Source organism: Yersinia alsatica, assembly GCF_902170305.1.
In the GTDB taxonomy this organism is placed as follows: Bacteria; Pseudomonadota; Gammaproteobacteria; order Enterobacterales; family Enterobacteriaceae; genus Yersinia; species Yersinia alsatica.
In genome coordinates this window covers 57672-115342 of the sequence record NZ_CABHWW010000023.1, presented here as the reverse complement: position 1 = coordinate 115342, position 57671 = coordinate 57672, and the positions used below count along the sequence as shown (strand labels likewise).

Below are 57671 nucleotides of genomic sequence, written 5' to 3'. Positions count from 1 at the left end.
AAATCCGGGGTTTGGTAGAGCAAAGTAACAAAGCGCTGCTGAACGAAAATGCAAACAAAGACAGCAAAGTTATCCCGACTCAGCGTGATCTGCTGGCCGGCATTGTTGCCAAGCACTACGCCAAGCAACATATATTGCCACGGGACGTGGTATTGGCTCATGAGCGCGGCGAGATTCACTATCATGATCTGGATTACGCGCCATTCTTCCCTATGTTCAACTGCATGCTGATTGACCTTGATGGCATGCTGACTCAAGGCTTTAAAATGGGTAACGCGGAAATCGAGCCGCCAAAATCCATTTCGACCGCCACCGCGGTGACGGCACAGATTATCGCGCAGGTTGCCAGCCATATTTATGGCGGAACAACCATTAACCGCATTGATGAAATTCTGGCGCCATTTGTCACTGAAAGTTTTAACAAACATAAAGCTGTCGCTGAAGAGTGGCAAATCCCTGATGCCTCTGCTTATGCTATGTCGCGCACCGAAAAAGAGTGCTACGACGCCTTCCAATCACTGGAATATGAAGTCAATACGCTGCACACCGCCAATGGTCAAACCCCCTTTGTCACCTTCGGCTTTGGGCTAGGCACCAGTTGGCAATCACGCATGATTCAGCAAGCCATTTTGCGTAATCGCATTGCCGGTTTAGGCAAAAATCGTAAAACCGCGGTATTCCCGAAACTGGTCTTTGCTATCCGTGATGGCCTGAACCATAAATTTGGCGATGCTAATTACGATATCAAACAGCTAGCGCTAGAGTGCGCCACCAAACGCATGTACCCCGATATTCTGAATTACGATCAAGTGGTTAAAGTCACCGGCTCCTTCAAAACCCCAATGGGTTGCCGCAGTTTCTTGGGGGTGTATGAAGAAGATGGCAAGCAGATCCACGATGGTCGCAATAATCTGGGGGTTATCAGCCTTAACTTGCCGCGTATCGCACTGGAAGCCAAAGGTGATGAAGAGAAATTCTGGCAATTGCTGGATGAGCGCCTGCTGTTAGCTAAAAAAGCGTTAATGACCCGCATTGCCCGTCTGGAAGGAATCAAAGCACGTGTCGCGCCGATCCTGTATATGGAAGGTGCTTGCGGTGTGCGCTTACAAGCGGATGATAATATCTCTGAAATCTTTAAAAATGGCCGCGCATCTATCTCTCTGGGCTTTATCGGCATCCATGAAACTGTTAATGCCCTGTTCGGCAATCAGACCCATGTCTTTGACAACGAAAAGTTACGCGAAAAAGGCGTGGCAATCGTCGAACGCATGCGACAAGCAACAGATGCCTGGAAAAATGAAACCGGCTATGCCTTTAGCTTGTACAGCACGCCGAGCGAAAACCTGTGTGACCGTTTCTGCCGTCTGGATACCGCCGAGTTTGGCGTGGTAGAGGGCGTGACTGATAAAGGCTATTACACCAACAGCTTCCATTTAGACGTTGAAAAGAAAGTTAACCCCTACGATAAGCTGGATTTCGAAGCCCCTTATCCACCATTGGCTAACGGCGGTTTCATCTGTTACGGCGAATATCCCAACTTGCAACATAACCTTAGAGCATTGGAAGATGTCTGGGATTATAGCTACAGCCGAGTCCCTTATTACGGCACCAACACGCCGATTGATGAGTGCTACGAATGTGGTTTCACCGGGGAGTTTTCTTGTACCAGCAAAGGCTTCACCTGCCCGAAATGCGGTAATCATGAGCCGTCAAAAGTGTCGGTAACCCGTCGGGTATGTGGCTATCTGGGTAGCCCGGATGCGCGGCCGTTCAATGCTGGCAAGCAAGAAGAAGTCAAACGGCGGGTAAAACACTTGGCTAATGGGCAATTGGGCTGATGACTAAAAACGATTACCCAAAGTAATTGGAGTTACAGGTAGGCGGCAAAGAAACTCATCCCGATGAGCTTACATGAGTAAGTGATTCGGGTGAGTGAATGTAGCCAACACTCCTGCGACTTCAAGTACGAGGGAGGCATTTATCATAAATTACCATCAATACTACCCAGTCGATGTTATTAATGGCCCCGGCACTCGCTGTACGCTATTCGTTTCTGGTTGTGTACACGAGTGCGTGGGTTGTTATAACAAAAGTACCTGGCGGCTGAATTCGGGTAAGCCATTTACCGATGAAATGGAAGATCAGATCATTGCGGATCTGAATGATTCCCGTATCCGTCGGCAAGGGTTATCCCTCTCCGGCGGTGATCCGCTGCATCCGCAAAATTTGTCAGCGATCCTGCAACTGGTAACACGTGTACGCCAAGAGTGCGACGGCAAAGATATCTGGCTTTGGACGGGTTACACGCTCTCTGAACTGAGTGAAGAACAACAGCAAGTCGTTGATTTAATTAATGTGCTGGTCGATGGCAAATTCGTGCAAGATCTGAAAGATCCGTCACTTATCTGGCGCGGCAGCGGTAATCAAGTCATCCATTATCTGCGCTAATAACACCCTGATTTAATTTGCAAAGTTATAAGTCAACGTGGCATTAAACCGCCAATCGCGGCGCGAACTATCACTGGGCAGGTCACCAATTGGCCTCGCCCCTTCCAGTGATAGCGAATAGTGTTTGTTATCACTCAAGGTGACGCCCACGGCATAAGAAGCCAATTTTTGTGCACGGAATATCGGCGAGTTATACCAAGTATGAGCAGTATCCAGCACAGCATAAGGTTGGATGGTTTTAAGCCAGTCGCCCTTTTCCCGATTATGCATATAGCGCATTTCTACTTGCCCACCATAGCCATAGTCACCGGTAGCTTCGCTGTCAGGATAACCGCGTCCAAACCGCAGCCCACCAAAAGTGACATGTTCCGCTTCCGGTAGATCATTGTCAGACCAATCCCCTTCAGCCGAAGCACTTAACCGCCACTTTTCTGCCATTAAATACGCCGCATCCCCAGTAAGTTTCCAGCGAGTAAAGCCCAAATCCCCCCATGGAACTGAACTGGATGCCAAAGCCCCGTTTATTCCCTTGCGCACACTGGCACGCGTGCTCCAATAAGATTGGGTATATTCTTGATAACCCGTCAGTGCCAATTCCGCCGCGGGATAACGCATTCGCTGATTTTGATCCTCTAAATCGAGCAAGGCATTATTAAGTGTATTAAAACGAGCGCGGCTTTTTAAATTATAACTTTTTTCCAGATAATCTACACCGCCACTCACTGTCCATTGCCGCTTACGTGTTAATTGCAACGGATAACTTAATACCACCCCGCCTGAATATTGCGTCTGTTCAGTGCGGCTGGATAAGGTAATATCCTGCGGATACAGTGTCAGTACATCGGTATAATCTTTGGGTTCTTGTTTATAATAACTGCCACGAGTTTGTAATGATAAACCGTTACTGCCTAAATATTGCTGATAATTTAAACCCAGATATTGGTCTCGATTCTTGCTGTCTAATGGTAATAATGTCGCCACACCAAACTGTTCAGCATAAGGCGTAAAACCACTTAAGGTTGCATTCAGTACTCCGCTATAAACCCCTTTGCGGCTATCCAATGCGGTAGTGACATTCCAGTGACGTGGATAGTCAACTTTAACATCCAGCAATGTCGCGCCATAAATATTATCCGGGTTTTTAGCTGTGGCGATTACCTTGGCATCTGGCGTCCGGCTCATTAAAATACTGTAACGCTCAAAGGTATCTTGCGTCAGTGGCTTCTCTGCCATAATGCGCTGGGACAGCTTGGTCAGCCAGCGTCCTATTGCCGCATTTTCACTTTGAATGCGAGTATTGGCGATATAGCCTTCCACCAAACCTATTTTCAACGTCCCATGGGTAAAGTTATCCGTTGGCAAATAAGCATAAGAAAGAATATAGCCATCTTGCTGATACAATTTAGTAATAGACTGGGTGGCAACTAATAAATTCTTTAATGGCACCTTTTTACCAATATAAGCGGCAAAGGGTTCACTGAGGACATTAATGTTATATCGAGTACCACCAATAAATTGAATATGTTTCACTTCAATTAAGGTATCCAAGGTTAATTTAGAATGTGGCGTCGGAGTGGAAATTGTTGGCGGCACTGTCCGTGTGGCTTGTGGTTTAGTAATCTCACGCGATATTCTGGACGGGTTATTCTGATCAATCAGCATGGGGACGGTATTAGCTGAAGCACTGTATTGCCATGCGCTGCCTGCACCAAATAAAAACAATAGCCACACTCTATTATTCATAGGAGACTTCCTTTGCGCACATTAAATTATAGTTGTGATATTTTTTATTATTTATATGGCCTGACTCCCTCAATAAAGAAGGAGTCAGGCTAGGTCATTGGAGTTGCAACCAGGCTGCAAATAAGCGCAGCGAGTATCCCAACAACTTCAACGACAAAGGGTATCGAGTTAATGAGTTGTTTTTGGCTTCAATAATCCGCCAACGCCACCCAATAACCCACCACCGGCGCTAGCATTGGCGTTAGCAGAGACATCGGCACTTAATCCACCGGTGACACCGCCGACAGAATTACTCACTCCTGCCAGCAAGCCATTCGAGCCACCTGCAGAGGTTGGTGGAGTAACTAAGCCACCGGTTTTCTCAACCGCCTGTCCGGTACCTTGCAGCACCTGCCCCACCCCCGCCAAAGCCGGTGCATTGGTAGCAACTTGAGTACCGGTTGTGGCAACAGTGCCGCCTACGGCAGTCAGTAAATTGTTAACCGGAGCACCAATGCCGGTGGTCGTCCCCACGGTCTGAGTAATATCTTGTACCTGGCCGACTACTGGCGTCACTATACCGGTCGCCGCAGTGGTTAACTTGCTGGTCGACCCGGTTTGCAGGTCTTGCGCCAACCCATTACCGATGGAAGTTACCGCCCCACCAGTCTGAGAAACTAATCCGCCCGCCGTGCCAGTCACACCGCCCAATGGGGTATTAGCGGCGATACCTGAAACTGTGCCACCTAATCCTGAAACACCGGTTCCAACATCCGCTACGGCTTTCGGTACGCCAGCAGCTGTAGTGCCCAATGCATTAGGATTATTTCCCAATTGACCCACGCCGTTCTGTAAACCGGTTCCTACGTCACTTACGGCATTGCCCGCGCTATCAACCACGGTGACCAAACCGCTCCCTACAACGGGTAAGCTGCCAACCGGGGTTTGGCTAACAACACCACTGACAGTATTGCCGACGCCATCCACGGCAGTCCCGACACCACTGACCACATTACCGACCGCAGAATTATTCGCTGTGGAGCCACCACCATTATCCGTGCCACCGCCGGTCCCGCCCCCAGAGCCACTACCACCGCTGCCATCCCCGCCACTACCATCGCTTCCGCTGCCACTGCCATCACTGCCGGAACCCGTTCCACCGGTTGTCTGGCCGGCACTATTCTTCGCAGTATTGTGAGAACCGCCGCCACTTCCACTACATGCCGCAAGCGAGCAGGCCAGTAATATTGCCAGACTTATTTTGCTCAGACGGCTGATTTTATCAGGGCACATGGTATGACCCCCCACAGAGAACGTCACAACGACGTAAAAATAACTATAAGAGACACTTATGTTTCTCTCAAGTTAAGATAATGTTTATTTTTTGTTTAATGTGAGATTTTTAGGTGAGGATATGTATCAGATTGATAATGCGATAAATCTTTTTACTATAAGCAGGTCGATTTACTAGATAAAAACGCTCGCCGATAACCGCAAATAAACTTCATCGTATCGCCATCTGAGCTTAACCCAACTGTCATTAAAAACCGCCAGCATAGCGATGAGATCACTTACTGGTTATCGCCATGACACGCCACCACTTGCCAGTCCATATTCGTCCTTTTGCCATTTCATCGTGGATAACAGTCAGTGGTGATAATACTGAGAGAGGGTATATCCGCCATGCACTTATCTAGACCACCGACCAGTTATCCCACCCGCTATCAACAAATTGCGGCCCAACTAGAGCAGGAGCTACGCGGCGCATATCGCTGTGGCGATTACTTGCCTTCTGAGCAGCAACTGGCTGATCGCTATCAAGTTAACCGCCATACCCTGCGCCGGGCTGTAGATGAATTGGTTGAGCGCGGTTGGTTGCAGCGCCGTCAAGGCATTGGCATTTTGGTACTGATGCGCCCTTATGACTACCCGCTGCATGCCAATGCTCGCTTCAGCCAGAACTTGCTCGACCAAGGAAGCGACCCCACCAGTGAGCGCTTACTAGCAGTTTTACGCCCGTGTATTGAGCATGTAGCAAAAGCGCTATCACTGACTGAAGGAACGACCGTTATCCATTTGCGCACATTACGGCGCGTCAATGGCGTGCCAGTCTGTGTTATCGATCACTACCTGCCCGACCTAAATTGGTGGCCCGCTCTGCAACATTTTAACTCCGGTTCACTGCATCAATTTATCAGCCAGAATTTGCAACAACCGCTGAGCCGTAGTCAGACCCGAATCAGTGCGCGCCGTGCTCAGGCCAAAGAGAGCCGTTTACTGGAAATTGCCACTCATGCCCCACTGCTGTGTGTGCGGACGCTGAATATCTGTGTTGATAGCCAACAGGTGGCGGAGTACTCCGTCAGCCTGACCCGTGCCGACATGATTGAACTGACGATGGAGCACTAGATGGAAAGCGCCTTGACTGCCCGACAGAGCTGGATGTCCGTGTTGGCCCATAGCCAACCGGATGAACTGCTCACCTACTGGCAACCCTTAAATCTTGCACCGTGTTATCAGGTTATCCGCGCGCCGGAGATCGGCTTAAACCAATTGCAGGCCCGCATGGGGGGCACAGGCCGCCGGTTTATTCTCGGCGATATGACCATCACCCGCGCAGTGATCAAGTTGGACGACCACGCAGATGTTTACGGTTACAGCTACATTGCTGGGCGCAATAAGCCCCATGCTGAACTTTGCGCTCTGCTCGATGCGTTGCTGCAACTCTCTACCCTGGGTAGCAAATCGGCGGGGTTAAACGAGTTACTGCTTAATACTGTTATTCACCCGCTGGCCGCCGCACAACAGGAACGGCGGGAGTTACGCGCCCGCGCTATTGCCACCAGCAAGGTTGATTTCTTCACACTGGTGCGGGGAGAAGATTAATGAGTTTATTAAGCCATTTCGACCATCCGGTAGAGGATGCCCAACAGGCCTTTCGGCATATTATCAAGGCATTAAGTGAACCCGGAGTGTTAGTTGCCCTGCCGCATAGCACTGGCTGGCAGCCGCTGAACCCCGCCAGCACCAGTCTCCTGCTGACATTGGCGGACCAGGAAACGCCACTCTATCTGGACCCATTGATCAACAGTGACACTGCACAACAGAATGTGCGTTTCCACACCGGAGCGCCGCTGACAGCCAGCACTAGCAAGGCCTGCTTTGCTCTATTCAGTCCTCAGATAACAGAAAAACAGCTGGCAGACTGCCCGGCAGGCAATGAATTGTCACCGGAGCACTCAGCAACCGTGATTATTCAGGCCGATAGCCTGCACCAAGGCACGCCGCTGCGCCTACGCGGGCCGGGAATTGAACACTATCGCACCATCGCCCCACTGCTACCCACCGTGGTGCTGAACTATCTGCTCAATCGGCCTGTGGCATTCCCGGCCGGTATCGATTTCCTACTCACCTGTGGTGGGAATTTAATGGCTATCCCACGAACCACCCATGTGGAGGTGTGCTGATGTACGTTGCAGTCAAAGGGGGCGAAAAAGCCATTGCGGCAGCCCATCAATTGCTGGAACACCAGCGGCGCGGTAATCCACAGATCCCGGCGATCGATTGCGAACAGATCGAGCAACAGTTAGGTCTGGCGGTTGATCGGGTGATGACCGAAGGCGGCATCTATGATCGCGAACTGGCGGCATTGGCGATCAAACAAGCCAGTGGTGATCTGGTGGAAGCCATTTTCCTGCTGCGCGCCTATCGTACCACTCTACCTCGCCTGGCTATCAGTCAGCCGCTGGCAACTGAGAATATACGGCTGGAGCGGCGCATTTCAGCGATTTATAAAGACTTACCCGGCGGGCAAGTGCTCGGCCCGACCTACGATTACACCCACCGGTTACTGGATTTCACCTTACTGGCCTCTGGTGATGCTCCACTTGCGCCCAAAGGCAGGGAGGCTGAATTATCACCGCATAACTGTGCTCATGTCTTTGATTTACTGACTCAAGAGCAACTGGCTCAAGCAGAGCTTGATGACGGCACCCAACCGGAAGATATCACCCGTAACCCACCAGTTTACCCTTGCAACCGCTCGGCACGGCTACAACAACTGGTGCGCGGCGATGAAGGTTTTCTACTCGCGCTGAGTTACTCCACTCAGCGCGGTTATGGCCGCACCCACCCATTCGCCGCCGAAATCCGTACCGGCTATCTCACTATTTCTATTCAGCCAGAAGAGCTGGGATTTGCTATCGATATTGGTGAAATCTTACTGACCGAGTGTGAAATGGTGAATGGTTTTGTCAGCCCGGAATCCACAGCGCCGCATTTTACTCGCGGCTATGGGCTGGTCTTTGGTCGTGGTGAGCGCAAAGCCATGTCGATGGCGTTAATGGATCGCGCGCTACAGAGCCGTGAATATGACGAAAATGTCACCAGCCCGGCACAGGATGAGGAGTTTGTCTTAGCCCATGCCGATAACGTCGAGGCCGCCGGTTTTGTCTCTCATCTCAAATTGCCCCATTACGTCGATTTTCAAGCCGAATTAGAGCTGCTGAAACGCCTGCGCCGTGAGTATTTGTCACCCTCGATGCCGCCATCCCATGAACAACAGGAGCCACACCATGACTGAGGTTCTCGCCGGTTACAACCTGGGTTATCTGGATGAACAGACCAAAAGAACGCTGCGCCGCGCCCTGCTGAAAGCCGTGGCAATCCCCGGTTATCAGGTGCCGTTTGGTGGGCGAGAGATGCCCATGCCATATGGTTGGGGGACGGGCGGCATCCAGCTAACCGCCTGTCTGATTGGCCGCCATGATGTCTTGAAAGTGATTGACCAAGGGGCTGATGACACCACCAACGCGGTATCGATCCGCCGCTTTTTCCAGCGAGTCAGCGGGGTCGCCACCACGGAAAAAACCACGGATGCCACCTTGATCCAGACCCGACATCGCATCCCCGAGACGCCCCTGAGCGAGGATCAGATCCTTATCTATCAAGTGCCGATCCCCGAGCCGCTGCGGTTTATTGAACCGCGCGAAACCGAGACCCGGAAAATGCATGCACTGGAGGAGTATGGCGTGATGCAGGTGAAACTGTATGAAGATATCGCCCGCTACGGCCATATCGCCACCACCTATGCCTACCCGGTGAAAGTTAACGATCGCTATGTAATGGACCCGTCACCGATCCCCAAATTTGATAACCCCAAGATGCATATGATGCCCGCCCTGCAACTGTTTGGCGCTGGGCGCGAAAAACGTCTTTATGCCCTGCCGCCTTTTACCAAAGTGGAAAGTCTGGATTTCGACGACCACCCATTTACGGTGCAGCAATGGGATGAACCCTGCGCCCTGTGCGGCTCGCGCCACAGTTATCTTGATGAAGTGGTGATGGATGATAAGGGCAGCCGGATGTTTGTCTGCTCGGATACCGATTTTTGTCAGCAACAACTGGCGCAGGCCGCCGCACAAAATAGTGCGGCACGCGAGGGAAATATCCAATGATTACAGCACCAGCACAACCCATCGGCCATCCGCTGCTATCGGTGGAAAACCTCACCCACCTGTATGCGCCGGGCAAAGGATTTAGCGATGTCTCTTTTCAGCTGTATCCCGGTGAAGTCTTGGGCATTGTCGGCGAATCCGGCTCAGGTAAAACCACACTGCTGAAGGCTATTTCAGCCCGTCTGACCCCGCAACATGGGCATATTATTTACCGCCCTGAAGCACAGCAACCCGTTGATTTGTATCAAATGGCTGAAAGCCAGCGCCGCCGTTTGCTGCGCACTGAATGGGGTGTGGTTCATCAGCATCCGCTGGATGGTCTGCGGCCACAGGTCTCGGCCGGGGGCAATATCGGCGAGCGCTTAATGGCTATCGGCCAGCGCCATTATGGCGAAATACGCCAACAAGCAGGCCGCTGGCTAGAAGATGTCGAGATCCCATTATCCCGCCTGGACGACCTGCCCACCACCTTCTCTGGCGGTATGCAACAGCGGCTCCAAATTGCCCGCAATCTGGTGACCCATCCGAAGCTGGTATTTATGGACGAACCCACTGGCGGGCTGGATGTCTCTGTGCAAGCGCGATTACTGGATTTACTGCGCAATCTGGTGGTGGAAATGCAGTTGGCGGTGGTGATTGTCACCCATGACCTCGGCGTCGCCCGTTTACTGGCTAACCGCCTGCTGGTGATGAAGGAGGGCCGAGTGATTGAAAGTGGCCTAACTGACCGGGTACTGGACGACCCACATCATCCTTACACCCAGCTCTTGGTTTCATCGGTGCTGCAAAACTGATTTTTAGCTTTCGACCTTAATCCGCAAGTCGGCTAACGAGAACTCACTATGAACCACCTGCAACTCAGAGTTGAAAATCTCAGTAAAACCTTCGTGCTGCACCATCAGCACGGCATTCGCCTGCCGGTACTGCATCAAACCTCTTTGGAGGTCGGCGGGGGTGAATGTGTGGTACTGCACGGTCATTCCGGCAGCGGTAAATCCACTCTGCTACGCTCTTTATATGCCAACTATTTACCTGACAGCGGCCATATCTGGGTCAAACATCAGGGGGAGTGGCTGGATATCGTCACCGCCGAAGCCCGACAAATTATGGCGGTGCGCCGCCACACTGTGGGCTGGGTCAGTCAGTTCTTACGGGTGATCCCACGGATCAGTGCCCTAAATGTGGTCATGCAACCTTTGCTGGAACTGGGGGTTGACCGCAACCAGTGCCAGCAGCGCGCTCAGGATCTGTTAACTCGTCTCAATGTTCCGCCACGGCTGTGGGATTTGGCGCCATCGACCTTCTCCGGCGGCGAGCAGCAGCGGGTCAATATCGCCCGTGGTTTTATCGTGGATTATCCCATTTTGCTGTTGGATGAACCGACTGCATCACTGGATAGCACCAATAGCGCGGCAGTGGTCGGCTTGATTGATGAAGCCAAGCAGCGCGGGGCTGCTATTGTCGGTATTTTCCATGATGAAAATATACGTAACCGCGTTAGTGACCGCTTACTGGCGATGACGCCACCGCCCTCTTGTGTCAGCACGGAGATCCCCGCATGATCCTCAATAACGTGAACCTTATTCTTGAAGATCAGGTGGTCAGCGGATCACTGGAAATCCAACATGGTGTGATCCACAGCTACAGCGATCGCCCGACTCAACTTTCAGCCGCTATTGATGGACAAAATAGCTGGCTATTACCGGGATTGATCGAGCTGCATACCGATAATCTGGACAAGTTTTTTACGCCGCGTCCCAAGGTTGATTGGCCAGCCCATTCAGCAATGAGCAGCCATGATGCCCTGATGGTTGCCTGCGGAATAACCACGGTTTTGGATGCCGTAGCCGTCGGTGATGTGCGCGATGGCGGCCATCGGCTGGATAACCTGCAAAAAATGATCAATGCAGTGGTGGATAGCCAGCGGGCGGGATTGAATCGAGCCGAGCATCGGATCCATTTACGCTGTGAATTACCCCATGACAGTACCCTGCCCCTGTTTGAAAAGCTGATGATGCAGCCTGAACTTTCATTGGTGTCGCTGATGGATCACTCACCAGGACAGCGCCAGTTCGCCTCGCGGGAGAAATATCGTGAGTATTATCAGGGTAAATATCACCTTAATGATCAGCAAATGGTGGAATTTGAAGAGGAACAAATCACTCTTTCCGCTCGCTGGTCAGGGCCAAATAGAGCGGCGATTGCCAGTCACTGCCGCCAGCGGGGAATTGCACTCGCCAGCCACGATGATGCTACCGCCGAACATGTGGCGGAGTCCCAAGCGCTGGGCAGTGTAATTGCAGAGTTCCCCACCACTGAAGTGGCAGCCAGAGCCTCACATCAACACGGGTTACAGGTGTTGATGGGCGCGCCAAATATCGTCCGTGGTGGCTCCCACTCCGGCAATGTCGCAGCCCACCAGCTGGCATCGTTGGGGGTATTGGATATTTTATCTTCTGACTATTACCCGGCCAGTCTGTTGGATGCCGCATTTCGTATCGCGCAGGATGAAGCCAACAGTTTCACCTTACCGCAGGCGGTCAATTTGGTCACCCGCAACCCGGCCAAAGCCTTGGGGCTAGAGGATCGCGGCGTGATTGCAGAAGGTAAACGGGCAGATTTGATACTGGCCCGCGCTCATGACGGTTCGCAGAGTAAACATATTTACGTGCAAAACGTCTGGCGTCAGGGAATACAGGTGTTCTGATGGCGCGCTTAATCTACCTGATGGGGGCTTCCGGCGCAGGCAAGGATTGCCTGCTGTCTGCTCTGCGGGCGGCCATACCCGCCAATATGATGGTGGCGCACCGCTATATTACCCGCGCGGCCCATGCCGGTGCTGAAAATCATATTGCGTTAAGTGAGCAGGAATTTTTATTGCGGGCCAAACAGGGGTTATTTGCCCTCTATTGGCAGGCGCATCAGCACCATTATGGGGTCGGCATTGAGATAGATATCTGGCTGCAACATGGGTTGGATGTGGTGGTGAATGGCTCCAGAGCCTATTTACCCCAAGTTGAGCAGCGCTATCACCACCAATTATTGCCACTGTGTTTGACGGTTTCCCCGGCGATTCTGGCGCAGCGCCTACAACAGCGCGGGCGGGAAAACAGCGAGCAAATCAGTGAGCGCTTACTGCGGGCGCAACATTATCAGCAGCAGCTGCCCATCAATTGCCTGCGGCTGTATAATGATGGTGAGTTACAGCACACACTAGAGCAGTTTCAGCAATTACTGGCAGAGAACATCCCTTTACCCCCGATAGATTTCGAGTTGCAGGTAGACGGCAACAAAATGAACTCAATGACTCGAGTTAATGATGGGTATAAATAACGAAATGGGGAGTCAAACATGGAACTGACATTGCTCGGGACTGGAGGCGCCCAACAGGTGCCGGTGTTTGGTTGTGACTGTGTGGTTTGTGCAACCGCCAGACGACAACCCGCACTACGTCGCCAACCTTGTAGTGCCATGCTGCGTTATCAGGGGGAAACCACATTGATTGATGCGGGGCTACCAACACTGGAAAGTCAGTTTACGGCGGGGCAAATTCAGCGTTTTTTGCTTACACATTACCACATGGATCATGTTCAGGGGTTATTTCCGTTGCGCTGGGGGTGTGGAAATTCCATTCCGGTTTATGGCCCAGCGGACCCAGACGGTTGCGACGATCTGTATAAGCACCCGGGAATACTGGCATTTCAGCCGCCCTTGAGCCCATTTAAACCTATCCTGTTTGGCGATTTACGGGTGACTCCAGTGCCCTTAAATCACTCCAAAATCACCTTCGGCTATTTGCTGCAAAGCCCTAATCGGGCCATTGCCTATCTGACGGACACGATTGGGCTACCTGCTGACAGCGCGCTATTTTTGGCCAGTAAAGAGATTGATTTACTGGTGGTCGATTGCAGCCATCCGCCACAATCGCCGCCACCGCGCAATCATAATGACGTCACATTGGCACTCGCCATCAGTGATTTATTGCAGCCAAAAGCAACCTGGCTGACACACATCAGCCACCAGTTGGATGCATGGGCGCGCGACAATACACTCCCGGCCGAGGTGATCATTGCCCGAGATAATCAGACAATATCCTTATTATGATGTGCGCTGCATCTGGGCAGAGGTCAAAATTTTAACGCCCTCTTGTGGCGGGGCAAAAGCCTCATCCAACAGCGCCTGCGCGACATTCTTGGCTTTAATTAAGCGCCATTTATCAGGTAGTAAGGCAAACAGTGGCGCACTGAGACTTTCCATCAGACGTGGGGCTGCGCGCTTGCCTGCCAGCATTGATGGGCGGGCAAATGTCAGTTGCGGCCAACCTTGGGTTTGTAAATCCCGCTCAGCTTCACCTTTGGTGCGGTTATAGAATAGCCAAGAGTTGGGGTTAGCGCCCATCGCGCTTACCAACAAGAAATGCCGTGCCCCCAGCCGTAACCCCGTTTCACCGGCTGCCAACACCAGACGATAATCTACCTGACGAAATGCCGCCTGACTGCCCGCTTGCTTGCGCGTGGTACCCAGGCAACAGAAGACCAAATCCACCGGTTCAACCAAGGTTTTCAGCAACTCGGCGATATTCTCGCCCTGCGGATTAATCAGTTTATTCGAGGCAGGTAATGGCTTACGAGTCGGCGCAATAATGGATGTTACTCTGGCATCCAAACGTAGCAAGCGCAGCAGTTCGCCCCCGACCAAGCCACTCGCTCCCAGCAATAATACCTTTGCCATTTGACCTCCCGATAAAAATGCCCGCGCCACCACAGTATGGAGACAATCATTAAATCAATTGTTACTGATAATACATACCAGAAACACTATGACATAACACCGGAAAACAGCCAGTTATAATCAGAACCAAGAGACTATGCCCAAAGTCATTGGCGTTGCAGGTAGGCGGCAAGCGAGCTACTAATCAATCGGGAACTGATGTGAACAGTATTTACACTGGTTTGCAAACTTACCCCATCAAAAAATGTGGTAAATTCGACGTTCTACTGCAGATCTCATCATATTGAAAAAGGGTTTAAAAATTGCCGATGCCAGAATAATTTCCGATCAATCTCTGAAAGCTCAGCCTCATCACAGATACTTTGCCAATTGTCCTCAATGACTGTTTTCTGTTGCTCAAAAATATCTTTCGCCTCCTGTGCTGTCAGAAGAAAAGCGGGTGCCGCGGCAAGGCAATTGCTCCGTGTACTGAGTCGTTCATTGCCAACAATTAACATTGCCTGGGATGCCTCATTTCCGCTCCGGCCTTGCGGACAAATATCATAAGCGGGTGTAAGTACCAGGCTATTCCCATCCCAAAATGCTGCATGGTTTCTAGCATGATCATCTGTATTTCCGCATAACACATTGAAACACAAGCGAGAAAATAATTCTTTAAGTGTCTCCTTAGGATGCTGAAAGCGTGTACGGATGATCTCTGCCAGTACTTCGTAACTGGCATATCTCGCAAACATGTCATCTAGCCCAAACAAGGTAAGCGCTGATACCATCAACCTGCGCGTCCATCCCTGCTGGGTATAGTCTCTGTCAAATCGTTTAATGAGGAGTACATCCTTTCCTGCCGCTTTGAGTAATCGAACCGGGGCAACATTCAACCCGGCCAATGCAGCCAATCGCATGGCGATATACTCAGCCTTCACGACACTGTAGAGGTCTGAACTAGCTGAAAATTTTGCTATATACTTCTCACCATATTCTTCAATTAGAGCCTTCGGGCGAGCCCCACCAATTGAACTCCCATGATAAAGAGCTTGGTCAAGTTCAGGAGTGAGTGGTATGCCATTTTCAACACGTTCTACAGAATTCATTAACTCTTCGATAGAGACATTATTCGCCGAGCGGGGTTCATAAACTGTGGGAGAACGCTGATAATCCAGAGCACCGATCCGGTCAGAACCCGACTCAAGAAGATAAGTCAGCTCGTCAAAAATTGCCGTATCCATATCCGCGGCTTTCTTTCCGAGCTTGCGGTTGATAATAACTCTGCGCCCCCACGCATCGGGAGCACTATCCCGGAGGCATCCCGGCATACTCAGACTTGGCAAAAGAGGAAGTATTCCTGCCTTTAAGGGTAATTCAGGTTCATAGATAGGAATTGCACGAGGTTCATCGTTTATGCGTTCCAGGTAGCTTTTACCATAGTTAAAAACGATGCTTTTCCCCTCTAAACTGAGTAACCCTGCAACGATAGGTTTAGTTTCACCAGGCAACCAAATCCATGCGTAAGCTTCTTTATATTCACTGTCAGAAGTCATCATTCACTTTCCTTGTTATTTTCCTTGAACGACGCGGAAGAAGGCTAAGCTTTTCTTCAATTCGTTTGCGGTGAATAATCATCGTACTCATATCTGCTTCTTCCTCAAACAAACTAACACCTACTATCTTAGCCACTTCAAATACAACACCAATTCCGCAGCGAGGATCTGCTTTCTCAATCCGCTGTAGTAAGCTTCTGGAAATACCTGCTCGCTCGGCGACTTCCTCAGCTGTCAGTTTTTTCTCCAGTCTGGCGGCCCGAACAGAGGTTGCAAGCAGCTGCAGTGCTTCCTCGGTATATCTTGAATAGGTTCTTACAATAGATTTCGGCATAAGCCCAGCCTTAATGATTCATATGTAAAACGTTAACTACCATTACGATTCATATATAAGTCAAATTAATATGATTATATTTTCACTTAAAACTTAATAATGACTCACATACGAATCATTATAGTCTCTTACGAGCTATATATAACTCAAAAAAAGCAATAAATACTCAATATAGACTGCAATGGTCTAATAATGCCTCAAGGGATAGCTTTATTGTCTGTTATTTGAGCGATATCTGCGGCAAGCTCACAAAAGCCAGGCCCATAAATGGGCCAAATAATGAGAACAATTAACACTGCTGCAATCTCAAGGACGAGGGGCATTCCAGTGCAATTTCTTGCCAAAACCGAGGGTATTATTGGTCATCTTGATTTCCAGCAGCGTCAGCTGCCAGAGAGGGGCGGAAGCTATTTTTGCGACGGGGAAGCGGCGGCAATAGCGTTGGCGGGCAGCCTGCTCAGCCTCACCCTGTAATGGCGTTATTTCACCGCGATATTGAATGCCTTTTATCAAGGCCACGGTGCGCGGCGCGGTGGCGATAGTGCCGACAACCTGCGGGTTAATCTGCATCAGTTCGCCGTGACGGGTATGCTTTTCTGTCATCAGATAAAGCGCCATTGGTGCTTCATCAAACACATAAAAACAGTTGGCACACCACATATCCATACCGCTGCCAGCGCACAGCGTCAGCACATGTTGCCGGCGCAGGAAGCGGGTAATGATCGACAGGTCATCAGGATTATTCACGTCACTCATTATTGACATCACTCACTGGCTGAAAAACAGCCCTGAGTGTACATCACCTTTGCCTTTCTACTAACTCTGCCACAACAGACGATCACGGGATGTCAGGGTCTCTGGCGGTAAAGTAGCGAGAGCTGCCTGATAACGTGGGGCATCTTTGGGGTAACCTCTGGCCGCCTGTAATAACAGCCGCAATGCGCTGTCATAATCGATGCCGCGTAAATCACGGTAGGGCCACAATTCAGGTTCAGCAATAAATGGCAGTAGATAGTCGATTCCCTGCTGCACATTACGGCCATCCTGCACCCACTCCCAGCGATCAATTTCGACATGTTCGCCGTAGCGACACAGCAGTAAATGCGCCTCCAGATTGAACAGGGAGTAGTGGAACGGCACGGTTCGCTCCAGCTCCATCCATTGCTTGCCATCTTGTGCAATTTGCGCAGCCAGCCGCTGCGTTATTCCTTGCCTAATAATGGTAGAGACCAGCCCGCGATCACCATAAAACATGGCATTAGCTGCGCGCTGTACGTCATACCAAGTGCCGTGATTGTTGTGCCAGACATATTCCGAGTGGCCCACTTCACTGTGGAACATCCAGTGGTTAAAGTCGCGGAACCATTGCTGCAAGACCGCCGTATCCTCGGTATCCAGCAACTTGGCGGGCAATATCAAACCGATAGTATCAATCACCATCCACATCAACCGGGTATCAATCAGCCCGGTGCCTCGCCCAGAGACAATACCGGGAATGGCCTGACCATAATTCAGATGCGGATTCATGCGGGTTTTGGCATCTAAAAACCAGCAACGAATCTGTTCTGCTGCCACCTGCGCATAGCGGCTGTTGCCGGTAAAATAGTAGGCCAGCCCCAGTGTCAGGCAGCGGTCACACATGCGCTCAATGCGCTGGGTATCAGTATCGTCATTTTGGCTTTGCGGATTAGTATGACCATCACGCCGCACATAAGGTAGTCCATCGGGCTTGCGCGGATTCGGCCACCAGTAAGTCCCAAAACTGTAGTAATCGTGAACATCACCACTCACCGGCAGCAGTGTTTTGTGCGTCACACTCTCCGGCGGCTGGTCCCGTAGAGCATCGGCTTCACTTAATAACCGGCGTAACGCCGGCTGTAAAGGTGAAAATGGCTGCTGCAATACCGCCTTGGCCTTGATTAAACAGTCTGTATCCAAGGTGTACAATTTCATCGGTGTCGCAGCGGTTTTTATTGGCGTCATGGGATTGCTTCCTTATGCAGCCTGGCAGGCAACCCGCACGCCGGTGTCAGCATCAAAAATGTGGATACCGGCAAGCTTAGGTTGCAAATAGACCGTTTCCCCTGCATTCACCGCCAGGCGCTGTTTAAACACCGAGGTAAAACGCCCGCCGCCGGTGCTGCAAAACAGCTGCATATCCGAGCCCGTATTTTCAATCGCCGTAATGGTGGCTTTGAGCGCGCTGGCGCTGTGAGTCTCATCCACCACATTGACCTGCTCTGGACGAATGGCGTACACCACGTTTTGCCCTTCGGTCACTTGCAAACCCACAGGCAGTGTCAGTAAGGAGCCATCTTCTAGCCGCAGCAGGAACTCTGCCCCCTGTTGCACCACTGTCCCTTTCAACTGATTGATCTCGGGTGATCCGATAAAACCCGCCACAAACAGATTGGCCGGACGATCATAAAGATCTAATGGCGTGCCGACTTGCTCAATCCGCCCTTCACGCAGCACCACGATCATCTGCCCCATGGTCATCGCTTCTATCTGATCATGGGTCACATAGACCGAGGTTGTTTTCAGCCGCTGGTGCAATTCGCGGATCTCACCACGCACCTGAGTACGCAATTTGGCATCCAGATTCGACAAAGGCTCATCGAACAAAAATACCTGTGGATTACGCACAATTGCCCGCCCCATTGCGACACGTTGGCGCTGTCCGCCAGATAAATCTTTTGGTAGCCGCTCCAACAATGCCTGCAAGCCCAATAACTCTGCCGTAGTTTCGACTTTTTTACTGATGTCGGCTTTAGACATTTTGGCCATTTTCAGCGCAAAACCCATGTTCTCACGCACTGTCATCTGCGGATAAAGGGCATAGCTTTGGAACACCATGGCGATGTCACGCATCTTAGGTTCGACGTCAGTGACATCTTTATCATTGATACCCACCGTGCCGCCGGAGATCTCCTCCAGCCCGGCAATCATGCGCAATAAGGTGGATTTTCCGCAGCCACTTGGACCAACCAACACGCAGAACTCACCATCAGGAATTTCCAGCGATACATCGCGGATCACATGGGTGTCACCGTAAGATTTACAGACATTTTTAAGTACAACCGATCCCATTTTGTTTCTCCCTAGCCTTTAACCGCGCCAGACATGATCCCGCGATTGAAATGTTTTTGCAGACCCAGATACACGATGATGCTTGGCAACATCGCCAACAGAGTGATGGCAATAAAGATATTTGGTGTGATGCTCTCGTCAGTACGTAAGGTGCCGAGGATCACCGGAATGGTATTCAGACTGTCCTGATTAACCACAATCAGTGGTAACAGGTATTGGTCCCAAATCATGATAAAGCCGAAGGTTACCACCGTGCCCAATGCCGGTTTAACCAGTGGCAGGATGACATGGAAGAAGATTTGCCATTCACTGGCGCCATCAATACGTGCCGCCTCTTCCAGCTCTTTCGGGATGGCCGCCATAAACTCGGTCAGAACAAAGATAGAGAAAGCCCAGCCGACAACCGGCAAGATCATGCCCAGATAGCTGTTGTACAGCGAAGCATCGATCACCGGCAGCCGCCAGTTGATGATCATATAGAGAGGAATGGCGATCACTTCTTCCGGCAGCATCATGGTCGAGAGAATGATCAAACTGGTCAGAGAAACCCCGACAAACTTTTTACGTGCCAGGGCATAAGCCGCCAGCGCACTGACTGACACCTGCAAAACCGTGCCGAAGAACACCACGACGATGGAGTTCAGCAGGTATTGCCAGACGCCAATATCCATCCAGGCAAAGATAAAGTTCTCCCACGAGAACTGATTTGGCCAGGCCAGCAGCTCACCGGGTTTTACTGGCGCACCACTGAATGCGGTGGCGATAATGCCCCAATACGGGCCAACAAAGACCACCAGCAGCAGACCATAAATAATCCAGCGGCCGATACTGTTCCAAGTTTTACTTTTCATTACCAGTCTCCGGCTCAGGTTAGTAACGGGCGATGCGCTTTTTCAATGTGAGATGACAAATCGTCAATACCACAGTGAAGGCGAATAACAGGAAGGACACCGCGGATGCATAGCCATAATCAAACTGCTCAAAGCCCAGTTTGTAGATATGGGTCATGATCATTTCCGTCGCATTAGATGGGCCGCCGCCAGTGGTGGCATAAACTTCAGCGAACACACGGAAACCACGAATAAACGACAGCATCAGCACCACAGAAAGCGCGGGAATCATGCCCGGCAACGTGACGTAGCGCAGGCGGTTCCACCAGTTGGCACCATCAACATTCGAGGCGTCATATAAATCGCGGTTAATACCCGCTAACCCAGCAATAAAGATAACCATGTTGTAAGGCACGGCTTTCCAGATATGCAGCATCATCACTGTCCACAGCGCCTGATCGGTATCTGCCAGAAAACCCTGCGCTTCTATGCTGAACCACGACAAGATGTGGTTCACTACGCCGTTACTGGTTGGGTTAAATAGAATCCGCCACATTTCGGCGACGATCGCCGCACTGGTTACCGCTGGCAAGAAGATAGCAGTACGGATAAAACGCAGATGCCGAGCCGGTCCTTCCAATAGCATGGCTAAGAAGAAGGAGATAAAGGCGGCCACCACCATGGTGACCACCACATATAACAGCGTGTTGAAGACGGCAGAATGCAGTGCTTCATCACCCATAGCGCGGGAAAAGTTATCAAACCCGACCCACTCATTTGGCTGGTTAAAGTTAACCTTGTAAAAACTCATCACCAGCCCTTGCAGCATCGGGATGAATTTAAACCAGGTGAAGATGACCAGTGCCGGGGCCAGGAACAGCCACGGGACCAGATTACGTTTTAGTCGGGGGGTTAGCGTTATCATGATTTACTCACTGCCCTAAGACATTCTGTTTAGCCAACTCATCATTAACTTTCTGATTCACTGCTTTTAATTCAGCAGGGATATCACTGGCACAGTTGGCTAAGATGCGGTTGAAACCTTCAGACGTCACTTGGCGAATCGGCGTCCAGTTAGGCACTTGCGGGATATAGCGGCCATGTTCGGCGTACAAATCAGCAAACATTGCCCAGCGCGGGTCGTTGTAAACTGCTTTGGTATCAACCAGTTTATTAATCGACAACCGCACTACCGGCATATTGTTGCTCCCCATTCCCATGCCGATTTGCTGACCTTCAGGTGAAATCATGAATTCGATGAATTTCTGAGCGGCTTCTTTTTGCTTGCTGCTCTTCATCATAAACACCGTGGTGCCTTCAGCCAGTGTTGCCTGCCCTTTTGGCCCTGCTGGTGGCGGGATCACTTCGAAAGCCTCTTTACCGGGATCTTTATCAAATAAAGCAATGTGATACGGGCCGGAGAAGAACATGCCGCTTTGGCCAGATCGGAATGAAGGGATGGCATCTGCCGTCGTGGCGTTAATCGCCCCCGGCTGGACGGTTTTGTCACACACCATGCCACGCATGAAACTCAAGGTTTCAGCCGCTGCTGGCTCTTCCAGAGAACCTTTAAACTTGCCCTCACCGGCTGGGCGAATAAAGTCACCGCCTGCTTGCCAGAGATAAGAGCTGATAAACCAGCTGGCATAACCGCGAGTGGTTGACGCTGGCAGAATAAAGCCGTAGGTGTCGTTTTTGCCATTGCCATCGGGGTCATTAAAAGTAAATGCTTTTGCTAACGCACTGATGTCTTGCCAGTTTTTCGGTTGTTCTAACCCCAGTTTTTCCCGCCAGTCTTTGCGTATAAACAAAGCGAAAGTTTGTGCTGAAGTGGGCACACCATAATATTTGCCATCAATATATTGGGCACTCTTCCAAGCGGTATCGAAGATATTCTCTCCGCCAATGATATTTTTCGGCTCTATCGGCTCAACAATGCCCAGTTGCACAAACTGCCCAATTGCCACGGCATCATTGAAAATCAAATCTGGCAGCGCGTTACCCGCGGCAGCTCGCGCCAGACGCTGTTCAAAATCGGTTGTGGCATTGAAATATTCAATCTTAATGCCGGTTTTCTTCTCAAACGTCTCGGCTTCAGTTTTATAAATATTCTTGGAATCATTACTAGCACGGATCCACACTTGCAAGGTTTCTGCTGCGTGAAGAGAAGGAATTCCCATGGCTAAATAAGTTAATAACAGCAAAGATTTTATTTTTACTTTTGACATTATCATTTTTGTCTTCATCTTAGCGTCCTCGTTGATATCTAATTTTTTTGAATTTACCCAGAAGTTTAAATAACAGAATAAAATCACGAAACACTCGATAACATTAGAACTCAGAGAAAAACAAAAAACTACACCATAAAAAATAAAACTTAATTCCATTTATAAATTTCTGCTTAAGATCACATTTGTAAAATGACATAAAAATCAATAAAAACAGAATTAATCATATAAAACAATAAATTAAAATCTTCATTTTAAGAACTAAAAAAATCACATAATTATTTAAATTGGCTAAAAAACGTCTAATCCGAAGATTTAATTTGATATCAGTCACAGTTTAAATCATTTATTTACAGATAATTTATAAGATGGATCTGTATCACAAAAGTCCAAAAACTTTGCCCTAGAATTCAAATCCATCTGAAATGGAACAGTGTTCTTTTTTATAAAAATAGCAGCAGAACATTTAATAACCTTGTTTTTACAAGGGTAAGAAATATATTCCATAAAAAATGAGTTATTAATTAAATTAACCAAATTACTTTATTTTTAATCATGTAAACCATAAAGAATAAGGAAAGTAATGATGAAATTTCTGGGTAAAAGAAACCTATTGCTGGCTATTCTTCTAGGGTCATCACCCTTTATTTATGCGGCGGAAAGTCATCCAATATTATTAAAAGTGGATGATATAAACTATAGCATTGACCAGGTTAAGCAAAACAACCCGCTATACGAGAAATCCTATAAAAATCTGATAACTAAGGCAGATAAAGCGCTGAAAAAACCACTCTATTCCGTCATGGATAAAAGTCTGTTGGCTGCCAGTGGCGATAAGCACGACTATTACAGCTTCCCACCTTATTGGTGGCCAGACCCAAGTAAGAAAGATGGTATGCCTTATTTGCGTAAAGATGGCGAAACAAATCCAGATGCCAATAGCGACGCAACTGATAAGAAACGCATGAATAGCTTCAGTGAAGATGTCTATTATCTGGCATTGGCTTACCGCTTTACCGGCAAGCCGGAGTATGCCGAAAAAGCACGAGATCAATTGGTCAACTGGTTCGTCAATCCAAACACCCGAATGAATCCGAATTTACAATATGCTCAAGCAATACCCGGTATCAATGAAGGCCGTGGGATTGGTTTGATTGATAGCCGGGCGCTGGTGGATGTTATTGATGCAGTTGAATTGATAAGGCCGGCCAATGTACTTACTGAAGCTGACTATCAGGCGATCAAAGTTTGGTACAAAGATTTCTATCAATGGATGACAACCAGCCAAAATGGCTTCGAAGAAGATAACTGGCACAATAACCACGGCACCTACTTTGATGTGCAGGCGGCCTCTTTTGCTCTGTTCAGTGACCAAAAAGCGGCAGCGCAAAAGCGCTTGGAAATCACTCAATTACGCCGAATTCCGTCGCATTTTGATATGCAAGGCCGTCAAAATGCTGAACTGGAACGTACTCGCCCGTGGCATTACAGCAATTTCCATCTGGAAGCCTACAACAAGCTGGGTCGCCTTGGTGAAGTTGCCGACAAAGATATCTGGAACTTTAGCCTGGACGAACACAGTCTGAAAAAAGGCTATCAATATGTGGCTGGTTTTATCAATACCGACCAAGCATGGCCGTATAAAGACTTGGATGGTGTGCAAGATAAAAAAGCGCTGGTCAATATGATTACTGCCGCGCGTGCCTATCCGGCAGACCCTGATTTCCAACAGAAAGCGCAATACCTGATAGCAAAATACCCGGATGCCGTTGAAATCCTGCTCTACCCGATAACACAAAAATAAGCCAATACCCAAAGACATAGGAGCTACAGGTCGGCGGCAAGCAAACTCATCCCGAATCACTTACTCAACTCAGTGATTCGGGAGACAAATCTGTCGGGAGCAGATTTGAACACGGCTTGCAGCGGCCTCGAAGAGGCGAGTAATAGCGCGCAGCTCACAATCCTGCAGCTTCAAATACCCAGGGTATAGCCGAGGAAGCACCAGATATGAAGCAGTTTACAGACAGGCAGATGGTTAAAATCCGCCAGCGAGTTGTACAGCATCCGGAGATTATTGCCACGCTGATTGCGGATAATCGGGTGGTTTTGGATTCAGAAACACGGGTCCCTGCCACTGGTATCGCGACCTGGAACCATTACTATTATTGTCCCGACCACGGTGTGCAACTGGAGTGGGATCGTCATTCCCCTACCCAGCACCGTTGTCCGGTGGACTCTCAGCTGTTTAGTGGTGAGCCCTATGACGGTGCCTGGTGGCGGGCACTCAATGGTCTGAATGCCAAAGCCTGTAATCAATTGGGGCTACTGTGGCAATTGACCGGCGAGATAATTTACTTCAATAAAGTGCGGGATATTCTGATCAACTATGCCCGCTATTATCCTGATTACCAAGTTCATGGTGGCATCCCGTACAACGGGCCGGGCAAGGCAAATGCTCAGACTCTGTGTGAAGCCAATTGCCTGCTCGATTTTGCGCTGGGTTATGATTTTATCGCCGATGCACTCAGCCAAGAACAACGCGACTGTATTGCCGGGCGCTTATTGCGTGAAGGGGCTGATTTTCTGATGCAGCACCGCACCCGTCAGTTGCATAACCATGAAGTCAAAATCAGTAGCGCGATTGCCGTGATCGGCCTGATCCTGGCTGAAGATCACTATATTGAGTTTGCAGTTAATGCCGATTATGGCCTGCGCTATCAATTAGAGCATGGGCTGTTCAATGAAGGATTGTGGTTTGAAGGCTCGGTGCATTATCACTTTTATGCTCTGCAAGGCTTTTGGTCATTTGAAAAGTTGGCGGCAGACAGCCGCTATAGTTTGCTGGCTTTGCCCTATTATCGCGATATGCTCAGCTTCCCCCTCAAACTGCTGATGCCAGATGGCACATTCCCGCGCATCAATGATTGCACCGCCGGGCAAGAGCAGCTCAATCATGCACATTTGTATGAGTTTGCGTTTAAAACCTATGGCAATGATGAATATGCCGCCGCCCTGCACCATATTTATCGCCAGCAGCCACGCCTCAATCTGGATGCGCTACTGTACGGCGTTGAAGAATTGCCACCACCAGTGGTGGATGTCATTCCAACAGATACGTTGCATGCCCCAGACTGCGGTTTGACTATTTTGCGTCAGCCACAATCTGGCCGAGCCTTGCTGATAAAACATAGCCCCTATGGGGGTGAACATGATCATTATGATCGGCTGAATTTAATTCTGTTCGAGCAAAAGCAAGAGATCCTGCCGGATTTAGGCACTACCGGCTATGGTGCGCAACTCCATTACGGCTATTACAAAAACAGTGCCACTCACAACACACTCAGTATTAACCAAACTAATCAGCCGCCAGCGGTGCCAGTGATTCATAACTGGCATCAATCTGCCAACTTCAGTTGGCTGGATACAGAGGTGGATTGGAGCCAAGAAGCGCCGAAACTGGATAGCCATACCCGAGTGCAATGGGATAGCGAAGCTTACCGTGACGTTAAATTCCGCCGCCGTATTTTATGGCTGGAAGATGCCATCATCGATATCAGCAGCATTATCAATCCACATCAACAACAGTGGGATTGGACACTGCATATCGACGGGGTCGCCACCGAGGTCGTGGGTGAAGACGCCACCTTCTGTGACCACGGGCCGATGCAATATCTACATCAGGTTACCGCCCGGCAACTGCAAGGGGTTACCCAATGTTGTTATCAGACCGCAGCGCGCCCACTATCTCTATGGTTAGCTGCCGATGCCACGCTCTTTCAAGGATTAGCGCCCGCCAATCCATCAGTGCGAGATATTAGTTATCTGATTTTGCGTCATCGCCAACCAGAGGCGCATATCACAGCGGTATTTGATATGAACAACAACGACCCACTTTCATTGGTACAAGTGGAGAATGATGGCGAGATATTATCTATCGAATTGACGCGTCAACAGCAGATTGTGCAGGTAAAAATCCCCTTAACCCGCAGTAGCCTTCCGCTATTCAGTTAAGTTTATTCATGTTGGGGCAGTCGTTGCCCCTCTTTCCCCGCACTTATCGCTGATCCAGCGAGCAATCTCAGCACATCCTCCCTAATAATGTGGTTTTTGGTGAAAAAGTGCCATATAACGTGATTTAGCTAGCATTTACCGCAGAAGATAAATATGAATTTATATGCATAATTTTCGTATAAATGAGGATGTAACAAATAATTTGGGATTAACAAATAAAACACAAATTTTATTAAGAACCCGCTCTCATTGCTTATATTGCATAATAATAGACCAGTCGATGTATCCGCCGTGTTAAATATAACCTTAGTGTTTTGCATAACATACAGTACAGTTTTGAATAAATACCGTTTAAAATGAATAAATAAAGCAATTTATTCATACTTTAGTCAAAACACATTTTAAAATCGGCGAAAAACATGATGTCAGTCACAGAATGAATAAGTGTTATGACTAAAATAGCCGCCATCAGTTCGTTTTTATAAATTACTGTTTAAAACGAAAACCTTGTTTAAAACCAAAATTTGTTTAAAAAAATAGAGACCTTACGCAAATGGAAAATAACAACAAGAAAATGGCGCATATAAGGCGGACAACGCATTTAATGATGCCGGCACATCGTAGTTATTTTAACTTTTCCTATTTCCATTTTAGATAAAATCCTTCCTGCGATGACATCCGTTTTTATTGGATAGTCATTGTCTATGCGCAATTTTTAACAGAGACGAAAAGTGCCTACTGCCTTTGCGTGATGTTAACTATTGTCTGCTTTCTCCGAAGAAATTAACACTCAGTTATATTTTAACGCCTATTTGATGGTTGCGATTTATTAATCAATCAACATCGGCCAAGTGTTTTTTGTCTTCCAGCAGAAACATAGCTATCCAGTAAAAAAACAATGTCGCCTTTGTCATTCTTGTTAAATGACATAGGGAATACTATGCCTAAAATTCAGCCATAGTGTTGCGCAGAAAAAGCAGACTATTTATTAATGAATTCTATTTCATTGATACGGACTGCTATACATAAAATTTAATAGAAATGAACTTAAATAAACCAACAAATAATGTAGGCGTAATAGCCTCTTAAAATAAACGAGAATTTATAATGAAAAAATTAAATATCGCGGCAAGTACATCAGCTATAACTTGCTTTGAATCACAGCGAGAAGTAGTGGATGTTTTACACACGGATTTTACTGATGTTGCTGCCGTCGTACTTTCTGTTCAGGACATTAATAATGGTGTGATTGATAGCATCCATTCATTAGGTCTTGAGATTCCAATTTTCGCGGCTGTTTGTTGTGAAGAAGAATTAAATACCGATGTATTACCGTCTTTAAACGGGGTATTTGAACTGTGCGGTGACAATACTGACTTTTACGGTAAACAACTGGAATCAGCAGCTGAAAAATATGAAAAAGAGTTGCTGCCCCCCTTCTTTAGTACATTAAAAAAATATGTAGAAATGGGGAATTCAACCTTTGCTTGCCCAGGACATCAGGGTGGTCAATTCTTCCGTAAACATCCGGCTGGTCGTCAATTTTTTGACTTCTACGGCGAAACTATTTTCCGCTCGGATATGTGTAATGCTGACGTAAAATTAGGTGACTTGCTCATTCACGAAGGTGCGCCTTGCGATGCTCAAAAACATGCGGCAAAAGTATTTAATGCCGATAAAACCTATTTCGTACTGAACGGCACATCTGCCTCAAATAAAGTGGCAACCAATGCACTATTAGCCCGTGGCGACTTGGTGTTGTTTGACCGTAATAACCATAAATCCAACCACCATGGCGCACTAATTCAAGCTGGCGCAACCCCAGTATATCTGGAGACTGCCCGCAACCCATTTGGCTTCATCGGGGGTATCGACGCTCACTGTTTTGAAGAAAAATACCTGCGTGAACAAATACGTAGCGTAGCTCCTGACCGTGCTAATGAAGCGCGTCCATTCCGTCTGGCGATCATCCAACTGGGGACTTATGACGGCACAATTTATAATGCCCGTCAGGTAGTGGATAAGATTGGCCACCTCTGTGACTATATTCTGTTTGACTCAGCGTGGGTGGGTTACGAGCAATTTATTCCAATGATGAAAGATTGTTCACCATTATTACTTGAACTGAATGAAAACGATCCGGGCATTATCGTTACTCAATCAGTGCATAAACAACAAGCTGGTTTTTCACAAACTTCGCAGATTCATAAGAAAGATAAACATATTAAAGGTCAGGATCGTTACTGCAATCATAAACGCTTTAATAATGCCTTTATGTTGCACGCATCCACCAGCCCATTCTATCCATTATTTGCTGCATTAGATGTTAATGCGAAAATGCATGAAGGCAAAAGTGGTCAACGCATGTGGTTAGATTGTGTTAAAACCGGTATTGAAGCCCGTAAAATGATTTTAAATACCTGTAGCATGATTAAGCCTTTTGTTCCGGTAGAAGTTGATGGCAAACCATGGCAACAATATGACACAGATGCTATGGCGCAAGACTTGCGCTTCTTTAATTTCATTCCCGGCGAAAAATGGCATGCTTTTGAAGGTTATGAAGAGTCACAATATTTTGTTGACCCATGCAAACTGTTATTAACCACCCCAGGCATTGATACCAATACTGGCGAATATACTGCATCCGGTATTCCAGCAACTATTCTGGCTAATTTCCTGCGCGAGAATGGGATTGTGCCAGAGAAATGTGACCTTAACTCCATCCTGTTCTTATTAACGCCGGCAGAAGACTTGGCGAAAATGCAACATTTGGTAGCGCAAATTGCCCGATTTGAACGTTTCATTGAAGAAGATGCACTGCTAAGCGATGTATTACCGACGGTTTACCGTAATAACGAAACTCGCTACAAAGGTTATACCATCGGTAAATTATGTCAGGAAATGCATGACCTTTATGTCAGCTACGATGTTAAACAGCTGCAAAAAGAGATGTTCCGCAAACAGTATTTCCCTAAAGTTATGATGAATCCTCAAGATGCTAATATTGAATTCGTCCGTGGGCATGCTGAATTAGTTCCACTGTGTAAAGCAGAAGGTCGAATTGCCGCTGAAGGCGCACTGCCTTATCCACCTGGAGTATTGTGTGTTGTCCCTGGTGAAGTATGGGGCGGAGCTGCTCAACGTTATTTCCTGGCACTTGAAGAAAGTATTAACTTATTGCCAGGCTTTGCACCTGAATTACAAGGTGTTTATTTACAAGTCGATGAAGATGGATGGAACCGCGCATACGGCTATATGATGAAATAATTAATAGAATAGATAATTTCATCTCCAAGATATTTAGAAACACAGCCCGGCAGAAAACCATGCTGTAATTTTAAATAATCAGGGGATTTGACAACACCAACCTTAACTCAAACCTGCGGGAGTAAATTATTCTCGCAGTCTCTGAAATTTAAAAAGAGATAATAAAAATGAGTAAAACAAATAATAAGATGGGAGTCGTACAGCTGACTATTCTGACCGCCGTCAATATGATGGGATCAGGCATAATTATGCTGCCAACCAAACTCGCCGAAGTTGGGACGATTTCTATCGTTTCATGGTTAGTCACCGCAGTCGGTTCCATGGCATTGGCTTATGCATTCGCCCAATGCGGTATGTTCAGCCGTAAATCAGGCGGGATGGGCGGTTATGCAGAATATGCTTTCGGCAAATCTGGCAACTTTATGGCCAACTATACCTATGGCGCATCACTGTTAATCGCCAACATCGCCATTGCCATATCGGCGGTCGGGTACGGTACCGAATTACTGGGGGCCACCTTAACCCCATTAGGGATCTGTATTGCCACCATCGGCGTACTGTGGCTAGCAACCGTGGCTAACTTCGGCGGCGCACGTATCACTGGGCAAATCAGTAGCGTTACCATTTGGGGGGTTATTATCCCGGTGGTAGGCATCTCTATTGTTGGCTGGTTCTGGTTTAGTGGTTCAGCCTATGTCGCAGCATGGAACCCACATGGCGTGCCAACCTTTGAAGCTATTGGTTCCTCTATCTCAATGACGTTGTGGGCTTTCCTCGGTCTGGAATCTGCCTGTGCGAATACCGATGCGGTAGAAAACCCTGAACGTAATGTTCCGATCGCCGTCTTGGGTGGGACTTTAGGTGCAGCGGTTATCTATATCATTTCCACCAACGTGATTGCCGGTATCGTGCCAAATATGGATTTGGCTAACTCAACTGCGCCATTTGGTCTGGCATTCGCTTATATGTTCACTCCAGCGGTAGGTAAAATCATCATGGCATTGATGATTATGTCCTGTGTGGGTTCATTGCTCGGCTGGCAGTTCACCATCGCCCAAGTCTTTAAATCTTCTGCGGATGAAGGCTTCTTCCCGAAAATTTTCTCTAAAGTCAGCAAAGCCGACGCGCCAATTAAAGGGATGTTGACCATTGTTGTCATCCAGAGCGTGCTGTCCCTGATGACGATTAGTCCGTCACTGAATAAACAGTTCAATGTGCTGGTCAATTTGGCGGTAGTAACCAATATCATCCCTTATATTCTGTCGATGGCAGCACTGGTGATTATTCAGAAAACCGCCAATGTGGCGCCAGCAAAAGCGCGTAAAGCCAATATCATTGCCTTTATCGGTGCAATGTATAGCTTCTATGCACTTTACAGTTCAGGTCAGGAAGCCATGACTTGGGGTGCTATTGTGACCTTCCTCGGTTGGACACTGTACGGCCTGGTTTCACCACGTTTTGAATTTGCAGCCAAGACTAAGTAAGTAAAATAGGGTCGATTTAATCAGTTCAGGTGCCAGCAGATAAAAAAAGACAGGATGCAAGATGGAATTCCGGTAATAATGTTCCGAACCGCTACCCCCGGACTGGGATAAGATTATGTCGGATAGCCTTTGGCATCTCTATCTGCTGCGCACCGCCACTGGCATGCTGTATACCGGTATTACGACGGATGTCACACGTCGATTGACGCAACATCAGGCAGGAAAAGGCGCAAAAGCGCTACGAGGCAAAGGGGAGCTATCGCTGGTATTTCACTGTGAAGCAGGGGATCGTTCGACTGCGTTGAAACTGGAATATCGAGTGAAGCAACTCAGTAAGCAGCAAAAAGAAAAGCTGGTGATGAACCAGCCTTCTTCATTGGCAACATTACTGATTAAAACCGATTGAATGGGTCAGAAAACACCACTTCGCCATCGGCATTCTCCAGTGCATCTTCCGCCAGCGCGTAAACCTGAAAAGCCTGTTCGGTACCCGGCCAACGGCACGTCAATTGATGACCAGCAGCTGGAACAAAGCCAAAACGCTGATAATAAGCAGGGTCACCTAGCACCACGACTGCGGCATAACCGAACTCATTCAGGGAATCGAGGCCTTCATATACCAGCTTCTCCGCCAAACCTTGCCGACGCAAGCTCTCTTCCACCGCTAGCGGAGCCAGGGCGACCCATTGACGGTCTTCACCGCCAACATCTACCGGGCTAAATGCCACATAACCGACGACACCGCCTTCATCATCCGTCGCCACAATACCTAGCGTCAGTAAGCCGTCTTCACGTAATTGCTGCACCAGCTCAGCTTCGTCATCTCGCTTGAAAGCCTGGCGCAAAAGCGCGTCGATCCCCGGCGCATCCACCGGAATTTCAACCCGGATCAGCACGATGCTAATGTACGGGAAGTACTGGCCGCACCCTCTTGCTGACCGGCTTCAATAAACTCAGCCAATTGTTGCAGACCGACTCTCAGTAGCGTCGGCATAGATTCCAACTCAATGGCATCCATCAGATTTTTCACATACAGGCCCAATTCGGTATCCCCTTCAATTCGTAACCGGCGCTGGAAAAACAGCGTGTCCGGATCTTCTTTACGGGCAGCGATCAAAATCAGATCGTTGGCATCACCACTAAAGCTAACATCGGCTTCAGCCTGTTGGCTTACCACCAGCCTACCGTTTTCTACCGTCATAAACCATTGCAATGCGAGATCACGCACTTCAATTTTTAACCAGCGGGACTCCAGAAACTCGAGATCACCATCCAGCAGTGCTTGCCGGAATTGCCAGCTCAGCACCTGCTCCAATATCTGGCGTTGTATGGCGAACGGGGTCAGTTTTAGTGGCCCCCGCAGTAGCGCTGGCCCTTGACGCACGAGGTGTGCTCGTAGTTGTTCCAACACAGGCGATGCCCCCTTTAATTAAAAGTGATATTGAATAACAGCATTTTGCCACATTGGTGAAATAGGAAAGCGGGTTATATCAATAAATTTTGCATCAGATCTTTGCTAAATCTTAGAAGAAAGCCACCAATGCGAAAGAAACTGCCTTAAATCAAGGTCAGTGCTCGGCAGGTTAACTAAAATCGCCACTCGATAAATATGAGTATCATCTTCGGATGGGGAACATTCTATTGCCAGTAGTACTGCCAGTAAGGTGGCTACTGACTCATTCAGGAAAATTCTATGGAGCTGCTTTGTCCTGCCGGCAATTTACCCGCATTAAAGGCCGCAATCGATAATGGTGCCGACGCGGTTTATATCGGCTTGAAAGATGATACCAATGCTCGCCATTTTGCCGGGCTTAATTTCACTGATAAAAAGCTACAGGAAGCGGTAAATTACGTTCACAGCCGCAAGCGTAAATTACATATTGCCATTAATACTTTTGCTCACCCTGACGGCTATTCCCGTTGGCAACGGGCGGTAGATATGGCGGCGCAACTGGGTGCTGATGCTCTGATTTTGGCTGATTTGGCCATGCTGGAATATGCCGCCGAGCGTTACCCTGAAGTTGAGCGCCATGTTTCGGTACAAGCCTCGGCCACCAACGATGAAGCCATCCGCTTCTATCAGCGCCACTTTGATGTAGCTCGGGTAGTTTTACCGCGCGTGCTCTCGATGCATCAGGTAAAGCAACTTTCGCGTACCAGCCCGGTTCCATTGGAAGTTTTTGCTTTTGGTAGCTTATGCATTATGGCCGAAGGCCGCTGTTATCTTTCATCCTATTTGACCGGTGAATCACCCAATACCGTGGGTGCTTGTTCACCGGCGCGCTTTGTACGCTGGCAGCAAACCCCGCAAGGGATGGAATCCCGCCTCAATGAAGTATTAATCGACCGTTATGAAGATAACGAAAACGCCGGATATCCGACACTGTGCAAAGGGCGCTATCTGGTGGATGGTCAGCGCTATCACGCACTGGAGGAGCCAACCAGCTTAAACACCTTAGAGCTGTTGCCTGAATTATTTGCCGCCAATATTGCCTCGGTAAAAATTGAAGGACGCCAGCGCAGCCCTGCTTATGTCAGTCAAGTTGCCAAAGTCTGGCGGCAGGCAATTGACCGCTATCTGGCTAATCCAGCGCAATTTTCCGCCAAAGCGGAATGGATGGAACAACTGGGCGCAATGTCCGAAGGCACCCAAACCACCCTGGGCGCTTATCATCGTAAGTGGCAGTAGCCGGAGGAAACATGAAGTACGCCTTAGGCGCAGTACTCTATTACTGGCCAAAAACCGATATTGAAGCTTTTTATCAGGCCGCAGCCGACAGCAGCGCCGATATTATTTATCTTGGTGAGAATGTTTGTACCAAACGCCGCGAAATGAAGGTTGGTGATTGGCTGGCTCTCGCCAAAGAAGTTGCCGCCAGCGGCAAGCAAGTGGTGATTTCCACCTTGGCGCTGCTGCAAGCACCATCAGAGTTAAATGAGCTCAAGCGCTATGTGGAAAATGGCGAATTCTTGCTGGAAGCTAACGATTTGGGTGCAGTGAATATGGCTGCGGAGCGCGGTTTGCCGTTTGTCGCGGGTCATGCCCTGAATTGCTACAACGCCTATACCCTGCGCATTTTACACCGTCAGGGCATGATGCGTTGGTGTATGCCGGTTGAACTCTCCCGCGACTGGCTGGCGAATGTGCTGCAACAGTGTGAAGAGTTGGGTTTCCGCAATCAGTTTGAGGTGGAAGTGATGGGCTATGGCCATCTCCCGCTAGCTTATTCTGCCCGCTGTTTTACTGCGCGTTCAGAAGATCGGGCCAAAGATGAATGTGAAACCTGCTGCATTAAGTATCCGCAAGGGCGGCCGGTGCTCTCGCAAGAAGACCAGCAAGTCTTCATTCTTAATGGCATTCAGACCCAAAGTGGCTACTGCTATAACCTCGGTAACTCTCTGATTTCCATGCAAGGCTTAGTGGATATTGTTCGTCTTTCACCGCAAAGCATCGAGACGCTGGCAGTGATTGACCAATTCCGGGCGAATGAGTTGGGGTTGAACCCGCTGACTCTGGCGGATAAAGCAGATTGCAACGGCTACTGGCGACGGCTTGCCGGATTAGAGTTAGTTCCCTAGCACGTTACCGGGCGCAGTATCTCGCCCGGTTTTTAATTATTTGACCGCCGATTTCCCTCGCAGCAATGCCCGCAACTCCACACGGTTACGTAATACTCCCACGCTAATCCCGATCAAGGTATAAATTGCGCCTAACAATAATAAAATCAGCATATCGCCCACCACATCTCGCAGGGACAGCCCCATCTGATTGACCCCAGCAATAGCTTTAGTCGCCCAAGTTGAGGGAAGCATGGAAGAGATAGCCCGCACCCACCCCGGCATCGCCTGTAGCGGCCAAATCGTGCCAGAGATGTAAAAAATCGGCATGGTGACAAATGAAAGTGTCAGATAGATCATTTCAACACTGCGCAGACACTCAGTCACCAGCTTGCCCAACCCCAGCACCGCCAGCAAGAATGGGAAGGTCAACAGCAGCACCTCGGGAATTGATGCTGTCTGGCGATAGCCCAATAGCCACGGCCACAGCACAAACAACACAATCGATAAAAATAACCAGATAGGGAGCAGTGCAGAAAGCCCGCCCAGATAAACGGGAATCGACGGTTTCCCCGACGGTGCACTCTTCATGGCGATACTGACGCGCACACAGGCAATCAATAATGAGTGTTGCAACAACATGACCAACAGGCCGGGGAAAATGATGGCGGCAAAGCTGATTCCGGGGTTAAATACCTCCAGAATCTGCCCGCGAATCGGGGTTAACAGCACTTCCGCCTGACCGGGAGTAAAGCCACTGCGTAATAACAAACCGCTGTTATATTCATTCAATAATTGTTGATAAGCGGCGACCACATCCTGCTGGATCTGCCCGTTAGCCAGACGGTTAGTGGCATCGCCATAAACCGGGATCACAATACTTTCGCCATTGAGGATCTTTTTCTCCAGATCCGTCGGCATTATGATCACTGCAAATAATTTCCGCCACGCCAGATCCCGCTGAGCATCCGGCAAATTGTCATAAGTTTTGATGGAAATTTTCGAGGTGGCATCTAACTGGCGAATCAACTGGCGGCTGGCGGTGCTATGGTCTTGATCCACTACCGCCACCGGCAGATCCCACACAGTACGATTGGCATATACCATACTCATCACGCACAGTGATACCAACAGCATCAGCCACATAGGCTTTTCCAGCATCCCCATCAACACCCGGCTGAATGTCTGCCAATAGCTCTTTAAGCCACTGTTCATCAGATAGTCTCCTGCTTTTGCAGCCGGATCAGCAGGCGATTACGTACCAGCAGAGAAATGACCAGCGGGTAAACCAGCAAAATGGCACAGACGCTGAAAATAGCACTGGCCGGTACCTGGCGCAGGAACACATCAAACATGGCATAGAGCGCATGGGTCAGTGGTTCAATATTGGAAATAATACGAGCGGGTAATGGCATCGACAGCTCAGGCACCGCCATACCAGAAAAGGTTAACGCGATACTGACGATAATCCCAATCAAGCTGTAGGCAGTAATTGCGCTACTGGTAAATGTGAAGAGCAACACCCCAATGCTCTGGGCAGCCATGACATAAAAGAAGCCAATCAGGGGCATAAATAGCGGATTGCCACTGACTCTAGCCCCAAAGAACCCCACCAGCATCGCAATCTCTACCATCAATAACGTGGTAAAAAACAGGGTATAAGGTGCCAATTTGCCCAGCAGCGCCAAGCTGAAAGGTTTGGCGGTCAATAATGCTTTACTGCGAGCCAAAACATAAATCATCCAGGTGATCACGAATAGCTGCAATAAATGGATAGTGGCGGCAAACTGCTGATAATAGATATAGCTGCCACTGGCATTGAACAAACTGCCATAAGAGAGCGTCACATTGGCCAGCGGTGGTAAGGTTTCCCCCATTTCGCCAGCAATAATAGTGCGGAAAGTGGTATTGGCTTCGGTTATCAAACCACTGAAGTCTTGCGTGGAATATAAACCAGCCCCATAAAACAGTGCATTGTAATACAGCACGATGCTGGGCTGACGGCCTGCCAGAGCATCAGCTTCAAAATCAGTTGGAATATAAAGTAAGGCATAATCTTGTGCGCTACGCAGACGGCGCAGGGCTTCATCTAATCCGCCCTCATAGGTCACGACATGCGCGTGAGAGCCAGCATCCAGCTTGCGAATCAATGATCTGGATAGCGGCGAATGGTCGTTATCGACCACTGAAACCGGTAAATCCAGCAAAGTCCCTTCAGAAAAATTGCTACTGATTAAGATAAACAGCAACAGTGGGAAGCACCAACTGAGCCAGTGAAACACCGGGCTGCGAAATGCCGAACGGGTTTCCTGACCAAAATAGCGACTAAAACAGCGCCAGCCAGCCTGTATTCTGTCGATGACTCTGCCTCTGACCTTTGCCACTTACTCTTTCCACTGCCAGAGCGCGCTCATTCCTGGTCGCAGACCCTCAACAGGTTCCGCAGGATAGAGGCGAACTTCAAAGGTTTTCAGATCAAAATCACCGGTGGCGCGGGTTGCGCGCTTGGTGGCATAGTCCCCCAACGGGGCGATATAGCGCACTTCGGCCATAATTTCTTTATCTTTCAAAGCCGGTACGCGCAGTGAAATTTTATCCCCCTTGCGCACATCAGCCAGAATATCTTCACGCAAGTTAAAGACAAAATAAGCCTGCGGCAGGCGAATTAATGTGAGTAACGGGCTGGAGGCATTGAGCAATTCACCAACTTCCGCCGGGATCGGGCCAACTTCACCGGCGACCGGGGCGCGCACCTGTAAATCGTCGGTTTGTGCTTTCAATTGCGCTAAATCTTCTTCGGCCTGACGAACAGCAGCAGCGTATTTATCACGTAACTCAACGCGATCGCCATGCAAACCTTCATCCAAATTAGCCTTAGCGGCCTGAACCTGCTGATAGGCAGTATCTTTGGCGCGGCGTGAATCTTCCAATTCAGAGGCAGAAATAAACCCTTTAGCCGCCACACTATTATTGCGGTTATAGGTATGGAGCGCATTCTCATATTCTGCCTGCGCCTGTGCCAAACTGGCCCTTAAATTGCGGATGCTCTCTTCTCGCGTGCCATGCAGCGATTCATCCAACTGCGCCTGAGCTTGATCACGAGCCGCTTCCAACCCAGCTAATTGGGCCATCAGTTCCGGGCTTTCTAACGTGATCAACAATTGCCCGGCTTTAACGTCATCGCCACGTTCCACATGGCGTTCAATCACCCGGCCTTTGGCTTTTGACGACACAATAACTTCCGGTGCATCCACTTCGCCCTGCAATAACAGGTTTTGGTTATGGGCCCGGAATAGCACCGCCATGGAGATCACCACGACCACTAACAGCAGGGTAAATAACGTTTTTTTCTTCATAGGTTTAATAGTCCTTTAATCGCCGCATTTATTACCCCTTCGGCACTCACTATTTATATTATGCTGCTATAGGTAATAGCTTTGCATTTTATGTCATTTTTTGTACGCGAATAAATGCGGTTATAACCCAATATAGCTTCAAAAATATGTTTGTAAATTAATGTGTTCGCCCTTCAAGCGACTCGACATGAGATTAAGATGGACGATTCTATGACTGATAACAATGTATCTGTGGCTAATAACAAGCCTGTACCGCTTTCTGTACTCGATTTATCCCCCATAGCCGAGGGTAAAACTCCGCGAGATGCATTTCATGCCTCGCTGGATCTGGCTCAACATGCTGAAAAGTGGGGATATCACCGCTACTGGCTGGCTGAACATCATAATATGACCGGCATTGCCAGTGCCGCGACGTCAGTACTGATTGGCTATATTGCCGGTGGCACCAGCACCATTCGAGTGGGTTCCGGTGGAGTTATGCTGCCTAACCATTCGCCATTGGTCATTGCCGAACAGTTTGGTACCCTCGCCTCGCTCTATCCTGATCGCATCGACCTCGGCCTTGGCCGGGCTCCCGGCAGTGATCAGCGCACGATGATGGCTTTGCGTCGCCATCTATCTGGCGAGGTAGATAACTTCCCATCAGATGTTCGTGAACTGCAAGCTTACTTTGCAGAAGTGCAACCCGGACAAGCGGTGCAAGCTGTCCCCGGCCAAGGTTTGCATGTTCCACTATGGTTACTGGGATCTAGCCTGTATAGCGCGCAACTGGCTGCAGCCATGGGCCTGCCCTTTGCTTTTGCTTCGCATTTTGCTCCAGACATGTTGTTCCAGGCGCTGAAATTGTACCGGGAAAACTTCAAGCCATCAGCCCAGTTGTCCAAGCCTTATGCCATTGTCTGCGTGAATGTTGTGGCCGCAGACAGCGAACGTGACGCCCGCTTCCTATTCACCTCGATGCAGCAGCAGTTTGTTAACCTGCGCCGTGGGACACCGGGCCAGCTACCACCACCAGTTGAAGATATGGAGACCATCTGTTCGCCAGCCGAACAGTTTGGTGTTGATCAGGCGCTGCGCCTATCCATCATTGGTGACAAAAGCAAAGTCCGGCACGGCCTTCAGTCATTATTGCGAGAAACCCAGGCTGATGAACTGATGGTAAATGGCCAGATTTTTGACCATCAAGCTCGCTTGCATTCATTTGAGATTGTCGCCAGTTTGCAACCAGATTTGCAATCAGCTGAACGCCTGTAATCTGTTGTTGAATTGAATGTCGCAGACATAAAAAAACCAGCCCGAAGGCTGGTTTTTATGTTTAATCATCAAGATGACTGAACAAATATTTTCTTCATATTTGCAACGAAGTCTATATCCATGGCAGTAGCGTAGCCAATAAGGGTATCAATCGTTGGGGAAGACTCACCTTTTTCGAATTTGCTTATCGCCTGCCGGCTTACACCAATACGCTTCGCAATATCAACTTGCGTCAACTGCTTGGATTTTCTCACTTCGATTAAGTTATTAAGCAGTGTCTTACGTTGCATCACAATGGCATAGGCTTTTGCGGTCTCTTCGTCTTGCAAAAGCTCAGCTCGAACATCATCCCAAGAGTGCAGTTCCAGATCACTTTTCATAACCACCTCTTTTTATAGCTAATTTACTTCTCAAGCTGTGCTCGAAGGAAGTCTTGGTATCTACGTAATCCAAGTGCTTTGCTAGAGTCTGGTGCTTTATTGGTTTTCTTTGCAAATATATGAGTAATAACGTAGAGGCCATCAAAGTAATGAAAATAAAACCCTCGAAGCCAATGGCTTCTACTCTGGGCTTTAAGCTCATACATATTGCCCTCAACCTTCTCCACTTTTGGAATACCAGAAGCGGGTCCATAACGTTCAAAGTCATCAATAGCGGCTAAGAACTCGGCTCGATTTATTGCATCTAAGTTGCTTAACTCTCTTCTTGCCAAGCCTAACAGCCTGATAGGAAAGTTTTTTCGCCGTTTATAATTTTGGCCATCCTTGCCATAATGTCAACCTATTGGTTTACTTTGATGGTATCTATCGGTGGCTCAAATTAACAAATGCGCATGAGCAAAACAAAGAACAACCTCTATATAACGGTAAAATCAGACATAAAAAAACCAGCCTGAAGGCTGGTTTTTATGTTTAATCATCAGAGATGACTAAGACTTATGCATCACCGAAACGACGACGCGCTGGTGCTGGAGCAGCAGGTGCAGCGGCATCATCACGACGTGGTGCAGATGAACGTTGAGCATCACGTGGTGGACGACGCTCGCCACCAGCGGCTGGAGCACGATCGCTGCCGAATGAACGACGAGGAGGAGCACCGGCACCATCACGACGTTCGCCACCGAATGAACGGCCACCGCCACGACGCTCACCACCGTTACCGCCAGCTGGACGCTCACGGCGCTCATGTGGCTGTGCATCACCCAACAGCTGCATGTTCAGCGGCTTGTTCAGGATACGGGTACGGGTGAAGTGAGATAACATTTCACCCGGCATGCCTTTTGGCAGCTCGATAGTTGAGTGGGAAGCAAACAGCTTGATGTTACCGATATAACGGCTGCTGATATCACCTTCGTTAGCGATAGCGCCAACGATATGACGAACTTCAACACCATCATCACGGCCCACTTCAATGCGGTACAGTTCCATTTCGCCAACATCACGACGTTCACGACGTGCTGGGCGCTCGCCACCATCACGGCTGTCAGGGCGGCTGTCACGACGGCTGTCACCACGATCACGGTCACGGCCACGATCGCTACCACGGTCATCGCGAGAATTGAATTCGCGCTGTGGACGACGTGGAGCTTCTGGTGGCAAGATCAGCGGACGTTCGCCCTGTGCCATTTTCAGCAGTGCAGCAGCCAGAGTTTCGATATCAAACTCTTCTTCTGGTTGCAATTTAGCCAGCAATGCACGGTACATATCCAAATCACTGCTTTCCAGCTGTTGGCTAACTTTAGCAGCAAACTTAGCTAAACGACGCTCGCTCAGCAGTTGTGCATTTGGCAGCTCAACTTCAGGGATAGTCAGCTTCATGGTACGTTCAATGTTCTGCAACAGACGACGTTCACGGTTCTCAACGAACAGTAACGCACGGCCAGCACGACCTGCACGACCGGTACGGCCGATACGGTGAACGTAAGACTCTGAATCCATAGGGATATCATAGTTTACAACCAGGCTGATACGCTCAACGTCCAAGCCACGTGCAGCAACGTCAGTTGCAATCAGGATATCCAAACGGCCATCTTTCAGACGTTCCAGAGTCTGCTCACGCAGGGCCTGGTTCATGTCGCCGTTCAGTGCAGCGCTGCTATAACCGCTACGCTCAAGGGCTTCTGCAACTTCCAGAGTGGCGTTTTTAGTACGGACGAAAATGATCGCCGCATCAAAATCTTCAGCTTCAAGGAAACGAACCAGTGCTTCGTTTTTACGATAGCCACCGCCCACTTTCCAGTAAACTTGGCTAATGTCAGGGCGAGTCGTCACGCTAGACTGAATACGTACTTCCTGTGGCTCTTTCATAAAGCGACGGGTAATACGGCGAATCGCTTCAGGCATAGTCGCAGAGAACAGCGCAGTCTGATGTTCAGCTGGGATCTGAGCCAAAATATTTTCGACGTCTTCGATAAAGCCCATGCGCAGCATTTCATCTGCTTCGTCCAGCACTAAACCTTTCAGGTTGGACAGATTAAGGGTACCGCGTTTCAGGTGGTCTAACAGACGACCTGGGGTGCCAACAACAACTTGTGGCCCCTGGCGCAAAGCGCGTAATTGAACGTCATAACGTTGGCCGCCGTACAGGGCCACAACGTTAACGCCTTTAATATCTTTAGAGAAGCTAGTTAATGCTTCAGCAACCTGAATCGCCAACTCACGGGTTGGAGCCAGTACCAGCACCTGTGGCGCTTTCAGTTCTGGGTCAATGTTGTGCAACAGCGGAAGCCCGAAAGCAGCAGTTTTACCACTACCGGTTTGCGCCATACCAAGAACATCGCGACCGTTCAACAGGTGTGGAATACATTCCAATTGAATTGGAGATGGTTTTTCGTAACCCAAAGCAGTAAGGGCGGAAAGAATAGGAGCAGACAGCCCCAAATCAGCAAAAGAGGTTTCAAGCTCAGTAGTCATGTACACGTGCCTCATTAATAATGGCAGCCAGTCTACATAACTCGTCGAGAAAATTTTCAGTCATTTTCATTGAAAAGTGTGAACCGGCTCAAATTAGATTATAAAACGAACAAAAAGGCCATCACCCGTTAAGGTGATAAACATTGGTAAAAAACCAAGGTATATCAGGCTAATAGTTGTTCGTCAGCTATTGCTGGTCCGATTCCGATAGGTCGTCTTGTTCTTGGCCCAAAAGCGCCAATTCCAACAATGCATAGCGGTGCTCAACAAAGTTATGAACGTTGTTAGCTACCGTCAGTTTGAACAGCGCCGAAGCGGTGTCCTTGTCCCCCAGACTTAGGTAATGTTTACCTAAATAGAAGTCAGTTTCACTGAGATGCTCAGCGAGCGAAGTGTTATCCGTTGCATCTGCCTTGAGCCTTTCCATCAGCGTTTTTTCGCTGATCGTGCCCAAGTAGAATTCGACAATATTCCATCCCCATTGCCCTCTGTCCGATTTTTCATAGCGCTGTTGTAACGCTACTGCAGCTGCCTTGGGATCGATTTCTCTTTCCACCAGATACAGCCATAACGAACGGAAGGGATCATTTGGATCGTCTTGATAAAACGCCTGCAGATCATCCTGCGCCAACGGGAGTCGACCGCCATAATACAGAGCGATACCCCGGTTTAAACGCGCGTAATTGTAAGTTGGATCAAGCTCTAGTACAGAATCAAACGCTTCATAGGCAGCATCAAAATTGCCTGCCTGCGTTAAATAAATGCCCAGATAGTTGAAAACTTCTGGCATATCAGGACGAATAGCTAACGCTTGCGAAAAATCATTTCGCGCTAGTGCCCGTAGCCCGAGGCTATCATACAGCACTCCGCGCTCATATAAAAGCTGTGCGCGCTCATCATCCGTAAGTGCCCGACTTGCAAGGATTTGTTCCATGCGAGCCAGAATCACTTCCTGCTGCAACGTAGGTTGCAACGGGATTGCCAATACCTCGTCTTTACGCCAATCATGGTTGCTGCATCCTGCCAGCATGAGTGCTGTCACAACGTAACACCAGCGCAAGAAAGGCTTCATTTCCTACTCCCGAAGACAAACATTGGATAAATATCCTTTCATCCATTTGTTTAACACAAGAGCATCCTGCCCTCGAGATAACACAGCTCCCCACTAATGAGTAAGGAGCTGTGGAATACTAAATTACTCTGCTGCTTCTGGTGCCGGTGCTTCTGCGTCAGGAGTAGTGGCTTCTTTGATGCTCAGGCGGATACGGCCCTGACGATCAACTTCCATTACTTTCACTGGCACTTCTTGGCCCATTTGCAGATAGTCAGTCACTTTCTCTACGCGCTTATCAGCGATTTGGGAAATGTGAACCAGACCTTCTTTACCGCCGCCGATAGCAACAAATGCACCGAAATCAACGATACGAGTAACTTTACCCGCATAGATACGGCCCACTTCGATTTCAGCAGTAATTTCTTCAATACGACGGATAGCGTGTTTCGCTTTATCGCCGTCTGTTGCTGCAATCTTAATGGTACCATCATCTTCGATTTCAATCGTGGTGCCAGTTTCATCAGTCAGTGCACGAATCACAGAACCACCTTTACCGATCACATCCTTGATTTTCTCAGGATTGATTTTCATGGTGTAGATACGTGGAGCAAACTCAGAGATATCGCCACGAGGTGTGCTGATAGCCTGTTCCATAACACCCAGAATGTGCAGACGCGCACCCTTAGCCTGGTTCAGAGCCACCTGCATGATTTCGCGGGTGATACCTTCAATTTTAATGTCCATTTGCAGTGCGGTGATACCGTCACGGCTACCGGCCACTTTAAAGTCCATGTCGCCCAAGTGATCTTCGTCACCCAGAATGTCAGACAGAACCACAAAGTTTTCTTCATCTTTAACCAGACCCATTGCGATACCTGCAACAGCGGCTTTAATTGGCACACCTGCATCCATCAGGGCCAGAGAAGCGCCACAGACAGAAGCCATTGAGGAAGAACCGTTAGACTCGGTGATTTCAGAAACCACACGTACAGTGTAAGGGAATTCGCTCGGGCTTGGCATCACTGCCATCACACCGCGTTTCGCCAGACGGCCATGGCCAATCTCACGACGCTTCGGTGAACCAACCATACCTGTTTCACCAACAGAATATGGAGGGAAATTATAGTGTAGCAGGAATGAGTCAGTACGCTCACCCATCAGCTCATCAATATTTTGCGCATCACGAGCCGTACCCAGTGTTGCGGTAACCAATGCCTGAGTTTCACCACGGGTGAACAACGCAGAACCATGGGTACGAGGCAAGACACCAGTACGCACATCCAGGCCACGGATCATGTCTTTTTCGCGACCATCGATACGTGGTTCGCCACGTAATACACGGCTACGAACAACATCTTTCTCAACGCTGCCCAGGATATCCTGAATTTCCGCAGCATCTAAAGTATCGTCTTGCGCCAAAAGTGTGTCAGTGACGTCAGCTTTGATAGCATTGACTTGTTCGTAACGCTCTTGTTTCTCAGTAATGCGATAGGCATCACCCAGACGAGTTGCAGCCAATACAGCAACACGCGCATGCAGCTCTTCGTTAACAACTTCTGGCTGCCAATCCCACTTAGGTTTACCTGCTTCGGCAACCAGTGCATTGATGTTTTCAATCACAACTTGCTGTTGTTCGTGGCCGAAGACAACCGCGCCCAACATTTGATCTTCGGACAAGATGTCTGCTTCAGATTCAACCATCAATACCGCAGCAGCAGTACCGGCAACAACCAAGTCCAGACGGCTTTCTTTCAGCTCGTCAGTGGTTGGGTTCAGTACGTACTGGTCGTTGATGAAACCAACGCGAGCAGCACCGATAGGGCCGTTGAATGGAATGCCTGACAGGCTCAGCGCAGCTGATGCACCAATCAGTGCCACGATGTCTGGGTTAACTTGTGGGTTAACAGAAACAACGGTCGCAATAACCTGAACTTCGTTCAGGAAGCTGTCTGGGAACAGTGGACGAATCGGGCGGTCAATCAGACGTGAAGTCAGTGTTTCGCCTTCACTTGGGCGGCCTTCACGACGGAAGAAGCTGCCTGGGATACGGCCAGCAGCGTAAGTACGCTCCTGATAGTTAACAGTCAGAGGGAAGAAGCTCTGGCCTGGTTTAGCTTTCTTTTGGCCAACAACAGTAACGAATACTGCGGTGTCATCCATGCTTACCATTACAGCAGCAGTTGCCTGGCGAGCCATCATGCCAGTTTCAATAGTGACGGTATGTTGGCCGTACTGGAATTTACGAATAATCGGAGTCAGCAAAGTAGTATCCTTATACTATATGCGGTGCCGGATCGTATTGACGATCTCATCCACCTGTTACTAATACCTTCACACTGCATCCTCGCGACTAATGACAATCCTTAACTCTGATTGAGTTAAAGTCTCTCATTAGCCGCGCGAACCTCTGCACCGGAAGATCCTATTTTATAAAAATATAAAACAACAACAATAATATACTAGCGTATTTTATCATTGCTCTTAGAAAAAAGGGGCCAATTTGGCCCCTTTCTCCCGAAACTCGCAGACTTAGCGACGCAGACCCAGACGCTCGATCAGGGAAGCATAACGCGCTACATCTTCACGCTTCAGGTAGTCCAGCAGCTTACGACGCGTGGATACCATACGCAGCAGACCACGACGACTGTGGTGATCTTTTTTGTGCTCGGAGAAGTGACCTTGCAAATGGTTAATTTGAGCAGTCAACAGAGCAACCTGAACTTCGCTTGAACCGGTGTCATTGGCACCGCGACCGAAGTCAGCAACGATTTTAGCTTTCGCTTCAACACTTAGAGACATGATACAACTCCAAATATATAGATAAATTAAGACAGGCGCCGATCTCTAATTCAGCAACCCAATATGTAAGCCGCACTATTCTACTCTTTGAACTGCGGGATCGCAAGAAAGGCCGCTTGGGCTTACTCCGCGTATTCCACAACCAAACGCTTCGGAGCGACACGGCCATCCTCTGCAATGGTGCCAATACCAATGAAATTATGCTCTTCGCCTTCAGTGATACGCACCATACCTTCACCAGGAGCACCTGATACATGCACCGGTTGCCCTTGCTTAACATACGCAGCAACCGCGGGTAACAGATTGACTTCAGGGAAGTTTGAGACTGCGCTGTCCATCGGCAATAACAGCAAATCTAGCTCAGGATTAGGTGAACGCCCTTCTGCCTGTGCGGTTTCAACCATGGCCGTCAATTGCTCTAAAGTTACCATGCGATCACTGGGGTAAGTGGCCACTTGCAATCGACGCAGATAACTCACATGAGCACCGCAACCTAACAATTCGCCCAGATCATCAATGATTGTGCGAATGTAAGTTCCTTTAGAGCAATGAATTTCCAGCTCAAGATCGTTGCCTTCCCAGCGGATAAACTGCAATTCGTAAACCGTAATACTGCGAGCTTCACGTTCTACTTCAATCCCCTGACGGGCATATTCATACAACGGCTTACCCTGATGCTTCAGTGCAGAATACATGGACGGCACTTGCTGGCTATCGCCACGGAAACTATCCAGAGCGGCATCCATCTGCGCCTGAGTCACATTGACTTCCCGCTCACTGATTAACGCGCCTTCGGCATCCGAAGTATCAGTGCGCTGCCCTAAACGAGCAACAACCCGATAACGTTTATCTGAATCGAGCAAAAATTGGGAAAACTTGGTCGCTTCACCCAGGCAAATAGGCAGCATACCGGTTGCCAGTGGGTCAAGCGCACCGGTATGACCTGCACGGTTAGCACTAAAGAGACGTTTTACTTTTTGCAAAACGTCATTAGAGGAGAGGCCCAGCGGCTTATCCAATAACAGAACGCCGTTAATGTCACGGCCGCGACGACGTGGACGACCCATTACTTCTCCTCGTCGCTACCTGGATTAACCTGACGTTCTACATCATTTTTGATGACGTTAGTCACCAGGTTAGACATCCGCATCCCTTCAATCAGAGAGTTATCATAAGCGAAGGTCAATTCTGGCACGATACGCAAACGCATCGCTTTACCCAGCAGAGTACGGATATAGCCGGAAGCATCTTGCAGTGCTTTAATGCCATTTTTAACCGTATCCGGATCAGCGTTATCGGTTAACACATTCAGGAAGGTCACAAAGACTTTAGCGTACGCCAAATCGCGGGACAGTTCGATGCCAGACACGGTAGCCATGCCAACACGAGGGTCTTTGATTTCACGCTGTAGGATGAGAGCGATCTCTTTTTGCATTTCCTGTGAAACGCGCTGAGAACGGCTGAATTCTTTTGCCATTTGGATTCTCCAGACAATTTGGGGGGCCAAGGCCCCCCAAATGGATATAAGCAAATCAGAGGTGGTTAAGCGATGGTACGTTTGATTTCGATAATTTCGAATACTTCGATCACATCACCAGCACGGACGTCATTGTAGTTCTTAACGCCGATACCACATTCCATACCATTACGAACTTCGTTAACGTCATCTTTGAAGCGGCGCAGGGATTCCAGCTCGCCTTCATAGATAACCACGTTGTCGCGCAGAACACGGATTGGATTGTTACGCTTAATCACACCTTCAGTCACCATACAACCAGCAATGGCGCCAAATTTCGGTGATTTAAATACATCACGAACTTCAGCCAAACCAATGATTTGCTGTTTGTATTCAGGTGCCAGCATACCACTCATCGCCTGCTTAACTTCGTCGATCAGGCTATAAATAACTGAGTAGTAACGCAGATCCAAGCCTTCAGTTTCAACGACACGACGCGCTGAAGCATCAGCACGGACGTTAAAGCCAAGGATGATTGCGCCAGAAGCTGCTGCCAATGTTGCATCAGTTTCGGTGATACCACCAACGCCTGAACCAACAATGCGAACTTTCACTTCATCGGTAGACAGTTTTTCCAGTGAATCACAGATAGCTTCACAAGAACCCTGTACGTCAGACTTGATGACGATATTCAGTTCAGAAACTTCGCCTTCGGTCATGTTAGCAAACATGTTTTCCAGCTTGGATTTCTGCTGACGAGCCAGCTTAACTTCACGGAATTTGCCCTGACGATACAGTGCAACTTCACGCGCTTTTTTCTCGTCACGCACTACGGTAACTTCGTCACCAGCAGCCGGAACACTGGACAGACCCAGGATTTCAACTGGAATAGACGGACCCGCAGACGTGATATCACGGCCCAGCTCGTCACGCATCGCACGCACGCGGCCATACTCAAAGCCACACAGTACGATATCGCCTTTGTTCAGAGTACCTTGTTGAACCAGCACGGTAGCAACTGGGCCACGGCCTTTATCCAAGAAGGATTCGATAACCACACCGCTTGCCATGCCAGTACGAACTGCTTTCAGTTCCATGACTTCTGCTTGCAGCAGAATTGCTTGTAGCAAGTTATCAATACCCGTACCGACTTTCGCAGATACCTCGATGAATGGAACATCGCCGCCAAAATCTTCGGATATGATACCGTGTTGAATCAATTCAGTTTTAACACGGTTTGGATCAGCAGCTGGCTTATCGATTTTGTTCACTGCTACCACAACCGGCACGTTCGCTGCTTTGGCATGCTGAATAGCTTCGATAGTCTGTGGCATCACGCCATCGTCAGCTGCAACAACCAGCACCACGATATCAGTCGCTTGAGCACCACGAGCACGCATTGAAGTAAATGCGGCGTGTCCTGGAGTATCCAGGAAGGTGATCATGCCGTTTTCAGTTTCAACGTGATAAGCACCGATGTGCTGAGTAATACCACCGGCTTCACCTGATGCCACTTTCGTGGAGCGGATGTAATCCAGCAGAGAGGTTTTACCGTGGTCAACGTGGCCCATGATGGTCACCACCGGAGCGCGATGCTCGGCAGCGGCTTCAGCGCCAGTATCACGGTCGCTCATCAGTGCTTCTTCCAGTTCGTTTTCACGACGCAGAATCACTTTGTGGCCCATCTCTTCAGCAACCAGCTGGGCTGTTTCCTGATCGATAACCTGGTTAATGGTTGCCATTGCGCCCAGTTTCATCATTGCTTTGATGACCTGAGAGCCTTTAACAGCCATTTTGTTTGCCAATTCAGCAACAGTTACTGTCTCGCCAATGACGACGTCGCGGTTAACTGCCACAACAGGCTTGTTGAAGCTCTGCTGCAAGGTGCTTGGTTTACGTTTGCCTTTACGGCCAACAGCACGTGCTTCTTCGCGATCAGCTTTAGACTCAGAGAGTTTATTGCCTTTCTTCTGCTTAGTTGCTTTACCACCACGAGTGCGGCTACGGCGATCACCTTCAACTTTGGCGTCGTTTTCATCTTCCGCGGCGCGCGCATGTTGTGAAGTGGTCACATGGTAATCAGCAGATTCAGTCTGCTCTGCCACAGGTTCTGGCCATTTACCTTCGTTTTCGGCTGCCATTTTACGGGCTTCCTCAGCAACGCGTTTAGCGTCTTCTTCGACCTTACGGCGTGTTTCTTCTTCTACAGAGCGTTTCAGCTCGGCAGCTTCAGCTTCACGGCGTGCTTTATCAGTCTGAGCTGGCTTGGTTTTTTCGTCGGTTTGTTGATTCGTCACTTTTTCTTTTTCCGCTGCTTGGCGTTTAGCTTTTTCAGCGGCCTCACGTTTGGCTTGTTCTTCGGCCGCTCGTTTAGCTTTTTCTTCAGCGATTTTCTGCGCTGCTGCTTCCGCTTCACGTTGTGCCTGCTCTTCCGCTTCACGCTGTGCCTGCTCTTCCGCTTTCGCTTGTTCAGCTTCCGGCGTATTTACATAAGTGCGTTTCTTGCGGACCTCGATTTGCACCGATTTACTTTTTCCGCCGGTGCTCGGAATATTCAAGGTGCTACGCGTTTTGCGTTGCAGCGTGAGTTTGTTAGGCGCACTACCGTGTTCACGGTTTAAGTGTGCCAGCAGTGTCTCTTTTTCTTGCTGGGTAACTGAGTCTACTTCAGACTTCTTGATCCCTGCATCAGCAAATTGCTGTACCAGGCGATCAACTGGGGTCTGAATCTCAGCTGCCAGCGATTTTACGGTTACATCTGTCATGCTGTTCCTTCCTGCTACAGTTTATTACGCGTTATCGCCAAACCAACAGATATTACGTGCAGCCATAATCAGCTCGCCGGCTTGCTCATCGCTAAGCCCTTCAATATCTGCCAGATCGTCGATACCCTGCTCGGCAAGATCTTCCAGCGTACACACACCGCGCGCAGCCAATTTGAATGCCATGCTACGTTCCAGACCCGCTAAATTCAGCAGATCATCAGCGGGTTTTTGGTCGCCAAGACTTTCTTCTTGTGCCAGGGCCAGCGTGGTCAATGCAGCTTTGGCGCGGTCACGCAGCGCTTCAACCGTATCTTCGTCAAGACCATCGATTTCCAGAAGTTCTTTCATTGGCACGTAAGCCAATTCTTCCAGAGAAGAGAAACCTTCCTCTACCAGAACGGTGGCAAAGTCCTCATCGATATCAAGATATTTGGTGAAGGTATCAATAGCGGCATGAGCCTCGGCCTGATGCTTCGCCTGAAGATCGTCCGCCGTCATTACGTTCAGTTCCCAGCCACTCAGCTGTGCAGCTAAACGCACGTTCTGGCCATTACGGCCGATTGCCTGTGCCAGGTTACTGGCTTCAACGGCAACATCCATCGTGTGTTTGTCTTCATCAACCACAATTGACGCAACATCAGCTGGCGCCATGGCATTAATAACAAACTGGGCTGGATTATCATCCCACAATACAATATCAATGCGCTCGCCGCCAAGTTCGCTGGAAACAGCTTGAACACGGGCACCACGCATACCAACACAAGCACCGACAGGATCGATACGTTTGTCGTTGGTTTTAACCGCAATTTTAGCACGCGAACCCGGATCACGAGCAGCTGCTTTAATTTCGATCAATTCTTCGCCAATTTCTGGCACTTCAATACGGAACAGTTCAACCAGCATTTCAGGGCGTGAGCGGCTCACAAACAGCTGAGCGCCGCGAGCTTCTGGACGCACATCATACAGAACACCACGGATACGGTCGCCTGGACGGAAGTTTTCACGCGGTAGCATGTCTTCGCGGCCAATAACTGCTTCGGCATTATTACCCAAATCCAGGGCAATACTGTCGCGGTTAACTTTTTTCACTGTACCGGTAACAATTTCGCCCAAGTATTGGCGGAACTGTTCAACCACCATAGCGCGTTCAGCTTCACGTACTTTTTGTACGATAACTTGCTTGGCGGTTTGAGTGGTAATGCGGTCAAAAGTGACAGATTCAATTTGATCTTCAACATAATCGCCCAACTGGAGCGAAGGATCTTCAAACTGAGCTGCCTCTATTGTGATTTCACGTGTTGGCATCGTGACTTCGTCAACAGCAACCCAACGACGGAAGGTGTCGAAATCACCGGTTTTACGGTCGATGCTGACGCGAACTTCAATTTCTTGTTCGTATTTTTTCTTGGTCGCTGTCGCTAGAGCGGTTTCCAACGCCTCAAAAATCTTCTCGCGCGGAAGGGATTTCTCATTGGAAACTGCTTCTACAACAGCCAGAATCTCTTTGTTCATCCTAGTTGCCTCATCCAAACTTTAAAAGTGGGGTACCAGGTTCGCTTTCTGGATGTTGCTCAGCGCGAACACTTCATCTTTTCCATCCACAGTAACCGTGATCATTTCACCATCAACGGCTTTGATAATGCCCTGCCATTTACGGCGGTTCTGCATTGCCATACGCAGCACCAAAGTGACTTCTTCACCAAGGTAACGAGTATAGTGTTCAGCAGTGAACATTGGGCGATCAAGGCCCGGAGAGGAAACTTCTAAGTTGTAAGCGACCGTAATTGGATCTTCTACGTCCAATACAGCGCTGACCTGGTGGCTGACATCAGCACAAGCATCAACAGTGATTCCGTCGTCACTATCAATATAGATTCGTAGCGTCGATTGGCGCCCCCGGATGAACTCGATGCCGACTAATTCATAGCCTAAGGCCTCAACCGGTGCTGAAATTATCTCTGTTAACTTTTGTTCTAATGTGGACAAGCCCACCCCCAAGACATAAAAAAAGGGCCTAATAGCCCAGTGATTCTGCTGTCAAATAACAAAAAACCCCGAAATTCGGGGCTTTATGCAACTGGACCCTGTTTGCCGCAAAGCGGCTTCGGTACAACTTTCTGACAAGTATTTTTTTCAAATTGAAATCGAAAGTATCTGAGGTCTACCGAATACAACATTTGAAAAAAAACACTTTAGGAAAGTGGTTGCGGGGGCCGGATTTGAACCGACGACCTTCGGGTTATGAGCCCGACGAGCTACCAGGCTGCTCCACCCCGCGTCCGAAAACGTGGCAAATATTACGTTGATAACGACAAAAAAGCAAGTTATCTGTCTGATTTGGTACCGAGGACGGGACTTGAACCCGTAAGCCCAATCGGGCACTACCACCTCAAGGTAGCGTGTCTACCAATTCCACCACCCCGGCACTGATTCAAATGGTTGTTTTTACTGTTTAAGTCATCACAACCATTTTAAAACTTTCTATCTTTTTTTCTATTTTACTGCTTTTGAAACATTACTGCGGGATATCACTACTCGGCTTAGTCGGAGCTACAGGCGCTGTAGTCTGCTCAGTTTTTGCTGGCTGACCCAAGTTTTCCCATTCGCTACCTTTATTGCCCTGGTTGGTGCTCATATTTCCCAAAATCAAGCTAATGACGAAAAACAGCGTCGCCAATACAGCCGTCATACGGGTCATAAAGTTACCGGAACCATTCGAACCGAACAGAGTTGCAGAAGCACCTGCTCCGAATGAGGCTCCCATATCCGCGCCTTTGCCTTGCTGTAACATGATCAGAGCTACTAGCCCAATCGAAATCAGCAAGAAAATAACCAGAAGAGCTTCGTACATATTTGTACCTGTATCCTTGCGGGTTCACCGCATGCCAAATGCTTCTCACCCATCAAGCGGGGACTTATTCACCCACTTAAGCGGGTGTGAATACTAACCAAAGCGTCTAGTACACGCAAGGGCAATTTCACAACAGAGGTTCATTTGCGGAAAAAAGCGTCAAGTTATTCAACTTCAGCATAATTTAGAGGGGAAGAGTAACTCCCTTCCCCCGCAAAAATGGTTAACCTGCGGCTTTCACTGCATCAGCAATTCGATTCGCCATTTCAGCAATCAGTGATTCTTCCGCATCACCTTCAACCATCACTCGGATTAATGGCTCAGTACCTGATTTACGCAACAGAACCCTGCCACGATCACCCAGCTCTTTTTCAACCTGGCGAGTCACTTCTTCAACTTTCTCTGATTTCAGTGGGTTATGTTCGCCCGAGAAACGCACATTCACTAAAATTTGTGGCAATAACTTCATGCCGCTACACAGATCGTGCAGACTCATATGGTTACGCACCATCGCAGTAAGCACCTGTAAGCCAGCCACAATGCCATCACCGGTTGTGGTTTTATCCAGCAGGATGACGTGGCCTGAGTTTTCAGCACCAATACGCCAGCCTTTTTCCTGCATAGCTTCCAGAACGTAGCGGTCGCCAACTTTGGCACGAACAAAAGGAATGCCTAGTTCTTTCAGCGCCAATTGCAGCCCCATATTGCTCATCAGTGTGCCAACCGCCCCACCTTTCAGTTGCCCCTGACGCAGCCCTTCTCGCGCAATAATATAGAGGATCTGGTCGCCATCAACCTTGTTACCCAAGTGATCGACCATCATCAACCGGTCGCCGTCACCGTCAAATGCCAAACCAACATGGGCACCTTCGGCAAGCACTCGCTGTTGCAGCAAACGAACATCTGTAGCGCCACATTCTTCGTTGATGTTCATACCATCAGGCTCACAACCAATGGTAATCACGGTTGCGCCCAATTCACGCAAGACACTTGGCGCGATGTGGTAAGTGGCGCCATTGGCGCAATCGACCACAATTTTCAGCTCATTTAAGCTGAGTTCACTGGGGAATGTCCCTTTGCAAAACTCAATGTAACGCCCCGCGGCATCCACAATGCGGTTTGCTTTACCCAACTCTGCGGACTCTACGCAGGTTAAGGGTTTTTCCATTTCGGCTTCAATGGCTTCTTCCACATCATCCGGCAGTTTAGTGCCGTCAATTGAGAAGAATTTAATGCCGTTGTCGTAGAAAGGATTATGAGATGCCGAAATAACGATACCGGCTTCCGCGCGGAAAGTTCGGGTCAAATAAGCCACTGCAGGTGTCGGCATTGGGCCAGTAAATGAGGCAGATAACCCAGCGGCAGCCAGGCCAGCTTCAAGTGCGGACTCCAGCATATAGCCAGAAATACGCGTATCCTTCCCAATGATAATTTTACGAGAACCATGTCGAGCCAGCACCTTACCGGCGGCCCAGCCGAGCTTTAATACAAAATCTGGCGTAATCGGGCTGTCACCCACTTTGCCGCGAATGCCATCTGTACCAAAGTATTTACGGTTACTCATAATTTTTGTTTATCCCTTCGCTGAAAGTGTTGCCTCGACGATACGCATCGCCTCGACAGTTTCTTTGACATCATGCACTCTGACAATCTGCGCGCCTTGCATTGCTGCAATAACAGCGCAAGCGACACTCCCGATGACCCGCTGTTGTGGCGGGACATTCAACAGCTGACCTACCATCGATTTCCGTGACATCCCCACCAACAGTGGCAATCCAAAATGGTGAAGTTCAGCCAGATGTGCCAATAGCTGGTAATTATGCGCCAGATTTTTACCGAAACCGAAGCCTGGGTCGAGTAACAATTTACTTTTTGCGATACCGGCCGCAACACAACGCTCGATATGGTGCTCAAAGAACTGATTTACATCGGCCATTAAGTCATCGTAATGGGGAGATTGCTGCATGCTTTGTGGTTGCCCTTGCATATGCATCAGGCATACCGGCAACCCGGTTTTTGCGGCGGCATCAAGCGCGCCGGGTTCTTGTAATGAACGAATATCATTAATTAAGTGAGCACCAACACCAGCCGATTCGGTGATAACAGCCGCTTTAGATGTATCAACCGATAGCCAGACATCAAAACGTTTTGCCAACGCTTCTACCACAGGCACCACTCGGTCAAGTTCTTCTTGTTCACTGACTTCAGCAGCCCCGGGGCGGGTAGATTCACCACCAATATCAATCAGCGTAGCACCTGCTGATAACATCAGTTGAGCATGTTGCAGCGCTTTATCAAGATTATTGTGATGCCCACCATCCGAAAATGAATCCGGGGTGACATTCAGGATACCCATAACCTGCGGATGAGTGAGATCCAAAACCCGATCTCTGGCAATTAATTTCATGCAATAGCGCCTTAAAGTGGCAATTCACTTTGATTCTATACAACAGAAAAAGAAAAACCCCGAGCAAGCTCGGGGTTTATATTAATCACAACGCTTTTAGATGCCAACAGTAGACTTACTTATCGCCCAACTGCTCTGACATTGTATTGCCTGGCGTTGGGGTACGCGGTTCATCAACCGGCGTAGGAGCCTTTGGCGTACTATCATTGTCAGTTGATTTATTTTTGTTCGCATCATCCCAACCGGCTGGCGGACGGACTTCTTTGCGATTCATCAAATCATCAATCTGTGGTGCATCAATGGTTTCATACTTCATCAGCGCATCTTTCATGGAGTGCAATACATCCATGTTTTCTAAAAGCAATTTATGTGCACGCTCGTAGTTACGCTCGATAAGTACTTTAACTTCCTGATCGATAATACGCGCGGTTTCATCGGACATATGCTTAGGTTTCGCCATAGAGCGACCAAGGAACACTTCGCCCTCTTCTTCAGCATACAGCAATGGCCCCAGTTTCTCGGAGAAGCCCCACTGTGTCACCATGTTACGCGCAATAGACGTAGCCACTTTGATATCATTTGATGCGCCGGTAGAAACTTTTTCCGGACCATAAATGATTTCTTCAGCAAGACGACCACCATACAAAGTAGAAATCTGGCTTTCCAGTTTCTGGCGGCTGGCACTGATAGCATCACCTTCCGGCAGGAAGAATGTCACACCCAATGCACGACCACGTGGAATGATGGTCACTTTATGTACTGGGTCATGTTCAGGTACCAAACGACCAATGATCGCATGCCCTGCTTCATGATATGCCGTCGATTCTTTCTGCGCTTCTGTCATTACCATGGAGCGACGTTCCGCACCCATCATAATTTTGTCTTTCGCTTTCTCGAACTCAACCATCGAAACGACGCGCTTGTTACCGCGAGCAGCAAACAGCGCAGCTTCGTTTACCAAGTTAGCCAAGTCGGCACCAGAGAAACCTGGGGTACCACGAGCGATAACTGAAGCATCAATATCGATATCTAATGGCACGCGACGCATATGAACTTTCAGAATCTGTTCACGGCCACGGACGTCTGGTAAGCCAACCACAACCTGACGGTCGAAACGGCCTGGACGCAGTAACGCTGGGTCAAGAACGTCTGGACGGTTAGTTGCCGCGATGACGATGATGCCTTCATTACCTTCAAAGCCATCCATCTCAACCAACATTTGGTTCAGCGTCTGTTCACGTTCGTCATGACCACCACCCAGACCTGCACCACGCTGACGGCCTACCGCATCAATCTCATCGATAAAGATGATACAAGGCGCGGCTTTCTTAGCCTGTTCAAACATGTCACGGACACGGGATGCACCCACACCGACGAACATTTCTACGAAGTCAGAACCGGAAATAGTGAAGAATGGCACTTTAGCCTCACCTGCAATGGCTTTCGCCAGCAAGGTTTTACCGGTACCCGGAGGCCCGACCATCAACACGCCTTTCGGAATCTTACCGCCCAGTTTCTGGAAGCGGCTTGGCTCACGCAGGTATTCAACTAATTCACTGACTTCTTCTTTTGCTTCATCACAACCGGCGACATCAGCAAAAGAGGTTTTTATCTGATCTTCTGTCAGCATGCGAGCTTTGCTCTTGCCAAAGGACATCGCCCCTTTGCCGCCACCGCCCTGCATTTGACGCATAAAGAAGATCCAGACCCCAATCAGCAACAGCATTGGGAACCAGGAAATAAAGATAGAGGCCAGCAAGCTCGGCTCTTCCGGTGGCTCGCCAACAACTTTCACATTTTTAGTCAATAAGACATCTAACAGCTTTGGATCGTTGACCGGAATGAAAGTCGTATATTTGCTGTTATCTTTCTTACTGACGTTAATTTCACGTCCATTGATACGTGCTTCACGAACCTGGTCTTGGGTTACATCGGACATGAAAGTAGAGTAATCCACTCTACGGCCATTCGATTCGCTGGGTCCAAAGCTCTGGAATACAGACATCAATACGACTGCAATAACTAACCAGAGAATTAGGTTTTTCGCCATGTCACTCAAGGGATTAACCTCATATTACAACTGTGTTAACAAACAGCGTTAGGGTACTACAGTTTCCGCC

54 protein-coding genes and 2 tRNA genes (2 of these 56 cut by a window edge) are annotated in these 57671 nt (G+C 48.8%); 21 read left to right on the top strand and 35 right to left on the bottom strand.

The features are described 5' to 3' along the window. Together nrdD and nrdG are read left to right on the top strand one after the other, a co-directional pair. Window positions 1-1838, top strand: partial view of an anaerobic ribonucleoside-triphosphate reductase gene (nrdD, locus tag FTA96_RS12235; RefSeq protein WP_050121699.1) — the 3' portion only. The gene continues 301 nt to the left of window position 1, outside the view; 1838 of the gene's 2139 nt are visible here — the last part of the coding sequence; its start codon lies off the left edge, out of view; the stop codon is at window positions 1836-1838. Between the two features lie 145 nt (window positions 1839-1983). Then, window positions 1984-2448 carry an anaerobic ribonucleoside-triphosphate reductase-activating protein gene (gene nrdG / locus FTA96_RS12230; protein WP_050111251.1) on the top strand — a complete coding sequence of 155 codons (465 nt, stop codon included), beginning with the start codon at window positions 1984-1986 and terminating at the stop codon, window positions 2446-2448. Window positions 2449-2460: 12 nt separating this feature from the next. Here the strand turns inward: nrdG and FTA96_RS12225 are convergent, their stop codons facing one another. Both FTA96_RS12225 and FTA96_RS12220 read right to left on the bottom strand, forming a co-directional pair. Continuing rightward, complete coding sequence (locus FTA96_RS12225) at window positions 2461-4191, bottom strand: ShlB/FhaC/HecB family hemolysin secretion/activation protein (RefSeq protein ID WP_050152073.1); 1731 nt, start codon at window positions 4189-4191, stop codon at window positions 2461-2463. Window positions 4192-4359: 168 nt separating this feature from the next. Then, the gene (locus FTA96_RS12220) at window positions 4360-5463 is read right to left on the bottom strand and encodes a collagen-like triple helix repeat-containing protein (protein ID WP_050121702.1); all 1104 of its coding nucleotides are present in this window, start codon (window positions 5461-5463) and stop codon (window positions 4360-4362) included. Between the two features lie 390 nt (window positions 5464-5853). Here FTA96_RS12220 and phnF point away from each other — a divergent pair, with 390 nt between their 5' ends. Genes phnF through phnP form a run of 10 tightly spaced genes read left to right on the top strand, consistent with a single transcriptional unit; the run spans window position 5854 to window position 13730 of the window. Beyond that, window positions 5854-6579, top strand: a complete 726-nt coding sequence (gene phnF, locus FTA96_RS12215; protein ID WP_050110280.1) for a phosphonate metabolism transcriptional regulator PhnF — start codon at window positions 5854-5856, stop codon at window positions 6577-6579. Then, on the top strand, window positions 6580-7056 hold the full coding sequence (gene phnG / locus FTA96_RS12210; RefSeq protein ID WP_050135587.1) for a phosphonate C-P lyase system protein PhnG: 477 nt from the start codon (window positions 6580-6582) through the stop codon (window positions 7054-7056). After that, the gene (phnH, locus tag FTA96_RS12205; RefSeq protein ID WP_145532683.1) at window positions 7056-7637 is read left to right on the top strand and encodes a phosphonate C-P lyase system protein PhnH; all 582 of its coding nucleotides are present in this window, start codon (window positions 7056-7058) and stop codon (window positions 7635-7637) included. The genes phnG and phnH overlap by 1 nt, the downstream gene beginning before the upstream one ends. Next, the gene (locus tag FTA96_RS12200) at window positions 7637-8752 is read left to right on the top strand and encodes a carbon-phosphorus lyase complex subunit PhnI (RefSeq protein WP_145573888.1); all 1116 of its coding nucleotides are present in this window, start codon (window positions 7637-7639) and stop codon (window positions 8750-8752) included. The genes phnH and FTA96_RS12200 overlap by 1 nt, the downstream gene beginning before the upstream one ends. Continuing rightward, complete coding sequence (locus FTA96_RS12195; RefSeq protein ID WP_050121710.1) at window positions 8745-9626, top strand: alpha-D-ribose 1-methylphosphonate 5-phosphate C-P-lyase PhnJ; 882 nt, start codon at window positions 8745-8747, stop codon at window positions 9624-9626. Before FTA96_RS12200 ends, FTA96_RS12195 begins: the two co-directional genes overlap by 8 nt. Next, a complete protein-coding gene (gene phnK, locus FTA96_RS12190) occupies window positions 9623-10420 on the top strand; it encodes a phosphonate C-P lyase system protein PhnK (RefSeq protein ID WP_134957156.1) in 798 nt (265 codons plus the stop codon). Before FTA96_RS12195 ends, phnK begins: the two co-directional genes overlap by 4 nt. A 48-nt stretch (window positions 10421-10468) precedes the next feature. After that, the gene (gene phnL / locus FTA96_RS12185; protein ID WP_145573886.1) at window positions 10469-11188 is read left to right on the top strand and encodes a phosphonate C-P lyase system protein PhnL; all 720 of its coding nucleotides are present in this window, start codon (window positions 10469-10471) and stop codon (window positions 11186-11188) included. After that, window positions 11185-12333 (top strand): alpha-D-ribose 1-methylphosphonate 5-triphosphate diphosphatase, encoded by a 1149-nt coding sequence (gene phnM / locus FTA96_RS12180; protein WP_050152067.1) that lies wholly within the window; start codon window positions 11185-11187, stop codon window positions 12331-12333. Before phnL ends, phnM begins: the two co-directional genes overlap by 4 nt. After that, window positions 12333-12959 carry a ribose 1,5-bisphosphokinase gene (phnN, locus tag FTA96_RS12175; RefSeq protein WP_145573884.1) on the top strand — a complete coding sequence of 209 codons (627 nt, stop codon included), beginning with the start codon at window positions 12333-12335 and terminating at the stop codon, window positions 12957-12959. Before phnM ends, phnN begins: the two co-directional genes overlap by 1 nt. Window positions 12960-12977: 18 nt before the next feature. After that, window positions 12978-13730 (top strand): phosphonate metabolism protein PhnP, encoded by a 753-nt coding sequence (phnP, locus tag FTA96_RS12170; RefSeq protein ID WP_050135600.1) that lies wholly within the window; start codon window positions 12978-12980, stop codon window positions 13728-13730. Here phnP and FTA96_RS12165 read toward each other — a convergent pair. The 9 genes from FTA96_RS12165 to FTA96_RS12125 all read right to left on the bottom strand — a co-directional run bounded on the left by FTA96_RS12165 (window position 13725) and on the right by FTA96_RS12125 (window position 22392). Next, window positions 13725-14357, bottom strand: coding sequence for a Rossmann-fold NAD(P)-binding domain-containing protein (locus FTA96_RS12165; RefSeq protein WP_050110289.1), 633 nt, complete (start codon window positions 14355-14357; stop codon window positions 13725-13727). The two genes, phnP and FTA96_RS12165, sit on opposite strands and share 6 nt — an antisense overlap. Before the next feature lie 278 nt (window positions 14358-14635). Further along, entirely contained in the window at window positions 14636-15895 is a 1260-nt protein-coding gene (locus FTA96_RS12160; RefSeq protein ID WP_314732601.1) for a type II toxin-antitoxin system HipA family toxin, read from the bottom strand. Then, window positions 15882-16226 carry a helix-turn-helix transcriptional regulator gene (locus tag FTA96_RS12155; RefSeq protein WP_050110290.1) on the bottom strand — a complete coding sequence of 115 codons (345 nt, stop codon included), beginning with the start codon at window positions 16224-16226 and terminating at the stop codon, window positions 15882-15884. The genes FTA96_RS12160 and FTA96_RS12155 overlap by 14 nt, the downstream gene beginning before the upstream one ends. 306 nt (window positions 16227-16532) lie before the next feature. Then, a complete protein-coding gene (locus FTA96_RS12150) occupies window positions 16533-16982 on the bottom strand; it encodes a YhbP family protein (RefSeq protein ID WP_050152064.1) in 450 nt (149 codons plus the stop codon). Between the two features lie 60 nt (window positions 16983-17042). After that, window positions 17043-18209, bottom strand: coding sequence for an alginate lyase family protein (locus FTA96_RS12145; RefSeq protein ID WP_050110292.1), 1167 nt, complete (start codon window positions 18207-18209; stop codon window positions 17043-17045). A 12-nt stretch (window positions 18210-18221) separates the two neighbouring features. Further along, entirely contained in the window at window positions 18222-19316 is a 1095-nt protein-coding gene (locus FTA96_RS12140) for an ABC transporter ATP-binding protein (protein ID WP_050121723.1), read from the bottom strand. A gap of 11 nt (window positions 19317-19327) precedes the next feature. Continuing rightward, entirely contained in the window at window positions 19328-20167 is an 840-nt protein-coding gene (locus FTA96_RS12135) for a carbohydrate ABC transporter permease (protein WP_050110294.1), read from the bottom strand. A 19-nt stretch (window positions 20168-20186) separates the two neighbouring features. Beyond that, window positions 20187-21071 (bottom strand): carbohydrate ABC transporter permease, encoded by an 885-nt coding sequence (locus FTA96_RS12130; RefSeq protein WP_050110295.1) that lies wholly within the window; start codon window positions 21069-21071, stop codon window positions 20187-20189. 7 nt (window positions 21072-21078) lie between these two features. After that, window positions 21079-22392 carry an ABC transporter substrate-binding protein gene (locus tag FTA96_RS12125; protein ID WP_145530623.1) on the bottom strand — a complete coding sequence of 438 codons (1314 nt, stop codon included), beginning with the start codon at window positions 22390-22392 and terminating at the stop codon, window positions 21079-21081. Between the two features lie 568 nt (window positions 22393-22960). Between FTA96_RS12125 and FTA96_RS12120 the strand changes: the two genes are divergently transcribed. The 6 genes from FTA96_RS12120 to FTA96_RS12095 all read left to right on the top strand — a co-directional run bounded on the left by FTA96_RS12120 (window position 22961) and on the right by FTA96_RS12095 (window position 31545). Continuing rightward, window positions 22961-24178 carry an alginate lyase family protein gene (locus FTA96_RS12120; protein ID WP_050110297.1) on the top strand — a complete coding sequence of 406 codons (1218 nt, stop codon included), beginning with the start codon at window positions 22961-22963 and terminating at the stop codon, window positions 24176-24178. 206 nt (window positions 24179-24384) lie between these two features. Beyond that, window positions 24385-26388 (top strand): heparinase II/III domain-containing protein, encoded by a 2004-nt coding sequence (locus FTA96_RS12115; RefSeq protein ID WP_145573882.1) that lies wholly within the window; start codon window positions 24385-24387, stop codon window positions 26386-26388. A gap of 553 nt (window positions 26389-26941) precedes the next feature. After that, complete coding sequence (gene speFL / locus FTA96_RS12110; protein WP_115155778.1) at window positions 26942-27046, top strand: leader peptide SpeFL; 105 nt, start codon at window positions 26942-26944, stop codon at window positions 27044-27046. A gap of 449 nt (window positions 27047-27495) precedes the next feature. Further along, window positions 27496-29655 carry an ornithine decarboxylase SpeF gene (speF, locus tag FTA96_RS12105; protein WP_050110299.1) on the top strand — a complete coding sequence of 720 codons (2160 nt, stop codon included), beginning with the start codon at window positions 27496-27498 and terminating at the stop codon, window positions 29653-29655. Between the two features lie 167 nt (window positions 29656-29822). Next, window positions 29823-31139, top strand: coding sequence for a putrescine-ornithine antiporter (gene potE / locus FTA96_RS12100; protein ID WP_050110300.1), 1317 nt, complete (start codon window positions 29823-29825; stop codon window positions 31137-31139). 115 nt (window positions 31140-31254) lie between these two features. Further along, complete coding sequence (locus FTA96_RS12095) at window positions 31255-31545, top strand: GIY-YIG nuclease family protein (RefSeq protein ID WP_050110301.1); 291 nt, start codon at window positions 31255-31257, stop codon at window positions 31543-31545. Here FTA96_RS12095 and FTA96_RS12090 read toward each other — a convergent pair. Further along, a complete protein-coding gene (locus FTA96_RS12090) occupies window positions 31532-32035 on the bottom strand; it encodes a GNAT family N-acetyltransferase (RefSeq protein WP_050110302.1) in 504 nt (167 codons plus the stop codon). The two genes, FTA96_RS12095 and FTA96_RS12090, sit on opposite strands and share 14 nt — an antisense overlap. Then, on the bottom strand, window positions 32029-32550 hold the full coding sequence (gene ubiT, locus FTA96_RS12085; RefSeq protein ID WP_050110303.1) for a ubiquinone anaerobic biosynthesis accessory factor UbiT: 522 nt from the start codon (window positions 32548-32550) through the stop codon (window positions 32029-32031). Before ubiT ends, FTA96_RS12090 begins: the two co-directional genes overlap by 7 nt. A 282-nt stretch (window positions 32551-32832) precedes the next feature. Between ubiT and ubiU the strand changes: the two genes are divergently transcribed. Then, complete coding sequence (gene ubiU / locus FTA96_RS12080; RefSeq protein WP_050110304.1) at window positions 32833-33828, top strand: ubiquinone anaerobic biosynthesis protein UbiU; 996 nt, start codon at window positions 32833-32835, stop codon at window positions 33826-33828. A gap of 11 nt (window positions 33829-33839) precedes the next feature. Then, a complete protein-coding gene (locus FTA96_RS12075) occupies window positions 33840-34718 on the top strand; it encodes a U32 family peptidase (RefSeq protein WP_145573880.1) in 879 nt (292 codons plus the stop codon). Between the two features lie 36 nt (window positions 34719-34754). Here the strand turns inward: FTA96_RS12075 and FTA96_RS12070 are convergent, their stop codons facing one another. From FTA96_RS12070 to FTA96_RS12060, 3 genes are read right to left on the bottom strand one after another with little or no spacing between them, the layout of a single operon-like run. After that, entirely contained in the window at window positions 34755-35912 is a 1158-nt protein-coding gene (locus tag FTA96_RS12070; protein ID WP_145573878.1) for an ABC transporter permease, read from the bottom strand. After that, a complete protein-coding gene (locus FTA96_RS12065; RefSeq protein WP_050110330.1) occupies window positions 35912-37057 on the bottom strand; it encodes an ABC transporter permease in 1146 nt (381 codons plus the stop codon). Before FTA96_RS12065 ends, FTA96_RS12070 begins: the two co-directional genes overlap by 1 nt. A 24-nt stretch (window positions 37058-37081) precedes the next feature. Beyond that, the gene (locus tag FTA96_RS12060) at window positions 37082-38053 is read right to left on the bottom strand and encodes an HlyD family secretion protein (protein WP_050110307.1); all 972 of its coding nucleotides are present in this window, start codon (window positions 38051-38053) and stop codon (window positions 37082-37084) included. Window positions 38054-38263: 210 nt separating this feature from the next. On the opposite strand from FTA96_RS12060, the gene FTA96_RS12055 reads away from it, so the two are divergent. Then, the gene (locus tag FTA96_RS12055; protein WP_375541930.1) at window positions 38264-39307 is read left to right on the top strand and encodes a luciferase-like monooxygenase; all 1044 of its coding nucleotides are present in this window, start codon (window positions 38264-38266) and stop codon (window positions 39305-39307) included. A 68-nt stretch (window positions 39308-39375) separates the two neighbouring features. Here the strand turns inward: FTA96_RS12055 and FTA96_RS12050 are convergent, their stop codons facing one another. From FTA96_RS12050 to rlmE, 19 genes are all read right to left on the bottom strand, one after another. Then, the gene (locus FTA96_RS12050) at window positions 39376-39687 is read right to left on the bottom strand and encodes a helix-turn-helix domain-containing protein (protein WP_050110308.1); all 312 of its coding nucleotides are present in this window, start codon (window positions 39685-39687) and stop codon (window positions 39376-39378) included. Window positions 39688-39710: 23 nt separating this feature from the next. After that, on the bottom strand, window positions 39711-40019 hold the full coding sequence (locus FTA96_RS12045) for a type II toxin-antitoxin system RelE/ParE family toxin (protein ID WP_235895572.1): 309 nt from the start codon (window positions 40017-40019) through the stop codon (window positions 39711-39713). A gap of 223 nt (window positions 40020-40242) precedes the next feature. Then, entirely contained in the window at window positions 40243-42219 is a 1977-nt protein-coding gene (locus tag FTA96_RS12040) for a DEAD/DEAH family ATP-dependent RNA helicase (protein WP_050146957.1), read from the bottom strand. Continuing rightward, a complete protein-coding gene (yrbN, locus tag FTA96_RS23770) occupies window positions 42209-42283 on the bottom strand; it encodes a protein YrbN (RefSeq protein WP_223499600.1) in 75 nt (24 codons plus the stop codon). Before yrbN ends, FTA96_RS12040 begins: the two co-directional genes overlap by 11 nt. A gap of 123 nt (window positions 42284-42406) precedes the next feature. Beyond that, the gene (gene nlpI / locus FTA96_RS12030) at window positions 42407-43291 is read right to left on the bottom strand and encodes a lipoprotein NlpI (RefSeq protein WP_004707064.1); all 885 of its coding nucleotides are present in this window, start codon (window positions 43289-43291) and stop codon (window positions 42407-42409) included. Between the two features lie 123 nt (window positions 43292-43414). Further along, a complete protein-coding gene (pnp, locus tag FTA96_RS12025) occupies window positions 43415-45535 on the bottom strand; it encodes a polyribonucleotide nucleotidyltransferase (RefSeq protein WP_050110311.1) in 2121 nt (706 codons plus the stop codon). 267 nt (window positions 45536-45802) lie between these two features. Beyond that, the gene (gene rpsO, locus FTA96_RS12020; protein ID WP_004707062.1) at window positions 45803-46072 is read right to left on the bottom strand and encodes a 30S ribosomal protein S15; all 270 of its coding nucleotides are present in this window, start codon (window positions 46070-46072) and stop codon (window positions 45803-45805) included. 122 nt (window positions 46073-46194) lie between these two features. Beyond that, complete coding sequence (gene truB / locus FTA96_RS12015; protein ID WP_145536750.1) at window positions 46195-47139, bottom strand: tRNA pseudouridine(55) synthase TruB; 945 nt, start codon at window positions 47137-47139, stop codon at window positions 46195-46197. Further along, window positions 47139-47549, bottom strand: coding sequence for a 30S ribosome-binding factor RbfA (gene rbfA / locus FTA96_RS12010; protein WP_005175393.1), 411 nt, complete (start codon window positions 47547-47549; stop codon window positions 47139-47141). Before rbfA ends, truB begins: the two co-directional genes overlap by 1 nt. 65 nt (window positions 47550-47614) lie before the next feature. Continuing rightward, window positions 47615-50293 (bottom strand): translation initiation factor IF-2, encoded by a 2679-nt coding sequence (gene infB / locus FTA96_RS12005; RefSeq protein WP_050110313.1) that lies wholly within the window; start codon window positions 50291-50293, stop codon window positions 47615-47617. A 24-nt stretch (window positions 50294-50317) separates the two neighbouring features. Further along, on the bottom strand, window positions 50318-51805 hold the full coding sequence (gene nusA, locus FTA96_RS12000) for a transcription termination factor NusA (RefSeq protein WP_050110314.1): 1488 nt from the start codon (window positions 51803-51805) through the stop codon (window positions 50318-50320). Between the two features lie 21 nt (window positions 51806-51826). Beyond that, window positions 51827-52279 carry a ribosome maturation factor RimP gene (rimP, locus tag FTA96_RS11995; RefSeq protein WP_002222054.1) on the bottom strand — a complete coding sequence of 151 codons (453 nt, stop codon included), beginning with the start codon at window positions 52277-52279 and terminating at the stop codon, window positions 51827-51829. 215 nt (window positions 52280-52494) lie between these two features. After that, window positions 52495-52571, bottom strand: a tRNA-Met gene (locus FTA96_RS11990). A gap of 60 nt (window positions 52572-52631) precedes the next feature. After that, window positions 52632-52718 (bottom strand) — tRNA-Leu (locus tag FTA96_RS11985). Window positions 52719-52808: 90 nt separating this feature from the next. Further along, complete coding sequence (gene secG / locus FTA96_RS11980; RefSeq protein ID WP_004707058.1) at window positions 52809-53144, bottom strand: preprotein translocase subunit SecG; 336 nt, start codon at window positions 53142-53144, stop codon at window positions 52809-52811. Between the two features lie 223 nt (window positions 53145-53367). Next, entirely contained in the window at window positions 53368-54708 is a 1341-nt protein-coding gene (gene glmM, locus FTA96_RS11975; RefSeq protein WP_050110315.1) for a phosphoglucosamine mutase, read from the bottom strand. 9 nt (window positions 54709-54717) lie between these two features. Next, window positions 54718-55551: a dihydropteroate synthase gene (gene folP, locus FTA96_RS11970; RefSeq protein ID WP_050146955.1), complete on the bottom strand. Its 834-nt coding sequence runs from the start codon at window positions 55549-55551 to the stop codon at window positions 54718-54720. 115 nt (window positions 55552-55666) lie between these two features. Further along, window positions 55667-57601, bottom strand: a complete 1935-nt coding sequence (gene ftsH / locus FTA96_RS11965) for an ATP-dependent zinc metalloprotease FtsH (protein WP_050121734.1) — start codon at window positions 57599-57601, stop codon at window positions 55667-55669. A 56-nt stretch (window positions 57602-57657) separates the two neighbouring features. After that, window positions 57658-57671, bottom strand: the end of a protein-coding gene (gene rlmE, locus FTA96_RS11960) for a 23S rRNA (uridine(2552)-2'-O)-methyltransferase RlmE (protein WP_050110318.1). It continues 616 nt past the right edge of the window; the window shows 14 of its 630 coding nt (coding positions 617-630); the start codon falls outside the window, past its right edge; the stop codon is at window positions 57658-57660.

Excerpts from the sequence above, each read along its gene's own strand:
- FTA96_RS12125 (WP_145530623.1), bottom strand. The coding sequence starts at position 22,392 with ATGAAGACAAAAATGATAATGTCAAAAGTAAAAATAAAATCTTTGCTG.
- FTA96_RS12155 (WP_050110290.1), bottom strand. The coding sequence starts at position 16,226 with ATGCCGAAATCTATTGTAAGAACCTATTCAAGATATACCGAGGAAGCA.
- FTA96_RS12165 (WP_050110289.1), bottom strand. The coding sequence starts at position 14,357 with ATGGCAAAGGTATTATTGCTGGGAGCGAGTGGCTTGGTCGGGGGCGAA.
- phnH (WP_145532683.1), top strand. The coding sequence starts at position 7,056 with ATGAGTTTATTAAGCCATTTCGACCATCCGGTAGAGGATGCCCAACAG.
- ubiU (WP_050110304.1), top strand. The coding sequence starts at position 32,833 with ATGGAGCTGCTTTGTCCTGCCGGCAATTTACCCGCATTAAAGGCCGCA.
- FTA96_RS12200 (WP_145573888.1), top strand. The coding sequence starts at position 7,637 with ATGTACGTTGCAGTCAAAGGGGGCGAAAAAGCCATTGCGGCAGCCCAT.
- phnG (WP_050135587.1), top strand. The coding sequence starts at position 6,580 with ATGGAAAGCGCCTTGACTGCCCGACAGAGCTGGATGTCCGTGTTGGCC.
- secG (WP_004707058.1), bottom strand. The coding sequence starts at position 53,144 with ATGTACGAAGCTCTTCTGGTTATTTTCTTGCTGATTTCGATTGGGCTA.
- rpsO (WP_004707062.1), bottom strand. The coding sequence starts at position 46,072 with ATGTCTCTAAGTGTTGAAGCGAAAGCTAAAATCGTTGCTGACTTCGGT.
- ftsH (WP_050121734.1), bottom strand. The coding sequence starts at position 57,601 with ATGGCGAAAAACCTAATTCTCTGGTTAGTTATTGCAGTCGTATTGATG.
- nusA (WP_050110314.1), bottom strand. The coding sequence starts at position 51,805 with ATGAACAAAGAGATTCTGGCTGTTGTAGAAGCAGTTTCCAATGAGAAA.
- phnK (WP_134957156.1), top strand. The coding sequence starts at position 9,623 with ATGATTACAGCACCAGCACAACCCATCGGCCATCCGCTGCTATCGGTG.
- FTA96_RS12040 (WP_050146957.1), bottom strand. The coding sequence starts at position 42,219 with ATGACTACTGAGCTTGAAACCTCTTTTGCTGATTTGGGGCTGTCTGCT.
- truB (WP_145536750.1), bottom strand. The coding sequence starts at position 47,139 with ATGGGTCGTCCACGTCGTCGCGGCCGTGACATTAACGGCGTTCTGTTA.
- FTA96_RS12160 (WP_314732601.1), bottom strand. The coding sequence starts at position 15,895 with ATGATGACTTCTGACAGTGAATATAAAGAAGCTTACGCATGGATTTGG.
- FTA96_RS12140 (WP_050121723.1), bottom strand. The coding sequence starts at position 19,316 with ATGGGATCGGTTGTACTTAAAAATGTCTGTAAATCTTACGGTGACACC.
- FTA96_RS12095 (WP_050110301.1), top strand. The coding sequence starts at position 31,255 with ATGTCGGATAGCCTTTGGCATCTCTATCTGCTGCGCACCGCCACTGGC.
- FTA96_RS12075 (WP_145573880.1), top strand. The coding sequence starts at position 33,840 with ATGAAGTACGCCTTAGGCGCAGTACTCTATTACTGGCCAAAAACCGAT.
- FTA96_RS12145 (WP_050110292.1), bottom strand. The coding sequence starts at position 18,209 with ATGACGCCAATAAAAACCGCTGCGACACCGATGAAATTGTACACCTTG.
- nlpI (WP_004707064.1), bottom strand. The coding sequence starts at position 43,291 with ATGAAGCCTTTCTTGCGCTGGTGTTACGTTGTGACAGCACTCATGCTG.
- FTA96_RS12135 (WP_050110294.1), bottom strand. The coding sequence starts at position 20,167 with ATGAAAAGTAAAACTTGGAACAGTATCGGCCGCTGGATTATTTATGGT.
- phnP (WP_050135600.1), top strand. The coding sequence starts at position 12,978 with ATGGAACTGACATTGCTCGGGACTGGAGGCGCCCAACAGGTGCCGGTG.
- FTA96_RS12115 (WP_145573882.1), top strand. The coding sequence starts at position 24,385 with ATGAAGCAGTTTACAGACAGGCAGATGGTTAAAATCCGCCAGCGAGTT.
- phnF (WP_050110280.1), top strand. The coding sequence starts at position 5,854 with ATGCACTTATCTAGACCACCGACCAGTTATCCCACCCGCTATCAACAA.
- potE (WP_050110300.1), top strand. The coding sequence starts at position 29,823 with ATGAGTAAAACAAATAATAAGATGGGAGTCGTACAGCTGACTATTCTG.
- folP (WP_050146955.1), bottom strand. The coding sequence starts at position 55,551 with ATGAAATTAATTGCCAGAGATCGGGTTTTGGATCTCACTCATCCGCAG.
- FTA96_RS12220 (WP_050121702.1), bottom strand. The coding sequence starts at position 5,463 with ATGTGCCCTGATAAAATCAGCCGTCTGAGCAAAATAAGTCTGGCAATA.
- FTA96_RS12050 (WP_050110308.1), bottom strand. The coding sequence starts at position 39,687 with ATGAAAAGTGATCTGGAACTGCACTCTTGGGATGATGTTCGAGCTGAG.
- FTA96_RS12070 (WP_145573878.1), bottom strand. The coding sequence starts at position 35,912 with ATGAACAGTGGCTTAAAGAGCTATTGGCAGACATTCAGCCGGGTGTTG.
- glmM (WP_050110315.1), bottom strand. The coding sequence starts at position 54,708 with ATGAGTAACCGTAAATACTTTGGTACAGATGGCATTCGCGGCAAAGTG.
- speFL (WP_115155778.1), top strand. The coding sequence starts at position 26,942 with ATGGAAAATAACAACAAGAAAATGGCGCATATAAGGCGGACAACGCAT.
- FTA96_RS12060 (WP_050110307.1), bottom strand. The coding sequence starts at position 38,053 with ATGAAGAAAAAAACGTTATTTACCCTGCTGTTAGTGGTCGTGGTGATC.
- phnM (WP_050152067.1), top strand. The coding sequence starts at position 11,185 with ATGATCCTCAATAACGTGAACCTTATTCTTGAAGATCAGGTGGTCAGC.
- FTA96_RS12055 (WP_375541930.1), top strand. The coding sequence starts at position 38,264 with ATGACTGATAACAATGTATCTGTGGCTAATAACAAGCCTGTACCGCTT.
- rbfA (WP_005175393.1), bottom strand. The coding sequence starts at position 47,549 with ATGGCAAAAGAATTCAGCCGTTCTCAGCGCGTTTCACAGGAAATGCAA.
- FTA96_RS12130 (WP_050110295.1), bottom strand. The coding sequence starts at position 21,071 with ATGATAACGCTAACCCCCCGACTAAAACGTAATCTGGTCCCGTGGCTG.
- phnN (WP_145573884.1), top strand. The coding sequence starts at position 12,333 with ATGGCGCGCTTAATCTACCTGATGGGGGCTTCCGGCGCAGGCAAGGAT.
- FTA96_RS12120 (WP_050110297.1), top strand. The coding sequence starts at position 22,961 with ATGAAATTTCTGGGTAAAAGAAACCTATTGCTGGCTATTCTTCTAGGG.
- phnL (WP_145573886.1), top strand. The coding sequence starts at position 10,469 with ATGAACCACCTGCAACTCAGAGTTGAAAATCTCAGTAAAACCTTCGTG.
- infB (WP_050110313.1), bottom strand. The coding sequence starts at position 50,293 with ATGACAGATGTAACCGTAAAATCGCTGGCAGCTGAGATTCAGACCCCA.
- speF (WP_050110299.1), top strand. The coding sequence starts at position 27,496 with ATGAAAAAATTAAATATCGCGGCAAGTACATCAGCTATAACTTGCTTT.
- FTA96_RS12150 (WP_050152064.1), bottom strand. The coding sequence starts at position 16,982 with ATGAGTGACGTGAATAATCCTGATGACCTGTCGATCATTACCCGCTTC.
- FTA96_RS12195 (WP_050121710.1), top strand. The coding sequence starts at position 8,745 with ATGACTGAGGTTCTCGCCGGTTACAACCTGGGTTATCTGGATGAACAG.
- FTA96_RS12225 (WP_050152073.1), bottom strand. The coding sequence starts at position 4,191 with ATGAATAATAGAGTGTGGCTATTGTTTTTATTTGGTGCAGGCAGCGCA.